Raw genomic sequence first — 56,317 nt, forward strand, 5'->3', positions numbered from 1 at the left:
GCTTCACAGGCCCCTGCGCGGTCCGCACCTCACGGATCCCGAAGTCCATCGCACCCCTTGAGCTGGGGTGTTGCAACGACCACTAGAACCTAAGGGGGGTGCGGGCCCTTCGCCGTAGCCACCGGGCGAGGCAGGCGGCCTCCCGTCGTACGGGTCAGGCGGCCTTCGCCTTCGTCGCGTACATGTCCACGTACTCCTGGCCGGACAGCCGCATCACCTCGGCCATCACCGAGTCGGTCACCGCCCGCAGCACATAGCGGTCGCGGTCCATGCCCTCGTAGCGCGAGAACTCCATCGGCTCACCGAAGCGCACCGTGACCTTGCCCGGCCGGGGCAGACCCGCGCCGCCCGGCTGGAGCTTGTCGGTCCCGATCATCGCGAACGGGATCACCGGAGCGCCCGTCATCAGCGTCAGCCGCGCGATGCCCGTACGGCCCCGGTAGAGCCGGCCGTCGGGGGAGCGGGTGCCCTCCGGGTAGATCGCGAAGGCCTGCCCCTCCTCCAGCACCCGGCGTCCCGTCATCAGCGCCGCGACCCCGCCCCGGCCGCCGTCCCGGTCCACCGGGATCATGCCGCAGCCGGTGAAGAACCAGGCCATCAGCTTGCCCTTCAGGCCCTTGCCCGTGACGTACTCGTCCTTGCCGATGTAGAACACCGGCCGGTCGCAGCAGATCGGCATGATCATCGAGTCGATGAACGTGAGGTGATTGCCCGCGAGGATCACCGGCCCGGTCCCGGGAATGTTCTCGACGCCTTCCACCTGTGGGCGGAACATCAGGCGCAGAATCGGTCCGAGCACTGCCTTGATGACCGTGAGACGGGACAACGGTTCCTCCGGTGTCGTGGCCTGGCCGGCCGCGATGGAATGGGTCGTACGGGCGGTGGCCGGTGCCGACGGGTGATGGTCGGTGCAGGTGAGGACGATACTCGCGGGTATGCGCTGATCGCACATCGGGTTCACGAAGCGGATACGCAGTGTTGACGTGTGTTTCCGCCATGTTGGCCGACGGTCCGCCCTCTCGTACACCTCCCAGCCTACGATCGGGCCTCGCTCGACCGGTCCCGGACATCACCAAGCGAGGAGCATTCATGACGGAGCGTGCGCGGAAGACCCCCGGCCGACGGACCCTTCTGGGCGCCGCGGTCCTCGGTACCGCGGCCCTGGGCCTGCCCGCCACCGCCCAGGCTGCCGAGCGGGGCCGCGGCCACGGCGGCGGCCACGGATCGCTGCGCGATCTGCCCGTGCCGACGGTGATCGGCCACCGCGGGGCCAGCGGCTACCGCCCCGAGCACACCCTCGGCTCCTACCAGCTGGCCCTCGACATGGGTGCGCACATCATCGAGCAGGACCTCGTGCCGACCAAGGACGGCCACCTCGTCTGCCGCCACGAGAACGACATCACCGCCACCACCGACGTCGCCGACCACCCCGAGTTCGCCGGCCGCAGGACCACCAAGAGCATCGACGGCCTCTCCCTGACCGGCTGGTTCACCGAGGACTTCACCCTCGCCGAGCTGAAGACCCTGCGGGCCAAGGAGCGCATCCCGGGCAACCGCCCGGACAACACCCTCTACGACGGCCGCTGGACGGTCCCCACCTTCGAGGAGGTGCTGCGCTGGGCGGAGAAGGAGGGCCGCAAGCGCTCCAAGCCGGTCTGGCTGTACGTGGAGACCAAGCACCCCACCTACTTCCGCAAGCTGGGCCTCGGCCTGGAGGAGCCGCTCGCCCGGCTGCTGCGCCGGTACGGCCGGGACCGCCAGAACTCCGCGCTCATCCTCCAGTCCTTCGAGCCCGGCTCGGTCCAGCGCCTCGCGCGCCTCGTCGACACTCCGCGCATCGTCCTGCTCTCCGGCCCGAAGGAGCGCCCCTGGGACTTCGTCGAGTCGGGCGACCCGCGTACCGTCGCCGACCTGGTGAAGCCCGCCGGGCTGGCGTGGATGGCCTCCTTCGCCCAGGGCATCGGACCCACCCTCGATCTCGTCATCCCCAAGGACGCCTCGGGACGGCTCACCACCCCGACCACGCTGGTGCGGGACGCGCACGCCAAGGGCCTGCGGCTGCACCCGTACACGCTGCGCAACGAGAACAGCTTCCTGCCCGCCGACTTCCGGCGCGGCACCGACCCCAACGCCTACGGTGACGTGTTCGGCGCCTGCGCCGCCTACCTCGCCACCGGCATCGACGGCATCTTCGCCGACCATCCGGACACGGCGCTGCTCGCGGCGGCGGACCACGCCGGGCGCTGACCCGGTACGGAGGCGGGCGCGGCGCACCACTCGTACCCGGGGTGCGCCGTCAGCCGCCCGCCCCGGCATACCCCGGTCGGGTGGTGGAGCGCCGCCCGGGGCAACCGGCGGCCGTCACGGCACGTCCGCCGGGGCATGACGCTTCTCGATCATGACCCCGGCCCGGCCGCTTCCACCGCCCTCGTCGTCCGTGCCTTACAACCCCTGGTGCGCGCGGAGGCGAGGGCCGAGGCCCCGGCCGCCGGGCTCGACCCCGCCGACCTCGAACAGAGCGTCTGGGTGCGGCTGCTGGAGCGCCCGGCCGCCGCCGGACCACCCGCCGACGCGGCCCGCTGGGTGCGCGACACCGTACGGGGCGAGGCCCGCCGCGGACGCCGCGCGGCCCGGCGGGAACGCCCGTACGCCGGAACGGAACCCGCCGCCGGACCGGCCGACTGCCCGGAACGTGCCGCCCTCGGGGCCGCCGAACGCCGGGCGTTGCGCTCCGCGCTGGCCCGGCTGCCCGGCCGCTGCCCCCGGCTGCTGGAGGCGATGCTCGCCCCCAGCGACCCGACCTACCGGGAAATCGCAGGGGAGTTGGGTATGTCACAGGGGAGCTTGGGCCCGATCCGTTCCCGTTGCCTTGGATGTCTGCGCAGAATGCTGGCTGCGGAGGTTGTCGCTCCTTCCGTGCGGGAAAGGAGCGGTAGGCAACCGGCGAACAGGTGAGCGGGAGGCGTGCACACATGGGCATGAGCGTGACCATCTCGGCGGCGACGGCACAGGACGTCGAGCAGATCTTCAGACTTCAGTACCTCTGCTTCCAGCGCGAGGCGGAGCTGTACGACAACTACCGGATCGACCCGCTCGTCCAGACCCTCGAATCCCTGCGCACCGAAGTCGCCGACGACCTGGTGTTCGTGGCCCGGCTCGGGGACGAGGTCGTCGGCTCGGTCCGAGGGGTCACCGACCCGGACGGCACGGGCCTCATCGGCAAGCTCTGCGTCCACCCCCGGCTCCAGGGCCACGGCCTCGGGGCCAGACTGCTGCTCGCCGCCGAGTCGGCCCTCTCCGCCGAGCGGGCCGCGACCCGCTTCCGGCTGCACAGCGGACACCGCAGCGAGGGCAATCTGCGGCTCTACCGGCGGGCCGGATACGCCCAGGTCGGGGACGTCACCGGAGCCGACGGCGTCCGGATGGTCCTGCTGGAGAAGGACGCGGCCGACCGGGACTACGTGGCCAGCGCCTGACCGTGCGCCGCGCGCGGCGGGGCCGGAACGGCGTCGCTACACCGCGACCGTCTTCGCGCGGCGCAGCCAGATCATCCCGGTGACCGGCAGGATCACCGGGATGAAGAGGTAACCCATCCCGAAGTCCGACCACACCGTCGAGTCCGGGAAGGCGGCCGGCTCGACCAGCGTCCACGCGCCGACGACCAGCACACCGAGCAGCTCCGCGGCACAGCACACCAGCGCCGCCCGGCGGGCCTTCTCACCGCCGCGCACCAGCGAGTACGTGATGAAGCCGTACACCAGGGCCGCGACGGCCGAGAGCGCGTACGCCAGCGGCGCCCGGTCGAAGCCCCTGACCATCTCGACGATCGTCCGCGAGGCCGCCGCGACCGTGAACACCCCGTAGAACCAGACCAGGACCCGGCCGGGACCGGTGCCCAGCTCGAAGGACGGCTTCGGGGCCGCGGCCACCTCGGGACGGTCGGTGTCGCTCACGTCAGTTTCCCCAGATGTCATAGAGCCGGACCTCCAGAACCGCCAGCACGACCGCGCCCGCCGCGACCGTGACCGAACCCCAGCGGGTCCGTTCGGTCAACGACAGGAATCCGGCCGCGGGCACGGCGGCGAACGAACCGATCAGATAGGCGATGAACACCGCCATTCCCTGTTCCGGCCGCTCCCCGCGCGCCAGCTGCACGACGCCCACGACCAACTGGGCCAGCGCCAGCACGGAGACGACCGCCATCCCGATGAAATGCCAGTCCTTCGTCGGCTGGTCCCGATAGGCGGCATGTCCGCACCAGGCGGCGAGGGCGAGCGCGGTCACGGCGACCGCGACCGTCAGGGCGTCAAGCATGAGTCGAGGGTATTACGGACGGAACGCCCGCCCGCGTGCGGCCCCGGCCACCACTCGGGCGGCCACCGCACCGGGGCCCACATCGTGGCCTTGGCCACAACCGGCGGCCAAGGTTCCGCTCACCGGCCACCCGCTCAGCCCTGAACCCGCCCGTGCGATCACCCTGTCATCGCAGGTCACAGCCGTGTGCCGCGCACGTCCCGAGGTAACCGGAAGGCCAGGATCCGACCATCCAGCACTGTCCGCTATGCGGACAACCGGGATCGCGGAGACCTCACGTCTGTTTTACTTGGCCCATGACCACGACGAGCAGCCGCACCCTTGCGACCGAGGCGATCAGCACGCCCGGTGCTCGTTGTATGTGTCGAATGCGCGCCTTCTGAGGGCCCCCGCCTGAGCCTCGCGCCCCGAAGCGAGACCGAGCCTGCGCCGTCCGCACCCTGCGGAACGAGCGCGCCCGCGCATGCGCTGCCCACCGGCCGACCGCCGCGTACAGCCATGCCGAGACACCCGGCCGACCAGCCCGAAAAGTCTCTTCAGACGAATGCCCCGTGCCCGGCGGACACCGCGCCGCGCACTCGACAGTGACGGAAACCCCTGTGATCACCACGACGGGCCTCACGAAGGTCTACCAGTCGCGCGACCGTGAGGTCACCGCACTCGACGGCGTCGACCTGCACGTCCGCGAAGGCGAGGTGTACGGCGTCATCGGACAGAGCGGCGCCGGCAAATCCTCCCTGATCCGCTGCGTCAACCTCCTGGAACGCCCCACCTCCGGCACCGTGACGGTGGCCGGCCAGGACCTCACCGCCCTCGCCGGCCGCGGCCGACGGGCGAGCGCCGAGCTGCGCCGGGCCCGCACCCGCATCGGCATGGTCTTCCAGCACTTCAACCTGCTGGACTCCCGCACCGTGCTGGACAACGTGGAGCTGCCGCTGGAGATCCTCAACTTCTCCGGCCAGGAGCGCACCCGCAAGGCCAGGGAACTCCTCGACCTGGTCGGCCTCGCCGACAAGGCGAAGGCCTACCCCGGTCAGCTCTCCGGCGGTCAGAAGCAGCGTGTGGGCATCGCCCGCGCCCTGGCGGGCGACCCTCAGGTGCTGCTCTCGGACGAGGCGACCTCCGCGCTCGACCCCGAGACCACCCGCTCCATCCTCCAGCTGCTGCGCGACCTCAACCAGCAGCTCGGCCTGACCGTCCTGCTCATCACCCACGAGATGGACGTCGTCAAGACCATCTGCGACTCCGCGGCGCTCATGCAGCGCGGCCGGATCGTCGAGTCCGGGACCGTCGCGGAACTCCTCGCCACCCCCGGCTCCGAACTGGCCCACGAGCTGTTCCCGGTCGGCGGGACCGCCTCCGGCCCCGACCGCACGGTCGTCGACGTCACCTTCCAGGGGGAATCGGCCTCCCAGCCGGTCATCTCCCAGCTCTCCCGTACGTACAACATCGACATCTCGATCCTCGGCGCCGCGATGGACACCGTCGGAGGCAAGCAGATCGGCCGGATGCGCATCGAGCTGCCCGGCCGCTTCGAGGAGAACGTCGTTCCCATCGGCTTCCTGCGCGAGCAGGGCCTCCAGGCCGAGGTCGTCGAGGACGAGACCGGCCCGGAGGCCGCCACCGTCGTACCGGAGCAGACGTCCGCCGCGCTCACCAAGGAGGTCGTCAAGTGACCTGGTCCGAAATGCAGCCCCTGCTGACCCAGGGCACCGTCGACACCCTCTACATGGTGCTGTGGTCCGCGCTGATCACCGTCGTGGGCGGACTGCCGCTCGGCGTTCTGCTGGTCCTCACCGACAAGGGCGGACTGCTGCGGAACACCCTGGTGAACAAGGTCATCGGCGTGATCGTGAACATCGGCCGCTCCCTGCCGTTCATCATCCTGCTGATCGCCCTGATCCCCTTCACCACCTGGGTCGTCGGCACCTTCATCGGTCCCACCGCGATGATCGTGCCGCTCGCCGTCGGAGCCATCCCGTTCTTCGCCCGGCTCGTCGAGACGGCGATCCGCGAGGTCGACCACGGACTCGTCGAGGCAGTGCAGTCGATGGGCGGCTCCATCCCCACGATCGTCCGCAAGGTGCTCCTCCCACAGGCCCTGCCCTCGCTCGTCTCGGGTGTCACCACCACCCTCATCGTGCTCATCGGCTACTCCGCGATGGCCGGTGCGGTCGGCGGCGAAGGCCTCGGCTCCCAGGCCATCACCAACGGATTCCAGCGCTTCGACAACCGGTTCATGCTGGTCACCGTCGCGCTGCTGGTCGTCATCGTCACGGTGATCCAGCTGATCGGCGACATCGCCGTCCGGCTGCTGGCCCGCCGCGGCCGCACCGCCTCCTGAGGCCCGCCCCCCAGAACTTTCCGTCCCACCGAGCCCGAACTCCTTGTCCGGGCGCACCACCACAAGAAAGAGGCACTTTTCGTGCGCAAGAACATCAAGATCACCGCAGCCGTCGCTTCCGCCGCCGCCCTCGCCCTGGGCCTGAGCGCCTGCGGTACGGCCTCCGACCCGGCCGCCAAGAGCGAGACCGGCGCGAACGCCGACACCTCCAAGGCCCTGGTCGTCGCCGCGTCCCCGACGCCGCACGCCGACATCCTGAACTTCGTCAAGAAGAACCTGGCGAAGAAGGCGGGCCTCAACCTGGAGGTCAAGGAGTTCACGGACTACGTCCTGCCGAACACCGCCACCCAGAGCGGCCAGGTCGACGCCAACTTCTTCCAGCACAAGCCCTACCTGGACGACTTCAACGCGAAGCAGAAGACCACCATCGTGCCCGTGGTCAACGTCCACCTGGAGCCGCTGGGCCTCTACTCCAAGACGGTCAAGGACCTCAAGGACATCAAGGCCGGCCAGACCATCGCCGTCCCCAACGACACCACCAACGGCGGCCGCGCCCTCCAGCTGCTCGCCGAGAACGGCCTGATCACCCTCAAGGACGGCGTCGGCACCAGCGCCAAGCTGAGCGACATCACCGACAAGAAGGGCCTGGAGTTCAAGGAGCTGGAGGCCGCCACCGTGCCCCGCGCCCTGGGCGACGTGGACGCCGCCGTCATCAACGGCAACTACGCCATCGAGGCCGACCTGAAGCCCGGCAAGGACTCCCTCGCCCTGGAGAAGGCCGAGGGCAACCCGTACGCCAACTTCCTGGCGGTCAAGGACGGCAACGAGAAGGACCCGCGCGTCGAGAAGCTCGCGAAGCTCCTCAACTCCGACGAGGTCAAGAAGTTCATCGAGGACACCTACGAGGGCGCGATCGTCCCGGCCTTCGGCACCCCCGCCAAGTCCTGACGTCCACCCGGCACTTGCCGGCGGAGCCCCGCACCTTCCGCCCGGAAGGTGCGGGGCTCCGCCGTGCGGCCCCGCCCATGCACACCACGCACCCGATGCTGCATGCTGTGCTTTTACCCGGTCTTCGGCATGGAGCTGCGCATGACTACCACCTTTCCGTCCATCTCCATCAGCACGGACAGGTTGGTGATGCGCCCCTTCGAGATGGCCGACATCCCCGCGTACATCGAGATGATGAACGACGAGGCTGTCGTCGCGTGGATGGACGGGCCGAACCCGTACACCCAGGTCGACGCCGAACGGTGGGTCCGCAGAATCGCTCCCGCGGAGCGCACCGCGGGCCACGGCATCGCCCTCGCCGTCACCGAGTTCCTCACCCAGCGGCTCGTCGGCAGCGTCCGCCTCCTCAACACCGACTGGCGTACCCGCTCCACCGAGGTCCGCTACATCACCGCCCCCTGGGCCCGCGGCGAGGGGTACGCCACCGAATCCGTGCTCGCCATAGCCCAGTGGCTCTTCCGCGACCAGGGCTTCGAACGCATCGAGCTGCGCACCCCCGCCGACAACACCGCCTCCCAGCAGGTCGCCCAGAAGCTCGGCTGCATCAGCGAGGGCGTCCTGCGCAACGCCCGCATCGCCCGCACCCGGACCGAGAACGGCACCGACGGCGGCTGGACCGACATCCGCACCGACCTGATCGTCTGGGGGCTTCTCCCGGAAGATCTCGAAGGGGTCGCGGAACAGCTCGCCGACGCCGGCGACTACGGCACGTACAACAACTGGAAGTAGAGCCCGAGGCCCCCCGGAAGAGCGAGGTCCGGACCAGGTACTCTCACCCCTGCCCGGCACCGCACGGGCAACGCCCCGCCCCCTCCGACACCTCAGGAGACAGACGACGATGGCCGACCGGGTCACGGTGATCGGCTGGGACGGCTCGCCACTGACCAGAGCGGCCACGGCCGCGCTCTCGGCCGCCACGCTCGTCGCCGGCGCCGCCCACCACCTCGCCCTGCCGGAAGTGCCCCCGCACGCCGAACGCGTCCGCCTCGGCAGCGTCGACCTCGCCGCCCGCAGGATCGCGGGACACCGCGGCAGCGCCGTGGTCCTCGCCGACGGCGACCCCGGCTTCTTCGGCGTCGTCCGCACCCTGCGCGCCCGCGAACACGGACTGGAGGTCGAGGTCGTCCCGGCCGTCTCCTCCGTGGCCACCGCCTTCGCCCGGGCCGGCATGCCCTGGGACGACGCCCAGGTCGTCGTCGCCCACCCCCGCACCCTGCGCCGCGCGGTCAACGTCTGCCGGGCCCACCACAAGGTCGCCGTCCTCACCTCACCGGGTGCCGGACCCGCCGAACTGGCCCTGCTCCTCGACGGCGTCCACCGCACCTTCGTGATCTGCGAGGAACTCGGCACCGCCCGCGAGCGCGTCACCGTCCTCACCTCCGACAAGGCGGCCGACCACGCCTGGCGCGACCCCAACGTCGTCATCGTCATCGGCGGCGGCCCCGAGACCACCGCCGCCGGCGCCTGGATCGCCGGCCGCCCGCCCGCCTACCCCCAGGGGATACGGGGCTGGGCCCTGCCCGCCGAGGCCTACCGGGCCGCCGGGGCCGAGCGCATGCAGGAGTCCGGCGAGGGCGAGTTCCCCGGTCTGCGCGCCGCCCAACTGGCCCGCCTCGGCCCCCGCACCGGCGACCTGGTCTGGGACATCGGCTCCGGCAGCGGCGCCCTCGCCGTCGAGGCGGCCCGCTTCGGCGCGGCGGTCCTGGCCGTGGACGACGACCCCGCCGCCTGCGCCCGCACCGAGGCCGCCGCCCGCGCCTTCGGCGTCCCCGTCCAAATCGTCCGCGGCCGCGCCCCGCACGTCCTGGAACGGCTGCCCGAACCGGACGTCGTACGGATCGGCGGCGGGGGAGTCCCGGTGGCCACCGCGGTCGCGGACCGCCGCCCCGAACGCATCGTGACCCACGCCTCGACCCGCGACGAGGCCGAGGCCCTCGGCGGGGCGCTCACCGGCAACGGCTACACGGTCGAATGCGCGCTGCTCCAGTCCGTCGACCTGGACACCACCGCCTGGACCGAGCGCGAAAGGTCGGTCGTGTTCCTGCTGTCCGGACGCCGTTCGGACCTCGCCCCCTGACCCGCTCGGCCCGGTGCGGAAGGTAGGCTGGCGGATTGTTGTACCGCACCCGGCCGTTCGTCGCTTCGTTCGTCAATGTCCGGAAAAGTGGACCGTTTTGGTCCGCACTGTGGTACGGCACAACCCGGGGGACGCGCAACGTGGCGCAGTCCACAGTGAGCCGTGGCAGAACAGCCTGTCGCGGCGGCGAACGGCCGCGAGAATAGGAAGCCCCGCGGGCGTTTCGTGCCGCGCGGCGAGCCCGCTCGTTCTTGTTGACGAGCACCGGCGTGCCGTGGTTCGGCGTCCCGGGCGAAGGGCCGAAGGAGCACTGACGATGGGCGAGGGGTACGCATGACTGACACCGGCCAGATCCCGGGCGAGGGACTGCCGGAGAACGCAGGCATGGTGGAGCAGCCGGGCATCCCCGCCCCGGACGCGTACACCTTCCTCGACCCCTCCGAGCACACTCCCGAGGACGACGACCTTCTGCTGATGCCTACCTCCCAGGGCGCCTGGAGCGACCCGCAGGCCGCCCCGGCCCCCGCGCAGGGCCAGCCCGCCGCGCAGACCGCGGTGGCGCAGCCCGCCGCTCCCGAGCACGGTGCGCCCCAGACCCAGACCCAGGCCCAGCAGCAGCTCCCCGCGCAGCAGGGCCAGGCCGTCGCCGCCCCCGCCGAGGCGCACAGCACCCATGAGTCCGGTGGCCGCGACTCCGGCTCCGTGGACCTCAACGGCGTACGCAACCCCGCGCCCGCACCGGTCGGCGCGCACGCGGCCGCCGCCCCCGCCCGCCGCCCGCTGCACCGGGGCCCCACCTCCGCCGAGGCCCCGACGTACGGCGGAACACAGGGCGGCGTCGTGCGCTCGCTGGCCGACCGGGGCCCCGCCGGAGCCACCCGGACCGCCGCCCCCGCCCGCCACGCCGGCCCGCCGACGACCGGCCCCGAGTACTTCGACGTCCCGGCCGAGGACCCCTCGACCCTGCCCGGCCCGCAGCTGGGCGAGATCCCGCCGCAGGCCGGCGCCCCGTGGGGGGCGCAGCCGCAGCCGGAGCCGGAGCAGGTCATTGCGGAGCCGGCGCCGGCCGATACGGCTCAGCAGCCGGAGCAGGTTCAGGTTGTCGAGGCCGAGCAGCCGGTGGTCGAGCAGCCGGTGGTCGAGCCCGTAGTGGTCGAGCAGGCACCGGTGGTTGAACAGGTCGAGGCCGTGGTCGAGGCCGAGGAGCCGGTTCAGGAGGTCCCGCCGGTCGAGGCGGTACAGCCGGCCGAGCCGGTGGCCGTGCCCGTGCCCGTTCCGGCGGCGGTTTCGGTGGCCCCGGTCGAGCAGCCGGAGCAGCCCGCTGCCGCTGCCCAGCCCGAGCAGGCCCCGCAGGCCGTCCCGGCAGAAACGGTCGTTCCCGCACCGGCCGCCGTGGAGATGCCCCCCGCCGGCCCCGTCGTCGTCCCGGAGCCCGAGGCGGCCCCGCCGGAGGCTCCGGCAGAGGCACCCGCTCAGGCTCCGGCCGACGAGGTGGCCGCATCCGGGCCGCCGGAGCCGGTGGCGGCGCAGCACGTTGCCGCCACGGCCCCGGAGCCCGAGGCCCAGGCCGTCCCGGTGGAGGCCGCAGCCCCCGAACCCCAGGCCCCGGCACAGGAAGAGCCTGTCGTCGAGCCGGTTGTACAGCCCGAGGCCGTGGTGCCCGAGCAGGAGCGGCCCGTCGAGCCGGCCCCTGAGCCGGCCCCGGCGGCAGCAGTGGCCGAGAGCCCGGAAGCCGTCGCTGCTCCGGAAGCCGTTGTGGCCCCGGAAGCGGTTACGCCGGAGTCGGCGGCCGAGCCGCTCGCCCCCGAGCCCGTGCAGCCCATCGCTGCGGAGCCGGTGGAGCCCGTGGCACCGCTGGAGCCCGTCGCACCGGTGGAGCCCGTCGCACCGGTGGAGCCCGTGGCACCGGTGGAGTCGGCCGAGCCCGCGACGGAGGAAGCGGAGGGAGTTGAGGGAACGGAGGCGCAGGAGCCGACGGCCCAGCAACTCCCCGTAACGGAGCAGGAAGCCACCCCGGCCCCCGCCCCCGAGCCCGGCGGCGCAACGGCGGCAGCAGCGGCCGAGTTGGCCGTGCCCGAAGCCGAGGACACCGGCCCCGAGGTCATCGAGACACCGGAGCTCCCGGAGCCGCCGGCGCCCGACCACCAGGCACCCGCCGCCGACCAGCAGGCAGAGGCTGAAGCACCGCGGCACACCGGGGCACCGCAGCAGCCGGAGGCGGCACAGCAGCTCGAAGGGCCCGCCGAAGCTGTGGAACTCGCCGGACAGGCCGAGCCGTTCACCCCGCCCGCCCCCGGTTACGACGACGCCGAACGGGAAGCGGTCCTGCGGGTCATGCGTGAGCGCCGGGACATCCGCAACGGCTTCCGCAGCGACCCGATTCCGCACGAGGTCCTGCTCCGGGTGCTGGAGGCGGCGCACACCGCGCCGAGCGTCGGCCACTCGCAGCCGTGGGACTTCGTCGTCATCCGCTCCGCGGAGACCCGCCGCTCCATGCACGAACTGGCCCAGAGCCAGCGCGAGGCCTACGCCGAGTCGCTGCCCAAGGGCCGGGCGAAGCAGTTCAGGGAAATGAAGATCGAGGCGATCCTCGACACCCCGGTCAACATCGTCGTGACCGCCGACCCCACCCGCGGCGGCCGTCACACCCTCGGCCGGCACACCCAGCCCCAGATGGCGCCGTACTCCTCGGCCCTCGCCGTCGAGAACCTGTGGCTCGCCGCGCGTGCCGAGGGCCTCGGTGTCGGCTGGGTCAGCTTCTTCGACGAGCGGGAGATGGTCCGCGCGCTCGGCCTCCCCGAGCACCTGGAGGTCGTGGCCTACCTGTGCGTCGGTTACGTCGACGAATTCCCCGAGGAGCCCGAGCTGATGCAGGCGGGCTGGTCCAAGCGCCGCCCGCTGTCCTGGGTCGTCCACGAGGAGACCTACGGCCGTCGCGCGCTGCCCGGCGCCGAGCCGCACGACCTGCTCCAGGAGACGATCTCCGCGATCCGCCCGCTGGACGCGAAGGCGCTCGGCGAGGCGTGGGAACGCCAGAAGCGGATGACGAAGCCCGCCGGCGCGCTCGGCATGCTGGAGATCATCTCCGCACAGCTGTCCGGGCTCTCCCGGATGTGCCCGCCGCCGATCCCGGAGCCCGCGGCCGTCGCGATCTTCGCCGGCGACCATGGGGTGCACGCCCAGGGCGTCACCGCCTGGCCGCAGGAGGTCACCGCTCAGATGGTGGCGAACTTCCTGGGCGGCGGAGCCGTGTGCAACGCCTTCGCGGCCCAGGTCGGCGCCGAGGTCTGTGTCGTGGACGTGGGCGTGGCCACGGACCTGCCGGCGACCCCGGGGCTGCTGCCCCGCAAGGTACGCGCGGGAACAGCGGACTTCACGACGGGTCCCGCACTCTCCCGGGAAGAGGTCCTCGCGGCGATCGAGGTGGGCATCGAGACCGCCCGGGACCTGGTGGCGGCAGGCAACAAGGCTCTGCTCACCGGCGAGATGGGCATCGCCAACACCACCGCGTCGGCGGCCCTGATCTGCGTGTACACGGGGATCGACGCCTCCGAGGTGACCGGCCGGGGGACCGGCATCAACGACGAGATGCACGCCCGCAAGGTCGACGTCGTCCGCCGCGCCCTCGACCTGCACCAGCCGGACCCGGCCGATCCGATCGGTGTACTCGCGGCGGTCGGCGGCCTGGAGCACGCGGCGATGGCTGGCTTCCTCCTCGGCGGAGCCTCCCTGCGTACGCCGGTGATCCTGGACGGCGTGAGCGCGGGCGCGGCGGCTCTGGTGGCCCGCGCCATCGCCCCCGAGGCACTGGCGGCCTGCATCGCCGGGCACCGCAGCGCGGAGCCCGGCCACGTAGCCGCGCTCAACAAGCTGGGGCTGCGCCCGCTGGTCGACCTCGACCTGCGACTGGGCGAGGGAACCGGCGCGCTGCTGGCGCTCCCGATCGTGCAGAGCGCGGCGCGCGCGATGCACGAAGTGGCGACGTTCGACTCGGCGGGCGTGACGGAGAAGTAACAAGGGGCGGGGGCGGGGGCCACAACTCCCGCCCTCGACTTCTCAGCCCCTCCGGCGTTTGAGGAGCGGGGCCCGGGGCCGGAGCCCCGAATCCAGCCCGTCCGGCGCTTGAGGACAGGAGGGGCCCGGGGCGGAGCCCCGGTTTCGGGAAGGGGCGGGGAGGGGACAGGCCCGCCGCAGGCGCCCCCCACCCCGTATCGTGTTCCCGACCCAGACTCAGCTTTCCGCACGTCACAGCCGCTTCACCGCCGCAGCGGCCCCTACGCAGCACCCGCACGAGGAGCCCGTACCGCCATGGCCGAGCACGCAGACCACGCCGACAGCGCCGACCGCGCAGGCCGCGCCGACCACCCCGCGTACCCCGTCGGACTGCGCCTGCACGGCCGCCGCGTCGTCATCGTCGGCGGCGGCCAGGTCGCACAGCGCAGGCTGCCGCAGCTCATCGCCACCGGGGCCGACATCACCCTGGTCTCCCCGTCCGCGACGCCCTCCGTCGAGGCCATGGCGGACGCCGGGGAGATCCGCTGGGAGCGCCGCCGCTACCAGGACGGCGACCTCGCCGACACCTGGTACGCCCTGATCGCCTCCTCCGACACCACGGCCAACGACGCCGCCTCCGGCGAGGCCGAGCGCACCCGCACCTGGTGCGTCCGGGCCGACGACGCCGAGGCCGCCACCGCCTGGACCCCGGCCACCGGCCGCAGCGAGAACGTGACCGTCGCCGTCCTCACCACCACCTCCCAGGGCCGTGACCCCCGGCACTCCGCCGCCATCCGCGACGCCATCGTCGAGGGCCTGCGCGACGGCACCCTCGCCGCCCCGCACCACCGCACCCGCGCCCCCGGCGTCGCGCTCGTCGGCGGCGGCCCCGGCGACCCGGACCTGATCACGGTGCGCGGCCGCCGCCTCCTCGCCGAGGCCGACGTGGTCATCGCCGACCGCCTCGGCCCCCGCGACCTGCTCGACGAACTCCCGCCGCACGTCGAGGTGATCGACGCCGCGAAGATCCCGTACGGGCGGTTCATGGCCCAGGAGGCGATCAACCAGGCGCTCATCGACCACGCCAAGGCGGGCAAGTCCGTGGTCCGGCTCAAGGGCGGCGACCCGTTCGTCTTCGGCCGCGGCATGGAAGAGGCCCAGGCGCTGGCCGCCGAGGGCATCCCCTGCACGGTCGTGCCCGGGATCTCCAGCACCATCTCCGTCCCCGGGGCGGCCGGCATCCCGGTCACCCACCGGGGCGTCGCCCATGAGTTCACCGTGGTCAGCGGCCATGTCGCCCCCGAGGACCCGCGCTCGCTGGTCGACTGGGAGGCCATCGCCCGGCTGCGCGGCACCCTCGTCCTGCTGATGGCCGTCGACAAGATCGGCGCCATCGCCGCCGCCCTCATCGCCCACGGCAAGGACCCGGCCACCCCGGTCGCCCTCGTCCAGGAGGGCACCACCGCCGCTCAGCGCCGGGTCGACGCGACCCTCGCGGACGTCGGCGAGCGCGCGGTCGCCGAGGATGTGCGCCCGCCCGCCGTGATCGTCATCGGCGAGGTCGTCGCGGTCGGCCCGCACTCCGCACCGGGGACCAGCCAGGACCGGCCGGGCGACCAGACGTGAAGTAACCCGCGGTTACCTATCTCCATCCCAGGCGTTGGCACCACACACCGGACAAGGCAGTATCACCCTGTGGCAGAACTCATCACCGTCGACGACCCCGACGACCCGCGGCTGAGCGACTACATCGGCCTGACCGACGTCGAGCTGCGACGACGACGCGAACCCGCCGAAGGCCTCTTCATCGCCGAGGGTGAGAAGGTGATCCGCCGCGCCCGGCAGACCGGGTACGAGATGCGGTCGATGCTGCTCTCGGCCAAGTGGGTCGACGTCATGCGCGACGTCATCGACGAGGTCCCGGCCCCGGTGTACGCCGTCGCCCCCGAACTGGCCGAACGCGTCACCGGCTACCACGTCCACCGCGGTGCGCTCGCCTCCATGCAGCGTAAACCGCTGCCCGCATCCGACGAACTGCTCGCCACCGCGCGCCGGGTGGTGATCATGGAATCGGTGAACGACCACACCAACATCGGCGCCATCTTCCGCAGTGCGGCTGCCCTGGGCATGGACGCGGTCCTGCTCTCCCCTGACTGCGCCGACCCGCTCTACCGGCGCTCCGTCAAGGTCTCCATGGGCGCGGTCTTCTCCGTCCCCTACGCCCGGCTCGAAGCCTGGCCCAAGGCGCTGGACGGGGTACGGGAGGCCGGCTTCCGGCTCCTCGCCCTCACCCCGGACGCCAAGGCCACCAGCATCGACGAGGCGGCCCCGCACCGACTGGACCGGGTGGCGCTGATGCTCGGCGCGGAGGGCGACGGGCTGTCCACGCAGGCCCTGATGGCCGCCGACGAATGGGTCCGCATCCCGATGGCGCACGGTGTCGACTCACTGAACGTGGGCGCGGCGGCGGCCGTCGCCTTCTACGCGGTGGCCACGGGACGCCCGGAGAGCTGAGCACGGCCGGTCCCGGCCGGTCCCGGCGTCAGGACGACCGCGGCTCCTGCACGGACTGCGCCTGTGGCGGCGTCTGCGGCGCCCGATACTGCTGCTCGGTCACGTTCCCGGTCCCGGTCCCGTCGCCCAGCCCGCGTGCCGGCCCCTGGCAGCCCTGCGCCGCCGCGATGCCCAGCGCCACCAGCAGCGTCACCACGACGAACACCACCAGCCGCTGGCGCAGCAGCCGCGGATTGGCCGGACGCCGCCCCGCCGAGGTCGTGCGCCCCCCGGAGCGAGTCCCGGGCCGGCCGTTCGTCCCGGCCGGGGACCCCTGCCGCTTCCCGGAACGCGTCGTGTCACGCGAAGCCTGCTGCGGGCGCGAGCCACCGGTGCGCGGCGGCCCCGAACGCCCGGGCGCGCCACGCCTGCCCGGCTGGGGGCGGGAGGCGGACGGGCCCTCCGAGCGGCGGGTGTGCTGATCGGCGTACGGGTCGGCCATCCGGCCGGTCGGCCGGTCGGCCTCCTGGGCCGAGCGCTGGACGGGCGGCCGGCTCTCGTGCAGCCCCTGCGCCTCGCGCGCCGCGATCTCCTTGAGCCGCATGGACAGTTGCAGCGTGCTGGGCCGCTCCTCCGGGTCCTTCGCCAGACAGGCGCTGATCAGCGGGGCCAACGCGTCGTGCACCCCGTGGAGCTGCGCCTCCTCGTGCACGACGCGGTACAGCATCACCTCGGAACTGCCGTGCCCGAAGGGGGAGTCGGCCATCGCCGCGTACGCCAGTGTCGCGCCGAGCGAGAAGACGTCCGTCGCGGGCGTCACGGCCGCGCCCCGGACCTGCTCGGGCGCGAGGAACCCGGGCGACCCCACCGCCGTACCGACATGGGTGAGCGTGCTCGCCCCGGTCGCCCAGGCGATGCCGAAGTCGATGATGCGGGGGCCCTTGGGGGAGAGGAGGATGTTCGACGGCTTCAGGTCGCGGTGGACCACCCCCGCCTCGTGCACCGCCACCAGACCCTCGGAGAGCGCGGCCCCGATCGAGGCGACCTCGGCGGCGGCCAGCGGCCCCTCCTCCGCGACCTTGTCGTGCAGCGAGGGTCCGGGCACGTACTGCGTCGCGAACCACGGGCGGTCCGCCTCCAGATCGGCGGCGACCAACCGGGCCGTGCAGCCGCCGCGGATCCGCCGGGCCGCCGACACCTCGCGCGCGAACCGCGAACGGAACTCCTGATCCTCCGCCAGGTCGGGCCGGATCACCTTGAGCGCCACCCGCTGGCCGCGCCGGTCGGAGCCGAGGTAGACGACGCCCATGCCGCCCGCGCCGAGCCGCCGGTGCAGCCGGAACGAGCCGACGAGACGCGGGTCCTCGCGCCGGAGCCGCATCATCGCCATCGTCTGCCCATCCCCGCTGCCTGGTCCGCCTGACGAGGCACAGCTTACGTACCCCGCGCCCGGCGCGCTCAGAGGCCGCGCCCTCGCGGGGGATTCGATTGTCCGTGCCGGGCGGGAGAGGTGAAGAGGGGTCAGGGCGCGGCGGATCGGGGTCCCTCGGCCGACCGCTCCGCCCAAAGGGCCGCCGGGCAAGGGGGATTGGATCACCGCGGGAATCCGGGGGCGCGACCGTCACGGCGGCCGTGACCATCGTCCGGGCCTACGGGGTGGTGGTGTCCCGGAGGGTGCCCGGCGCCGGGGCGGCAGCCCGCCGGGGTGGTGGGCGTGAGTGAAGTCACCCGGCGCGCACGCCCTCGGGGCCGGTCGACGGGTACCGGAAGCGCGCCGGACGGGCCCGGGCGACCCCTCCGGGATGACCCCAACCTCCGGTGGTCCGTCTCCACCCAGGGGAGTACGCCGATCGACGACGGCTCATCCTCCGGGAGGCCCGGGATTAGGTACGCGGGCATGACGCCCTGTGCTCACCGGTTACCTAATGTTGAGGTCAAGCGGCGGGCGCAGCACTCGTCCCCCGAGGTCACACGCCCGCCGCTCCCCATCAGGTCAGGAGAGGAACCATGTCGGACACGGCAACGCGGACCATGGTCCGTACGCAGGGACGCAGGGCGTACGCCGCGTTCGGCACCCGTTCGTCCGGCACCCGCCACCCCTTGGTGGCGACGGCGATGGTCCTTCCCCTGGCGGCCCTGCTCGCGGTCGTCTTCGGCGGCTGGGAAGCGGTGGTCACACAGGCGTCGTCCGTGGCGGTGATGCTGGGGCGCTGAGCGGCGCCCGGGGTCCGGAAGAGCGGTCCGGACCCACACATCCGGCCAACAGCCCCGTGGGGACGGGGGTGCGGCGGACGGCAGCGTTTGTCCGGTCAGCTGGGGAGCTGACCGGGCATCGCGCTGTCCGGGCCCGTGCGTTTCCCCGCCGGGTCGACGCACACCGCGCCGACCGCCCCGCGACCTGCCCTGGGGTTCCAGCCCCGGAGGGATGTGTCTCCCGGAGTTCCGGCCCGGGCAGAGGCTTCCGGACAGATCGGTCCCCGGGCGGGCTCTCGCGTTACGCTCACGGCGGGACCGGTGCCACGGCCGGGCCGACCGCCGCCGGGGGAGCCGTTGACCACCACCCAGACCTCAGTCGTCCAGGACCTGGGCACCCTCGCGCACCGCCTCTCCCACCCCGCCAGGGCGCGTTGCGTGTGCGAGCCGCCGCAGGTGCTCGCGGACCGGCCCGACGGCACGGTGGTCCGCAGCGGCGCGATCGTCGCGAAGGCCCACGCGGCCGACACCGACCGCGAGGCGCTGGCGGCCCGGATCGCCCTGGCCGCCGCCCCGCAGCTCACCGGGATCCTGCTCCCGCCGCTCACCGCCCCGGGGTACCCGGAGCCCTCCGGGCACCCCACTCCCGCCCCGCGTCCGGTCACCCTCTGGCCGCTCGGCGCGCCCGTCGACCCCACCGACCCGGAAGCGGCCCCCTGGGCCGAGGCCGCGGTGCTGCTCGCCCGCCTCCACCGGACGGAGCCACCGTTCCGTCTCCCGCCGATGCGTGGACCGGCCAAGGCCGCGCGGGCCGTCGCCAGGATGTCCGCCGCCCTTCCCGGCGACCCGGCCGTCCTGCCCGTGCTGGCCGGCTGGCGGACCCTGCCGGCCTGGGCCCGGGGTGAGGCCCCGGCACCAGCCCGGAGGGCCGGCTTCCTGTGCCACGGGGACCTGCACCTCGGCCAGCTCGTACGCCATCCCGCTCCGGACGGGCCCTGGCTGCTCATCGACGTGGACGACGCGGGGGCGGGCGATCCGGCCTGGGACCTCGGCCGGCCCGCCGCCTGGTACGCCGCCGGACTCCTGGCCCCCGAGGACTGGTCCGCCTTCCTGGCCGCCTACCGGTCCGCCGGGGGACCCGCGGTGCCCGCCGAGGGGGACCCCTGGCCCGAACTGGACGTCCCGGCCCGCGCGCTGACGGTGCAGACGGCGGCGCTCGCCCTGACCAAGTGCGCCGTGGAGCAACGGGATCCGGACGAGCTCGAACAGCTGATGATCGAATCCTGTGCCCGAATCGCTACGTTGCCGCCCGAGTTGGCCGCCGACCACGCGTCGTAGGGTGAACGGACCGCCGCCGGGCAGACATTCCGGCGACGGCACAACGAGGGCGAGGAGCCGAGCCGATGATGCAGTGTCCGAAGTGTCACGCGCAGATGAACACGTACAACCGCAACGGCGTCCAGATCGAGCAGTGCAGCGGTTGCCGGGGGATATTCCTCGACTACGGCGAGCTGGAGTCGCTCACCCGCCTGGAGTCCCAGTGGTCCCAGCAGGCCCCGCCCGCGCCCCCCGCCCCGCAGGCCTACCCGGCCGCGCCCGCCGCCCACGCCCCCGCCTGGGGTGCGCCGCAGCACGGCGGGCACGGCGGGCACGGTGGCCACTACGGCCAGCGCCGCCAGAAGGGCTTCGGCCGGATGCTGTTCTCGTCCTGATCGTTCCGATCGTCCCTCTGTGCCCCGGCGGCCACCGTGCCACCGGGGCACAGAGGGGACGGAGAGGACGGACCGTACGACGAAAGAACCCCCGGTCGTGGAGACGACCGGGGGTTCTCGGTGGTGCGCGATACTGGGATTGAACCAGTGACCTCTTCCGTGTCAGGGAAGCGCTCTCCCGCTGAGCTAATCGCGCAGGGCGAACCTGCGTGTACTGCGTGCGCGATACTGGGATTGAACCAGTGACCTCTTCCGTGTCAGGGAAGCGCTCTCCCGCTGAGCTAATCGCGCGGGGATCCTTGCGGACCGATGATCCTTGCGGACCAGTGGACGATACTGGGATTGAACCAGTGACCTCTTCCGTGTCAGGGAAGCGCTCTCCCGCTGAGCTAATCGTCCTTGGAGGTGGAGACGGGATTTGAACCCGTGTAGACGGCTTTGCAGGCCGTTGCCTCGCCTCTCGGCCACTCCACCAGGGATGGGGGCTCGGGAAGGATCCCCCACCTTCTGCGAGCGGACGACCAGGTTCGAACTGGCGACCTCAACCTTGGCAAGGTTGCGCTCTACCAACTGAGCTACGTCCGCTTGTCTTTTCCGGCCCGCTTGCGCGTCCCGGCGACGTGTTGAACTCTAGCGGATTCCTGGGCCAGTACAAAAACGCGTTTGTGCAGCGTGCTGCGGTGACCTCGCCCCGACGCAGGTCACCGCACACCGTCCTAGACTCATTCGCGTGCCCGACCTCGCCCCCTTGGCCCGTTTCGACGGCCTCATCGCCTCCGGTCTGCAGGATGTGACCCACGATCCCGCGGCTCTCGACTCATCCGGTTTCTGGGCGGTATGCGCCGATTTCGAAGGGCGCATCGTCTGCGCCCGCTTCTCCGATGTGCGCAAGGAGGCAGTGCCCCCTCCCGTTCCCGGAGCATGGCGCGGGCCCGCCACCGGGGACTGGACCTCCTCGCTGGACCGTGACGCCTACACGGCGGGCGTACGGCGGATCCGTGAACACATCGCGGCGGGCGACGTCTACCAGGCCAACCTCTGCCGGGTGCTGTCCGCACCGTTCCCCGGCGGCGGGGCCGGTGCCGACGTCGATGCCCTGACCTCCCTGCTCGCCCGCGGCAACCCGGCCCCGTACGCGGGAACGATCCGCCTGCCGGGCCACGGCGTGGAGGTCGCCACCGCGTCGCCGGAACTCTTCCTCCGGCGTGACGGGCGGACCGTGGAGTCCGGGCCGATCAAGGGCACCGGCCGGACCGAGGACGATCTGCTGGCCAAGGACCACGCGGAGAACGTGATGATCGTGGACCTGGTCCGCAACGACCTGGGCCGGGTCTGCGCCCCCGGAAGCGTGAGCGTGCCCGATCTCTGCGTCGTCGAGAAGCACCCGGGTCTCGTCCACCTCGTCTCCACCGTCCGCGGCCGGCTGGCCGACGGAGCGGGCTGGCCCGAACTGTTCGCGGCGGCCTTCCCGCCCGGCTCGGTCACCGGGGCGCCGAAGTCCAGCGCGCTGCGGATCATCGCCGAGCTGGAGCGGGCTCCGCGCGGGCCGTACTGCGGTGCGATCGGCTGGGTCGACGCCGACCGGGGTACGGCCTCGCTCGCCGTCGGGATACGGACGTTCTGGATCGACCGGACCGGGCCCGCGCCGCTGCTGCGGTTCGGGACCGGGGCCGGGATCACCTGGGGATCGGACCCGGAGCGCGAATGGGACGAGACCGAACTCAAGGCCTCCCGACTGCTCGCTGTAGCGTCGGGTGCGTATCCGGAGACAGGAAGGACCGCACTATGAGGATCTGGGTCAACGGCGGACTGCGGGACGCCGACGACGCCCGGCTGTCGGTGCTCGACCACGGGCTGACCGTGGGCGACGGCATCTTCGAGACGGTGCGTACGAGCGAGGGGCGCCCCTTCGCGCTGACCCGGCACCTCGACCGCCTCACCCGGTCCGCCCGAGGCCTGGGGCTGCCCGATCCGGACCACGACGAGATCCGCCGGGCCGCCGCCGCGGTCATCGACGCCAACCCCGTCGCCCTGGGACGCCTGCGGATCACCTACACCGGCGGGCTGTCCCCGCTCGGCTCGGACCGGGGCACCGACGGGCCGAGCCTCGTCGTCGCCCTCGACGGAGTGAGCCGCCGCCCGGACAGCACGGCGGTGATCACCGTTCCCTGGACGCGCAACGAACGCGGCGCGCTCGCCGGCCTGAAGACCACCTCGTACGCCGAGAACGTCGTCGCCCTGGCACGGGCGCGGGAACGGGGCGCGTCCGAGGCGCTGTTCCCCAACACCGCGGACCGCCTCTGCGAAGGCACCGGCTCCAACGTGTTCGTCGTCCTGGACGGCCGTATCCACACCCCGCCGGTGGCCTCCGGCTGCCTCGCCGGCATCACCCGCGCGCTGGCCGTGGAGTGGACCGGGGCCGAGGAGACCGACCTTCCGATGGACGTCCTCGCCGAGGCCGACGAGGTGTTCCTGACCTCGACGCTCCGCGACGTCCAGGCCGTGCACCGCCTGGACGATCGCGAGCTGACCCCGGAGATCGGACCGGTGACGGCGAAGGCCATGCGGATCTTCGCCGAGCGGGCCGGCGACGACCTCGACCCGTAACGGGCCCGGTGCCCCCGAAAAGCGCGTGACGGGGCCCCGCACAGGGGATACAAACCCTTGATGACCACGACACTCCGGCCGTCCGGGCCGCTTCAGCAGGGCGCCGACGGTGCGCGGGCCCGCCACTACGACGTGTGCGACAACGGGCGACCCGTCGGCGCCGTCGCGATCAGCACCGACGACGCGTTCGGCGCGACCGCCGGGGTGCTGCGCTCACTCAGCGTCGAGGAGCCCCGGCGCAGACGCGGCCGGGGCACCATCGCCGCGCTCGCCGCCGAAGAGGTGCTGCGGGGGTGGGGCTGCACCCGGGTAAGGGTGGAGGTCCCCGCCGACAACGACCCGGCCCGCCGCCTCGCGGCCGCCCTCGGCTACACCGAACGCAGCCGCAACATGGTCAAGGACCTCGGCCCGGACACGGTCCGGCTTCCCGCGGGCCTCACCTCGCGCGCGATGGGCGATGAGGAGTTCGCCGCCTGGCGGCAGGACGCGGTGCGCACGTACGCACAGGACTGGGTCGACCGCGGCGTGCCGCCCGAGCAGGCCAGGCTCAAGTCCGAGGCCGACCACGCCACCCTCCTGCCGGACGGACCGGCGACCGACGGGGTGCACTTCGAGGTGCTGGTGCACGCGGGCGAGGTCGTCGGCCACGTGTGGGTGGCCCGCCGGGAGCTGCCGCCCGGTGGCGACGCCGGGTTCGTCTTCGACGTCGGGGTGCGCGAGGAACACCGGGGCCGGGGCCACGGCAGGACCCTGATGCTGCTCGCCGAGGACATCACCCGCACCTGGGGCGCGGACCGGCTCGGCCTGCACGTCTTCACCTCCAACACGCCGGCCCTGCGGCTGTACGAGTCCCTCGGCTACGCGACGACGCGCTACAACCTGGCCAAGGTGCTGTAGTCGCTCTCCCCGGCGGTCGCTGACGCCTACCGGTGGCCGTTGCTGACCGCTACCGGTCCTGTGCGGCCAGGATGCCGTCGACGATCTCCTCGATCCGCTCGCGCAGCCCGTCCTGGCTCTTGCCGCCGTCCAGCCGCTCGTCGCCGATCACATAGGTGGGCGTGCCGGTGACACCGATCGCCTTGCCCTCCGCCTGGTCGGCGTCGACGATCAGCAGATGCCGGCCGTCGATCAGCGCGGTGTCGAACTCCTCGGCGTCCAGGCCCAGTTCCCGTGCCACAGCGAGGAGCACCGGCTCGCCCGTGCGGCCGAGATCAGCGGTGCGGGACAGCAGGGCCTCGATGTACGGCCAGCCCTTGCCCTGGTCCGTCGCCTCCTCGGCGGCCTGGGCCGCGGCGTAGGCGTGCTTGTGTTTGTCCAGCGGGAAGTGGCGCAGCCGGATCTCGACGCGGTCCCCGTACCGGGCGCGCAGGGCGTGCACATCGTCGAGGGCTCGGTGGCAGTCGGGGCATTCGAGATCGCACCAGAGGTCGAGGACGACCGGTGCCGCGGGGGAGGAGTCGCTCATGTGCCCAGTCTTCCAGGCCGGGCGAGCGCGACCCAACCGGGACCTGGCCACCCCCTGGGGAGGAGCCCGGCCCTGAAATGTCCCTGAGGTGGACGACCACCGTGGCCCCGACGGCGGTCGCCGGTGCAGGATGGAAGGGACGTATCCCCTGCGCCTGGAGGCCCTGATGCTTGCCGAGACCATCTGTTCCGCGGTGTCGGCGGCCGGCCTCGGCATCGCCGCGGTGACCGCGTACCGCAAGCGGTTCCTCACAGCGACGAGGATCGCCGCCTACTCCCTCGTCCCGGTCGGGCTCGTGCTGACCGGGGTCGTCGAGTGGGTCGCCGGGATCGCCTTCAAGCCGAGCGTCTGGCTCGGCTTCGGGGTGCTCGGCCTGTCCTGGCTGCTGTTCATGACCACCCGCGCCATCGAGCGGCGCAGCGGCACCACCCGCGCGGAACGCAAGGCCGCGCGGGCGGCCGGACGGAACGAGGCGGTGGCCCCGGCAGCCTCCGCTCCCTCGCTCGGCGCGGGCGGTGCGGCGGGACCCGCGGCAGCGGCCGCGAAGCCGAAGCCGCAGCCGAAGAAGAAGCAGGAGGCCGCCGCGCCCGGCGACGACTTCAGCGACATCGAGGCGATCCTCAAGAAGCACGGCATCTGAGACGGCGGCCGGCCCTGCGGGCGCGCGTGCTCGGGCCACCGGCCCGAATGTCTGACGGCTCCCCGTACGCCGGAGCGATTATCGATGGCCACGGGACGGTGAACTCCCGGGGGAATGAAGCCGGTTGATCGCCAACACGGCCGCGGGTGCGTCATGATCACCCCGAGATGGTGGACACTTCCCGGGGCGATGCCCCCGCACCCCCCGCCGAAGAGCCCCGCGGCTGTCTCTTCGCGCTCTCCCAGCCGCCCCTGATGATCTTCCTGACGGTGATCGGGGGCCTGCTGCTGATGGCCGCCCTGCACGATCTCTTCGTGCTGTGACGCCTCGCGCCACCGTGCGGGGGTGCGGCCCGGGCGTCAGCCCGCGGCTTCCTTGCGCCGGGCCCGGTACGCCGCGACGTGGAGCCGGTTCCCGCACGTACGGCTGGAGCAGTAGCGGCGGGAGCGGTTGCGCGACAGGTCGACGAACGCGTGCCCGCAGTCCGGGGCCTCGCAGCGCCGCAGCCGCTCCTGCTCGCCCGCCACGATGATGAAGGCCAGTGCCATGCCGCAGTCGGCCGCGAGATGGTCGGCGACCGAGGCGTCCGGGGCGAAGTAGTGCACGTGCCAGTCGTAGCCGTCGTGGTCGGTGAGCTGCGGGGTGGTCCCGGCCGCCGCGACGAGCCGGTTGACGAGGTCGGCGGCGGCGCGGGGGTCGGGCGCCGCGAAGACCTCGGCGAAACGGGCCCGGACGTCGCGCACGGCGGTCAGGTCCTTCTCGCCGAGCGTGCCGACCCCGCTGATGAGATGCCGCTCCGCGAAGGCGTACAGCGCGGCGATATCAGCGAGACCGTCCTCGGATCCGCCCGCGAGTCCGCCCCTGGGGTCGTCCCGCGGCGGCTCGTTCTCCGGTGCGGTGTTCACCAGATCGACCACCGTGTCGAGGGCGATCCGGGTGTCGTGAGGGATCAGCACGCTTCGCTCCCTGGCCTTCCGGCGGGCGGGCGCCTGCCGATGGCGGCTGACTCTACTGGCTCGACCGGCCTGTGCCGGGCCCGGTGCGGGCCCGGCAGGGAGCGGAACGGACCCCTCCGTCCCCTGGGAGGAGGAGCCGCGGCAGCCGGGCGCACCGGCGCCGTCGTCGCGGTGGTTTCCGCGACGACGGCGCCGGTGTCTGCCCTATGCGGTTGTCAGCACGACGCCGTCGCCCCGAGTCGGACGGCGTAGAGCGGCTCTCTGCCTGGCTCAGCTCTCGGCCAGGATGTGGGAGAGCTCCGTGTCGAGATCGAAGTGACGATGCTCGGTGCCGGGCGGAACCGCGGCGTCGGTCCTCTTCAGGAACGACTCCAGGGCTCGTGCCGGGGCTTCGAGCAGGGCTTCTCCCTCTGGGGAGCTCAGGGCGATGCATACGACGCCTTGACCGTGACTACGAGATGGCCAGACGCGGACGTCTCCGGTGCCGGTGGGCCGGTGCAGCCCTTCGGCAAGGAGGTCGCGGGCGAATACCCATTCGACCGTCTCCTCCGCTCCGGTGTGGAAGGTGGCGTGCACGGCATAGGGATCGGCCGTGTCATACCGCAGGCCCGCGGGTACAGGCAGTGAGGACTCGCTCGACACAACGAGGCGCAGGTGCAGCTCGCAGCTGACCGTGGTGTTCATAAGCGCCAGGGCCTTTCGCTCAGTGTGCGCTCGGGGATTCGCACGTCGGCGAAATCGACATGCCACCTACGGTGGCGTTGTAAACCCCTCTGACCCATTTGTGATGCTTCGGGTCCCTCGCTCAGCGGCGTGTAACTTTGAGTTATGCGCCCATTCCAGTGACGAAGACAGGTCGGGTAAGTTGAGCTTCATGAACGCGGAGAGTGACGAGCGGAGCGAGGTCGCCGACCAGGCGGCCCCGGCATCCGCCACGGGGGAATCGGACCGGGTGGAGCGTGAGCTGGGCTCGCGGGCGCCGGGTTTCATCAAGGCGTCGAAAGCGCTCCATCTGAGCTGGCAGGTCGGCGTCTTCATCGTCGGTCTCGGCGTGGTGATCGCGGGCGTGCTCATGCTGGTGCTGCCGGGCCCCGGCTGGCTGGTGATCTTCGGCGGTATGGCGATCTGGGCGACCGAGTTCGTCTGGGCCCAACTGGTGCTGCGCTGGACCAAGCGCAAGGTCACCGAGGCGGCGCAGCGGGCCCTCGATCCCAAGGTCCGGCGACGCAACATCATCCTCACCACGGTCGGGCTCGTGATCATGGCGGTGCTGGCCGGGATCTACGTCTGGAAGTTCGGGCTCGCCATGCCGTGGAAGATCAGCGAGTAGCCCGGCGGACGGTCCAGGAGCACCGCTGACATGGGGTAATGTTTGCGGTGCGCCCGGGCGATTAGCTCAGTGGGAGAGCGCTTCGTTCACACCGAAGAGGTCACTGGTTCGAACCCAGTATCGCCCACCCGGACAGAGGGCCCGGGAGACGGATTCCGTCTCCCGGGCCCTCTGCGTTGCCCGCCGGGGCCCGGTCCGGGAGCCGCTGTGAGCAGCGTGCCCCCGGACCGGGGGTGGCTCACCGCATCCGCCCCAGTGCGTCCCTGAGCCGACGGGCTTCGCGCAGCCGCTGCTCGTACGTCGCTCCTACCACCAGCAACAACAGCCCGGCCAGGGCCGGCGGCAGCCAGCGGGGGAGCGCACCCGCGACCTGCACCACGTACGGGGCCAGCTCATGCAGCCCGTCCAGTGCCAGCACAGCCCCACCGAGCAGCAGCAGCGCCTGGAGGCGGTAGCGCGCGCCGAGCAGGGTGATCACCAGCGCCGCCACCCCCATCAGCAACGGCCGGAGCCAGTCCGTGTCGGTCCAGGCGACCGCCATGCTCGGCAGCAGCGTCGCCGCGAGCCCCGGCCCGTACGCCGTCCACGACGAGGCCTCCGGGTCCCGGCGCCGCCGCAGCACGCCGATCACCAGCGCGGGCACGGTCACCGGCAGCGTGTACGCCTCCGGGAACGACACCTCCGAGGCCGCCAGCCGCACCCACGTGGCCAGCACGAACAGCGCCGCCGCCAGGTAACCCGCCACCGGCCGCCGCTCCGGCCGCACCGCCGCCCCCGCGGCCAGCACCCCGCACAACGCCAGCACCAGGGCCAGGAACGACGCGTCGGACACCGCGAGCCCCACGGCGACCAGCGCCCCCAGCGCGCCCGTCAGCTCCACCGGCATCGCCACCGGGTTCCGCCGCAGCCGTGCCCCGAGCAGCACCGTCAGCGCGGGCACCACGAGCACCAGCGGCGCGGTCTCCTGCGGGGCGAGGCCCAGCGACTCGCCCGCCAGCCCCGTGAGCACGGCTCCCCAGACCACCGCGGCGACCGCGAACACCGCACGCGGCACCTCGGCTCCCGCCCGGACCGCCGCCCCGGCGAACAGGGCCGCCAGCGCGCCGAACACCGCGTAGGAGGCCCCCTCGGACGCCAGCGACAGCACTCCGACGCTCACCGCCCCGGCCACCGCCGCCACCAGAGCGGTCACGGGCACCGCCGTCGCGCCCCGGTCGCTCCCGGTACCCCTGACCGCCAGAGCGAGCAGGCCGCCCACCAGAGCCGTCTCCCCGGCCACCGCGAGCGCGTAGGGCACGTCCAGCAGCGCCCCGGCCAGCAGGAACGCGCCCCAGCCGAGAGCCACCGCCCCCGCACCGACGACCCCGCGCAGCGTTGCCGCGGAAGGCCGCCTGCCGGCACCGGCCCCAGCACCGGACCAGCCGGACCAGCCGGACCAGCCGGGCCAAGGCGCTGCGGCCCCGACCGCTCCCGGTACTCCCGGTACCCCCGCTCCCGGCGTGCCGGTGTCCGCCGTCCTCGGCGCGGCCAACGGCGCCGTGATCCGCACGACCGACGGCCACCACCGGTACGCCGCCCCCAGCAGCCCGGCCACCAGCGCGAGCACCACCGGCGCCGCGGCCAGCTCCGACCACGGCAGCGTCGACCCCAGCGCGGACCGGAAACCCTCCGGCGACCCCGCCCACACGTCCGACAGCAGCGTCCCCGGGCCCAGCAGCACCGCCGCGAGCGGCGGCAGCGCCCACACCAGGGCACCGGCCACCACCGTCCCCGACGCCGCCAGCACCCCGCGTGCCGCGTCCCTCGGCACCCCTGCCCGTACGACCCCGATCAGGGCGAGGCCGCACAGCAGATAAGCGAGCACCCGCCAGCCGTCCGGCAGCGCGGCGGCCGGCACGCCGCCCACCGCGGCCACCGCCGCGAGGCCCGCCACCACACCGCCCGTCCGGGCGAAACCCCGCGGTGCGCGCCACGCCCCGGCCAGGGCCGCCGCGGCCGCTGCCAGCAGCAGCGCGCCCGGAGCCACCGCCCCGAGCGGCCCGGAGGCCGTCGTGGACAGCGCCAGGCCCACCATCAGGGCCGAGAACCCCATCGCCGATCCACCCACGCACGCCGTGACCCGCACCCCGGTGCCCTTGCCCCACAAGGCGATCGCTCCGTCCAGCACCGCGGTCGCCAGCAGCGCCCACCCGACCACCAGCGCCGGTGCGCCCGCGGCCCAGGCCCAGAACAACAGCGGCCACTGCGCCAGCACCACGGCGGCCGGCAACGGCAGGCGCAGCGTGCCCAGCGCCAGCCCGTACGCCGTCCACAGCGCCGCGAGCACCGCAGACGCGGCGGCCGTGAAGCCGAGCCCGTCGGTGTCCGGCGCGGCCACCGCGTGGACCGCGTAGACGTCCAGCAGCGTCAGCACCAGGGCCAGGGCCGCCAGCGCCTCGGCGGTGGCCGCCAGCCCCCGCCGCAGCAGCACCGCCGGGGCGATCAGCGCCCCCAGGGTCACCGCGGCCAGCACGGCCGACCGGCCGCCGATCCCCATCGAGCCCCAGCTCACCAGGGTGAACGCGACGGCCGCGACGGTCAGCAGCAGACCGCCCAGCGTCAGCAGGACGTTCTGCGCGCCGCGCGGGGCGGACGGCCGCTTCGGCACATAACCCCACGGCTGCGCGGGGGCGCCGGGAGGCGCTCCCCAGCCGGACGGGTTCCAGCCCGGAGCGGCCGTCGGCCCGGGCGGCCGCAGCGCGGCGAGCAGCCAGGTGCGCCGGGTCAGCAGCTGGGCCCGGCGGGCGTCCAGCTCGGCCAGTTCTCGGTCGAGGCGGGCCAGTTCCTCGGCGGGCGGGGGCACGTGTTCCATGTACGGGAGTGTGGCCCCGGCCACCCGGCCCGTACATGCGCTCGGATACTCACTTCCCGGCCGCGGCGCCCTGAGTAGAGCCCGACCGGAAGGAGTTTGAACGAAGCCCTCGAAGCCCTGTATGGTTCAACCCGTTCCCGGGCGATTAGCTCAGTGGGAGAGCGCTTCGTTCACACCGAAGAGGTCACTGGTTCGAACCCAGTATCGCCCACCGGGGAAAGCCGGTCCGCCAGCATCACGCGGACCGGCTTTCGCATGTCCCACGCCTCGAACCCCTCACGCCGCCGCGGGCAGTTCCGGGCGCAGCGGCCACGCCGGATCCACCGTCTCCGGCGTCCCGCTCTTCGCGAACCACGCCTCCAGGCCACGCGCCTGGGCCGCGTGCCAGGTCGCCTGCAAGGCGTGCAGCTCGGACGGCGACAGCCGCTCCAGCCGGGTCGAGAAGCGCCGGCACACCGCCCGTACCAGCTCCAGCGAGGCCGTCGCGTCGGCCGCCGCGTCATGGGCGCCGTCGAGCACCACCTCGTAACTCGCGCACAGATCCGTGAGCGTACGACGGCCCTTGCGGTAGCGGTCCAGGTGTTTGTCCAGCACCCGCGGATCCACGACGCGCATCGGCACACCGTCCAGATAGCCGGCCAGCGACGACGCCCGGTGCCGTTTCAGCTCCCGGTCCAGCAGCGTCAGATCGAAGGGGGCGTTCATCACGACCAGCGGCCGGCCGGTCGCGCAGCTCTCCGCCAGGGCCCGGGCTATCTCGTCCATCACCGGGGCGGGCCAACGCCCGTTGCGCTGAAGGTGATCGTCGGTCAGACCGTGGATCCCGGTCGCCCCCGGCGGGACCGGAACCCCCGGATTGACCAGCCAGCGCGTGACGCGGACGCGACCGCCCGCGGTGTCCTGCGCGACGAGAGCGGCCGAAACGATCCGGTCCTGCTCGACGTCCACGCCTGTCGTCTCCGTGTCAAAAGCGGCCAGTGGCCCCTCGAACCAGTGCATCATCCCCGAACTCCTCGCACCCGCACGGCAGATGGAATGATTCCTCTGCCCGGTATCGGTGATACCCGGGCTGTTTGCCTGATACGCCGTTTGCGGGCGGTCCGATGCGGTGACAACACAGTTGAGACGCCGGGAAGTTGCCTTCGGCGTCCGTCGATCCGTCCAGCCCACGACACCCGCCGGCAGACCACCTGCCATCGATCGGCACGCCCGGAAGGCACACGGAGCCATGGCGCTCGCGCAGCCCGACCCCGGGGGAACCGCCCGCGCCGAGGCCATCGGGCCCCGGCTGCCGCAGCAGCTCGACGCGCCGCTGCGCGGCTCCCTCGCCACCACCGCCTGCATGGAAACCCTTCAGGTGGGCTATCTGCACGCCGTCGCGGCGGCGGCGGGATGCTCCCTGTCCCAGCCCTTCCCCGACAACGGCATCGACTGGCACGTCAGCCACGGCGCCCCGGCCCACACCGTCGACGACGAAGTGACCATCAAGGTGCAGCTCAAATGCACCTACCAGATACCGCCGCACCCGGCGGGCGGGGCGTTCTCCTTCACGCTCGACAACGCCCACCTCGTCAAGCTCGCCCGCAGCCCGGTGTCGGTGCACAAGATCCTGGTCGTGATGATCGTCCCCCGCAGCCAGGACGACTGGCTGCGCGCCGGGCCCGGGGGCCTCGACCTGCGCCACTGCTGCTACTGGACCAACCTGGCCGGCCACGCGGTGACGGGCCGGTACCGGACCACTGTGCGCATCCCGACCTCACGGATCTTCGACGACCGCGCACTCTGCGACATCATGGCCCGGGTCGGGGCCGGAGGGAGACCCTGATGCACCGGTCGATGGACGAGCCCACGGGCGGAGCGGGACTGCCCGCCGCCCGCTCGCATCCCACCGCCCGCCCCGGGCCCCCGCCACTCGCCGGGGCCGGTGAGGAACTCCCCGACCCCGCCGTCCTCGGGGCCCTCCTGCGCCGGCACGGCTGGCAGCGGCGCGGGGGAGCACCGGGACGCTACGGCCGCTGGACCCCACCCGGATCCGCCGCCGGGACGACCAGCCTGCTGGTGCCCGAGAGCGCGGGCTTCCCCGACAGCGGGGAGCTGATCGAGGAGGCCCTGCTCGCCCTCGGCCGCAGCGCCGCCCCCTCCGCCCGCGACATCCTTCTCTCCCTCACCCTGCCCAGCGACGAGATCCGCTGGTGGCGCGAGGTCCCCGAGTCGGCGGCCGGAGCCGCGGGCGCCTCGGGCTGGACCGAGGCGGAGGAACTGCGCTCGGCCGCCCGGCAGGTCCTCATGGCCGGGGCCCTCGCGGCCCGCGGCCGGGCCGGCTACCACGGGGCCCGGCACCGGCGGAAAGCGCGCGCCGCCCTGGACGACGCCCTGATCGGGCCCGGAGCCGACGGCCGGAGCCTCACCGCGTACGTCCCCGTCGCCTCCGGCCGCGCCGTCGCCGTGCGGCTCTGCCATGCCCTGCACGCCACCCGCGACGCGGTGGACTACCAGCGGGCCACCGGCGGCATGGAGGCCTTCGACAGTGCGGTCGCGGCGGGCGTCGGCCGGGAGCTGACCGAGGCGCTGATCGCCCTGGTGCGCGGCTCGGAGGGGGCCCGGATCGACCTGCGGTGGGCGCCCGCAGCAGGCACCCCGGACGGCTGCCCGGCCCGCCCCGCGCCCGTCGAGTTCTCCCCGGGCGACCTGCCCGCCCTGCGCGCCGCCGGAGCCCGCTACCTCCGCGACGAACCCGCCGTGCAGGTGCGGTTGACCGGCGCGGTGGTCCGGCTGCGCCGCTCGGGGCCGCGCGGCGCCGGAATCGTACGGCTGCGGGTACTGGCCGGGGCCGAGGTCGCGCACGTCCGCGTGGAGCTGGACGAGGAGGCGTACCGCATCGCGGGCCACGCCCACCTGGTCGGACTGCCGCTCCGGGTGGAGGGGCGGCTGGAGAACCGGGGCGGCTTCCGGCGGCTCACCGGGGCCTGTCAGGTCGCGCCCGTCCAGGTCGACGAGGCCGAACGGGACCGGCTGATGAAGGCCCTCCAGGAGAACGTGGACTTCTTCGAGGAGGCGTGCGCGGGGGAGGAGGGGTAGCGCTGCCCGGAAGTCGTTCGCGTCGGGGGCGTACGGCTCGGTACGATTCGCATTGCTTAGCCATGTGAAGGCAGGCGCCCCCTCAGTCAGGAGAGACCGGTGTCAGACGTCCGTGTGATCATCCAACGCGATTCCGAGCGGGAAGAGCACGTGGTGACGACGGGCACGACGGCCGGCGAGCTCTTCCCCGGTCAGCGCACCGTCGTCGCCGCGCGTATCGGCGGCGAGCTGAAGGACCTCTCCTACGAGCTCCAGGACGGCGAGGCCGTCGAGCCGGTGGAGATCTCCTCCGAGGACGGCCTGAACATCCTGCGCCACTCCACCGCGCACGTCATGGCCCAGGCCGTGCAGGAGCTCTTCCCCGACGCCAAGCTCGGCATCGGCCCGCCGGTCAAGGACGGCTTCTACTACGACTTCGACGTCGAGAAGCCGTTCACGCCCGAGGACCTCAAGGCCATCGAGAAGAAGATGCAGGAGATCCAGAAGCGGGGCCAGAAGTTCTCCCGCCGCGTGGTCTCCGACGAGGCCGCCCGCGAGGAGCTGGCCGACGAGCCGTACAAGCTGGAGCTCATCGGCATCAAGGGTGCCGCCTCCTCCGAAGACGGCGCGGACGTCGAGGTGGGCGGCGGCGAGCTGACCATCTACGACAACCTCGACCCGAAGACCGGTGACCTGTGCTGGAAGGACCTCTGCCGGGGTCCGCACCTGCCCACCACCCGGTTCATCCCGGCGTTCAAGCTGATGCGCAACGCCGCGGCGTACTGGCGCGGCAGCGAGAAGAACCCGATGCTCCAGCGCATCTACGGCACCGCCTGGCCGACCAAGGACGAGCTGAAGGCGCATCTGGAGTTCCTGGAGGAGGCCGCCAAGCGCGACCACCGCAAGCTCGGCAACGAGCTGGACCTCTTCTCCTTCCCCGACGAGATCGGCCCCGGCCTCGCGGTCTTCCACCCCAAGGGCGGCGTCATCCGCCGGGCCATGGAGGACTACTCGCGCCGCCGTCACGAGGAGGAGGGCTACGAGTTCGTCTACAGCCCGCACGCCACCAAGGGCAAGCTCTTCGAGAAGTCCGGCCACCTGGACTGGTACGCCGACGGCATGTACCCGCCCATGCAGCTCGACGACGGGGTGGACTACTACCTCAAGCCGATGAACTGCCCGATGCACAACCTGATCTTCGACGCGCGGGGCCGCTCGTACCGCGAACTGCCGCTGCGTCTGTTCGAGTTCGGCACCGTGTACCGGTACGAGAAGTCGGGCGTCGTGCACGGCCTGACCCGCTCGCGCGGCTTCACGCAGGACGACGCGCACATCTACTGCACCAAGGAGCAGATGGCGGAGGAGCTCGACCGCACGCTCACCTTCGTGCTGAACCTGCTCCGTGACTACGGGCTGACCGACTTCTACCTGGAGCTCTCCACCAAGGACCCGGAGAAGTACGTCGGCTCCGACGAGACCTGGGAAGAGGCCACCGAGACGCTGCGTCAGGTTGCCGAGAAGCAGGGTCTGCCCCTGGTCCCGGACCCGGGCGGCGCCGCGTTCTACGGCCCGAAGATCTCCGTGCAGTGCAAGGACGCCATCGGCCGCACCTGGCAGATGTCGACCGTGCAGCTCGACTTCAACCTGCCGGAGCTCTTCGACCTGGAGTACACCGGCCCGGATGGTTCCAAGCAGCGCCCGGTCATGATCCACCGTGCTCTGTTCGGTTCCATCGAGCGTTTCTTCGCCGTGCTCCTGGAGCACTACGCGGGCGCGTTCCCGGTCTGGCTCGCGCCGGTCCAGGCCGTCGGCATCCCGATCGGCGACGCCCACATCCCCTACCTCCAGGAGTTCGCCGCCAAGGCGCGCAAGCAGGGGCTGCGGGTGGACGTGGACGCGTCCTCGGACCGGATGCAGAAGAAGATCCGCAACCAGCAGAAGGCCAAGGTGCCCTTCATGATCATCGCTGGTGATGAGGACATGGCCAACGGCGCCGTCTCCTTCCGTTACCGCGACGGTTCGCAGGAGAACGGCATCCCGGTCGACGAGGCCCTCGCCAAGATCGCGAAGGCCGTCGAGGACCGCGTACAGGTCTGATCCGTACGGCAGGAACGGCCCCCGGAGCGTCAACCGCGCTCCGGGGGCCCTTCCTCGTCCTCCCGGGTGAACACCTGGATCAGCCAGGACGAGAACGACCCCGTGACCGCGCCGAGCAGTGCCAGGCCGCCGGCCATCAGCCCCGCCGCGACCGTCCGGCCCCAGAACGTGACCGGTGCGACGTCCCCGTAACCGACCGTCGTGAGCGTCGCGCACGCCCACCACACCGCGTCGCCGAACGTGCGGATCGAGGCGCCGGGGGCCGTGTGTTCCAGGTGGTAGACCGCGAGCGAGGCGGCGAAGCCGAGCAGGGCGGCGGTCAGGCCCGCGTACGAGATCACTCGCGCGTACAGGCTGAGCCGCGGGCGGTCGCGGCGTCGCTGCACCGCCGTGTACACCTTGACCATCCGCAGCGGGCGCAGCAGGGGCAGCAGCAGGACCAGGGTGTCGAGCCAGTGCACGCGCGGGAAGCGCGCGCCCAGTCCGCTGAGCCGCAGCCGCGTCCCGTAGTCCACGAGGAACAGCAGCCAGGTCGACCAGACGAGGATCAGGGCGAGGTCGTTCCAGGGCTCGTCGTCGTGCGGGGTCAGCACCCGGACCGCGTACCCCGCCAGGAAGAGCAGCCCGGCGGCGAAGAGCGGAACCTCCGTGCGCTGCTCCCAGCGGGTCAGCCGGGCGGGTGGCTCGGGGGCGGGTCGGTCGCTCATCGCCTCAGCATCGTGGGCGGCCGGGCGGTGCGGCCCCGGCGACACGCTCCGCCCGGGTGACGCAATATGCTGATGGGCATGACGAGTGAGCCGGAGCAGCAGATCGGCGTGGGGACGCCCGACGCATTCCAGCGCCTGTGGACTCCCCACCGGATGGCGTACATCCAGGGCGAGAACAAGCCGAGCGGCCCGGGCGCCGAGGACGGTTGTCCGTTCTGTTCGATCCCTGCGAAATCCGACGAGGACGGGCTCCTCGTGGCGCGCGGCGAGCACGTCTACGCGGTGCTGAACCTGTACCCGTACAACGGTGGTCACCTCATGGTCGTCCCCTACCGTCATGTGGCCGACTACACCGAACTGGACGGCCCGGAGACGGCGGAGCTGGCGGACTTCACCAAGCGGGCGATGGTCGCGCTGCGGGCGGCCTCCGGGGCGCACGGCTTCAACATCGGCATGAACCAGGGCTCCGTGGCCGGCGCCGGGATCGCCGCTCATCTGCACCAGCATCTGGTGCCGCGCTGGGGCGGGGACGCCAACTTCATGCCGGTCATCGGCCACACCAGGGTGCTGCCCCAGTTGCTCGGCGACACCCGGGCGATGCTGGCCGACGCCTGGCCGAAGGGCTAGGGAGTGTCCGCAAAGTATCGTCGTCCGCCCTCTGGGCGGGGCCCGCGGCGTCTGGTGCGTGCTCTCGCAAGGCGCCGGAGTGTCCTAGTAGCGGAGCTACTCGGGCATTTCGGCAACGCCGCGAGAGTGCGTGCCAGGCGTCGTGGGCCAGACGAGACTTTGCGGACACGACCTAGGGTCTTTCGTTCGGATCAGGTCGGGTCAGGTGCGCGTGCCGGACCCCCGCGAGCCCGGCATGATCCAAACGAGAGGCCCTGGCTGCCGGCCCGCTGAGCGCGGGACGCGAGAGGGGGAGGCCCGGCCGGGCCTCCCCCTCTCGCGTACGTGTTCCTACGCGTCGTAGACGTCGGCCTTGCGCGGGGCCGGGTCCTGGACGAGGCCGCTCAGTATCATCGAGCGGTTGTCGAAGCGCTCCGTGTCGACGCCGTTCTCCGCGAGGACGCGCATCGCCGCCGTGTGCACGGCCCGCAGCACCGGGGTGGCGGCGCGCATCGCGTCGTCCGCCATGAAGCGGTGGTTCCACGGCTTGGCCGCCCACGCGTGCCGCAGCCCGAACGGCTCGGGCAGTACTATTTTCCCGCCCAGGTAGTCCAGCAGCGGCGGATACCACGTGAGGGGGGCCCGCAGGGCGAGCCGGACGACCTCCTTGGCGTCCACCAGCGCCAGCTGCACGTCCCGGGTCTCCCAGAAGCGGACGGTCTTGTTGACGGTCTTCGTCTTAGCCGCCGGCTTGGAGAGGAACAGGCCGTGCACCGGCCCCAGCGCGTGGCCCGTGACCTCGATGCGCAGGGTCTCGTGGAGCACGGTGACGGTGATCATCATGGTGATCACCAGCTGGCCGTCCCACAGGGTGAACTGGACGCCCAGGTAATGCCGGTCGCCGCTGCCGAACTGCTGGTGATTGCAGATCCGCTGTATCTCGTGGGGCTTCACCTGGAAGGTGGCGACGTCCTCGCCCTCGGGGCGCGTGACGGAGTCGGCGTTCTCCCCGATGGGCGAGACGACCCAGTGCTTCACGGCCGGTTTCGGGAAGCCGCCGGTGTTCAGCGGTCCGCGCTCCAGCATCTTCAGCTGGTCGTGGATGATCCGGATCAGGTCCCAGCTGCGGAACTGGTGGATCTCCTTCGTCGGGTCCTTGGGGAGCAGCTCCTCGGCCAGCTGCCAGCTGCCCCAGCGGGTGCCCATCCCGAGGACGCCCTTGGGACCGGCGTAGAAGACGGCGTTGGACTGCTGCTCGGCCGACAGCTTCTCCAGGCCCTGGCGGAGGGCCTCGCGGGCGGTCTCGTTGGGGTTCTTCGGCACCGCCTCGGGGATCTTCGCGATCACCCCGGTGCCGGAGAGCAGGCCTTCCCAGCGGGCCCGCATGTCCTTGGCCGAGGTCTCCGCGATCCGCTTGGCGATCAGCCAGCCGATCACCGGGGCGATGAGCGCGCCCCGGACGTAGAGCGCGAGCAGCCCGTCCAGGGGGAGCTTGACCATCAGGACCAGCGCGCCGATCCCGAAGGCGGCCAGGAGGACCGTGCCGACCGCGCGGAACGCCGTGTCCTTGGACTTGTTGAGCGCGTCCCGGACCCGGAAGGCGATCACCCAGGCCAGCATGCCGGGCAGGAACAGGACGCCGAACACCACGGTCACCAGGGTGAGCCGGGTGTCACGGGCCTTGCGCAGGTTGTTCGCCGACAGGCAGTGCTCCACCACGGTCTGCGGGTCCGTGCCGAAGGACTGGATGAGCGCCTTGCGGGCGCCGCCGAGCATCCGCTCCTGGACGGCACGGGCGAACGCCTCGCCGAGATTCGGCTTGAAGTAGTCGGACTTGAAGAGTTTCGAGGAGCCCGGCTTCACCACCGATTTGTGCCACTCGCTGTTGGCGTCGAGGATCGTCTCCACCGGACTGTCCCGATACGCCGCCGAGGCCAGGGCATTGGTCGCCACGGTCTGGCCGCCCGAGCCCTGGATCGGGATCTGGGCCCCGGGTGAGAAGTCGAATCCGTCGTTGGCCACCTGTCGCCCCCACTCGCCGCACGTCTGCTCCTGCGGTGTGCCCAACTACCGTACGCGGCATACCTTCTGAGCTGCGACCACAGCGTATCGTCCGGATCACACCACCACCGGTCACCGGCGCGCATCGGACGGTGTGTGCGACAGTGCGCCGGTCACGCGCCGGGTGACCCGTCCGCCCGCTCCGCGCGGACCCGGTCGGCCACCTGCGGCGGCATCGCCTCGTGCCGGGCGTACGCGCGGTCGAAGCGGCCGGTGCCGTGCGACAGGGAGCGCAGGTCCACCGCGTACCGGCCGACCTCGATCTCCGGCACCTCGGCCCGTACGACGGTGCGCCCGCCCGGACTCTGCTCGGTGCCCACGACACGGCCCCGCCGCCCCGAGAGGTCGCTCATCACCGGGCCCACGTAGTCGTCGGGGACCAGGACGCTCACCTCGCACACCGGTTCCAGGAGCTGGATGCGGGCGTCGGACGCGGCCTCGCGCAGCGCGAGCGCCCCGGCGGTCTGGAAGGCGGCGTCCGAGGAGTCCACCGAGTGCGCTTTGCCGTCCAGCAGCGTGACGCGCACGTCGACCAGGGGGTGCCCGGCGGCCAGCCCCCGGGCGGCCTGGGCCCGCACGCCCTTCTCCACCGAGGGAATGAACTGGCGCGGCACCGAACCGCCGACGACCTTGTCGACGAACTCGACGCCCGAGCCCGGCGGCAGCGGCTCCACCTCGATCTCACAGATCGCGAACTGGCCGTGCCCGCCCGACTGTTTGACGTGCCGTCCGCGCCCGGCGGCCCGCCCGGCGAACGTCTCGCGCAGCGGCACCCGGTGCGGTTCCGCGTCGACCTGGACGCCGTAGCGGCTGCGCAGCCGCTCCAGGGCCACCTCCTGGTGGGCCTCGCCCAGGCACCACAGGACGACCTGACCGGTGTCCGGGTTCTGTTCGAGGCGCAGCGTGGGGTCCTCGGCGACCAGCCGGGCCAGGCCCTGCGACAGCTTGTCCTCGTCCGCCTTGCCGTGTGCCCGTACGGCCAGCGGGAGCAGCGGGTCGGGCGTCGACCAGGGTTCGATCAGGACGGGGTCGTCGGCCGGGGAGAGCGTGTCGCCGGTCTCCGCCTCGCCGAGCCGGGCCACGCACGCCAGATCGCCCGCGACGCACCGGTCCAGGGCGTGCTGCCGGCGGCCGAACGGTGAGGTGAGCGCCCCGACGCGGATCTCCGCCTCGTGACAGGGGCGGGGCGCGTGTCCCGTGGCGTCAAGGCCGTGGCCGCAGAGGTGGACGGAGTCGTCGGGGCGCAGGGTCCCGGAGAAGACGCGGACCAGCGAGACCCGGCCCACGTACGGGTCGGATGCCGTCTTGACGACCTCGGCGACCAGCGGGCCTCCGGGATCGCAGACCGGCGCGGGCCGCGGTGTGCCCGACGGGGTGGTGACGGCGGGCGGGGTGCGCTCCAGCGGGGTCGGGAAGCCGCGGGTGATCAGGTCCAGCAGTTCCACCGTGCCGATGCCCTGCCGGGCGCCCTCGGCGGCGGGCGCCGCGGTGAGGACGGGGTGGAAGGAGCCCCGGGCGACGGCCCGTTCGAGGTCGGCGATCAGTGTCGCGACGTCGAGGTCCTCGCCGGCGAGATAGCGGTCCATCAGGGACTCGTCCTCGCTCTCGGCGATGATCCCCTCGATCAGCCGGTCCCGGGCCGCCCGCAGCGGTTCCTCCTGGTCGGGCGCCGGGGGCCGCTCGGCGCGTTCCCCCGAGGAGTAGTCGAGGATCCGCCGGCTGAGCAGCCCGGTGAGCCCGGTCAGCGGGGCGTGCCCGTCGGCGCCCTCGGGCCCCAGCACGGGCAGGTACAGGGGGAGTACGGCGTCGGGGTCCTCGCCCCCGAAGGCCTCGGCGCAGATCCGGTTCATCTCCCGGTAGGAGGTGCGGGCGGTGTCCAGGTGCGTCACGACGATCGCGCGTGGCATGCCGACGAGCGCGCACTCCTCCCAGGCTGCTCGGGTGGTCGCGGCCACGGTCGCCGCGTCCTGGGCCGCGGAGACGACGAAGAGGGCCGCGTCCGCCGCGCGCAGACCGGCCCGCAGCTCCCCGACGAAGTCGGCGTAGCCGGGGGCGTCCAGCAGATTGATCTTGCAGCCGTCCCAGGCCACCGGGACCAGCGAGAGCTGTACGGAACGCCGTCGGCGCCGCTCGATCTCGTCGTAGTCGGAGACGGTCGCCCCGTCCTCGACCCGCCCGGCCCGGTTCACGGCTCCCGCCGTCAGGGCCAGGGCCTCGACCAGCGTGGTCTTGCCCGCTCCGCTGGGGCCGACCAGCACCACGTTCCGTATGGCGGAGGGGTGGCCGGCCGTCGGTACTCCTCCGGCGGCCCCGGGGTGTGCGTGTGCCTTGTCGCCCATGGTGCGTGCCTCCCGGTCGATGGCGCGGTGCGGGGGAGGGCGACCGCGCGCGGAGCAGCGGTGGTCACGGGCACGGGGAGGCCGCCGCGGCGGCTTCGGCGACGCCCGCGGTCCTTCGAGCTTGGCACCGCGACGGGGCCCCGTCCATACGTCGCGCACGGGGCGGTTCGTACGTCGGGCACGGGGCGGTTCGTACGTCGGGCACGGGGCGGTTCGTACGTCGGGCACGGGGCGGTTCGTACGGCGCGCACCGGCACGGTCCGGAAGTCGCGCACCGGCACGGGCCACAGCGATGCGCGCACGCCCGGCCCGTGGCGGGGGGCCCGTGTGACACCCGGCGGCGGGTGCCCGTCCGGTGGAAGGCACCGGCGGTGACTACGATGGGCCAGCCGGTGGCCGAAGGGGCCGCTCGGCGAACCGAACCCTCGGGAAGGCCATGCTGAACAAGTACGCGCGTGCATTCTTCACGCGTGTCCTCACACCGTTCGCCGCTCTGCTGCTCCGCCTCGGGGTCAGCCCCGACGCGGTCACTCTCGTCGGCACGGCCGGAGTGATGGCAGGTGCGCTGGTCTTTTTCCCCATGGGGGAGTTCTTCTGGGGCACGATCGTCATCACGATCTTCGTCTTCTCCGACCTCGTCGACGGCAACATGGCGCGGCAGGCCGGGATCTCCAGCCGGTGGGGTGCGTTCCTCGACTCGACGCTGGACCGGGTCGCCGACGGGGCGATCTTCGCCGGATTCGCCCTCTGGTACGCGGGCAGCGGCGACGACAACATCCTGTGCGCCGTCGCGATCTTCTGCCTGGCCAGCGGCCAGGTGGTCTCGTACACCAAGGCGCGCGGCGAGTCGATCGGCCTGCCGGTCGCGGTCAACGGCCTCGTGGAGCGCGCCGAGCGCCTGGTGATCTCGCTGGTCGCCGCCGGCCTCGCCGGACTGCACACGTTCGGCGTCCCCGGTATCGACATCCTGCTGCCGATCGCGCTCTGGATCGTCGCCGTGGGCAGCCTCGTGACACTGATCCAGCGCGTGGTGACCGTACGCCGCGAATCCGCCGAGGCGGACGCCGCGGAACCGGCCGCCGTGGACCCGTCCGCCGCCGGTTCCGCCGGTCAGGTCGGTCAGGTCGGCCAGGGGAGCGAGGGCGACCGGTGAGCGCCGGCGCGTCCGACCTGAAGGGGCGGCTCACCGACGGGCTCTACGGACTGGGCTGGGGCGCCGTCAAGAAGCTGCCCGAGCCCGCCGCCGCCCGGCTCTTCCGCACCATCGCCGACCAGGTGTGGAAGCGGCGCGGCAAGAGCGTGCTGCGCCTGGAGTCGAACCTGGCCCGGGTCGTCCCAGACGCGGGTCCGGAACGGCTGGCGGAGCTGTCGCGGGCCGGGATGCGCTCCTACATGCGCTACTGGATGGAGTCGTTCCGACTGCCGGCCTGGAGCCCGGAGCGCATCAAGGACCGCATCGACATCGCCGACGTCCACCACCTGACCGCGGGCCTGGACGCCGGGAAGGGCGTGATCGTCGCCCTCCCGCACCTGGGAAACTGGGACCTCGCGGGAGCCTGGGTCACCACCGACCTGAAGGTCCCCTTCACCACCGTCGCCGAACGGCTGGAGCCCGCGACGCTCTACGACCGGTTCGTGGCCTACCGCGAGGGCCTGGGCATGGAGGTCCTCCCGCACAGCGGCGGCTCCGCCTTCGGCACCCTGGCCCGGCGGCTGCGCGCGGGCGGCCTGATCTGCCTGGTCGCTGACCGGGACCTGTCCGCGTCCGGCGTCGAGGTGTCGTTCTTCGGCGCAACCGCCCGGATGCCCGCCGGCCCGGCGCTGCTCGCCCAGCAGACGGGCGCGAAGCTGCTGCCGGTGACCCTCTGGTACGACGGGCCGGTGATGCGTGGGCGCATCCATCCGGCGGTCGACGTGCCGCGGGAGGGTACCCGCGTCGAGAAGACCACCGCCATGACCCAGGCGCTGGCCGACGCCTTCGCCGGCGGCATCGCCGAGCACCCGGAGGACTGGCACATGCTCCAGCGGCTCTGGCTGGACGACCTGGACCCCCGGGGGGAACCCACGTGAAGATCGGCATCGTCTGCCCGTACTCCTGGGACGTACCGGGCGGCGTGCAGTTCCACATCCGGGACCTGGCCGAACACCTGATCCGGCTCGGCCACGAGGTCTCCGTCCTGGCCCCCGCCGACGACGAGACGCCACTGCCTCCTTACGTCGTCTCGGCGGGCCGGGCCGTCCCCGTCCCGTACAACGGCTCCGTCGCCCGGCTGAACTTCGGCTTCCTGTCGGCGGCCCGGGTGCGGCGCTGGCTCCACGACGGCACGTTCGACGTCATCCACATCCACGAGCCGACCTCCCCGTCACTGGGCCTGCTGGCCTGCTGGGCGGCGCAGGGGCCGATCGTGGCCACCTTCCACACGTCCAACCCGCGCTCCCGGGCGATGATCGCCGCGTACCCGATCCTCCAGCCCGCGCTGGAGAAGATCAGTGCCCGGATCGCCGTCAGCGAGTACGCCCGGCGCACCCTGGTCGAGCACCTCGGCGGGGACGCGGTCGTCATCCCCAACGGCGTCGACGTCGGCTTCTTCGCCAAGGCCGAGCCGAAGGCCGAATGGCAGGGCCGGACCCTCGGCTTCATCGGCCGCATCGACGAACCCCGCAAGGGCCTGCCCGTCCTGATGAAGGCGTTGCCCGCGATCCTCGCCGCCCACCCCGAAGCCCGGCTGCTGGTCGCCGGGCGCGGCGACGAGGAGGAGGCGGTGGAGACCCTGCCGAAGGAACTGCGCGAGCGCGTCGAGTTCCTCGGCATGGTCAGCGACGAGGACAAGGCCCGGCTGCTGCGCAGCGTCGACGTGTACGTGGCCCCCAACACCGGCGGCGAGAGCTTCGGCATCATCCTGGTCGAGGCGCTGTCGGCCGGTGCGCCGGTGCTGGCGAGCGACCTGGACGCCTTCGCACAGGTGCTGGACCAGGGCGCGGCGGGCGACCTGTTCGCCAACGAGGACGCCGACGCGCTGGCCACCGCCGCGATCCGGCTGCTGGGCGACCCCGAGCGCCGGGCCGGACTGCGCGGGCGCGGCGAGGCCCACGTGCGGCGCTTCGACTGGGCGACGGTGGGGGCCGACATCCTCGCGGTGTACGAGACGGTGACCGACGGGGCCGCCTCGGTCGCGGCGGACGAACGCTCCGGGCTGCGGGCCCGGTTCGGGCTGGCCCGGGACTGAGCCCCCGGGGGCTCCTGTTGAAGCGGGGGCCCCCGGCGACGGTAGCGTGTGGGCCCGTGACCGTAACCCTCATCGTCTGGATCGTCGTCGCCCTCATCGCGGTCGGCGTGTACCTCAGCTGGACCGCCGGCCGGCTCGACCGCCTGCACTCCCGGATCGACGCCGCCCGCGCCGCCCTCGACGCCCAACTGCTGCGCCGCGCCTCGGTCACCCAGGAGCTGGCCACCTCCGGCGTCCTGGACCCGGCCGCCTCGATCGTCCTGTACGAGGCCGCGCACGCCGCCCGGCAGGCCGAGGAGGACCACCGCGAGGTCGCCGAGAGCGAACTGAGCACCGCCCTGCGCGCCGTATTCGGCGAACCGGCGCAGGTCGACGCGGTGAAGGAGATCCCCGGCGGCGAGGAGGCGGCCACCGAACTGGCCGCCGCCGTACGCCGCGTCCCCATGGCCCGGCGCTTCCACAACGACTCGGTACGCGCCGCCCGCGCGCTGCGCCGCCACCGTACCGTCCGGCTCTTCCGGCTGGCCGGGCACGCGCCGTTCCCGCTCGCCTTCGAGATGGACGACGCCCCGCCGGTGGCCCTCGCGGACCGGCCCGGCACCTGAGAGGCTGTCGGGGACCGGCTCAGCGATCGATCCGGGGATCGATCCGGGGATCGATCAGGGCCAAAACGATCCACGGCCTGTCCATTGGCCCTTGCTGTGGACTGGTCCCGGGGCGTTTGCTCGGCGTTGCAGTATCCAGCGTCTTTTCACCGAGTGAGGTCCCGTGTCCACGCTTCCCAGCACCCCGCAGTCCGCCGAGTACCCCGCCACCGGCACCGCCCGCGTCAAGCGCGGCATGGCCGAGCAGCTCAAGGGCGGCGTGATCATGGACGTCGTCGACGCCGAACAGGCGAAGATCGCCGAGGACGCGGGCGCCGTCGCCGTCATGGCCCTGGAGCGGGTCCCGGCCGACATCCGCAAGGACGGCGGCGTGGCCCGGATGTCCGACCCCAACATGATCGAGGAGATCATCGGGGCCGTCTCCATCCCCGTCATGGCCAAGTCCCGCATCGGCCACTTCGTCGAGGCCCAGGTGCTCCAGTCCCTCGGCGTCGACTACATCGACGAGTCCGAGGTCCTCACCCCGGCCGACGAGGTCAACCACAGCGACAAGTTCGCCTTCACCACCCCCTTCGTCTGCGGCGCCACCAACCTGGGCGAGGCCCTGCGCCGCATCGCCGAGGGCGCGGCCATGATCCGCTCGAAGGGCGAGGCCGGCACCGGCAACGTCGTCGAGGCCGTCCGCCACCTGCGCCAGATCAAGAACGAGATCGCCCGGCTGCGCGGCTTCGACAACAACGAGCTGTACGCCGCCGCCAAGGACCTCCGCGCCCCCTACGAGCTGGTCAAGGAGGTCGCGGAGCTCGGCAAGCTGCCCGTCGTGCTGTTCTCCGCCGGTGGCGTCGCCACCCCGGCCGACGCCGCGCTGATGCGCCAGCTCGGCGCCGAGGGCGTCTTCGTCGGCTCCGGCATCTTCAAGTCCGGCGACCCGGCCAAGCGCGCCGCCGCCATCGTGAAGGCCACCACCTTCTACGACGACCCGAAGGTCATCGCGGACGCCTCCCGCAACCTGGGCGAGGCCATGGTCGGCATCAACTGCGACACCCTGCCCGAGTCCGAGCGCTACGCCAACCGCGGCTGGTAACCACTGATGAGCGACACCCCCCTGATCGGCGTCCTGGCTCTCCAGGGCGACGTACGGGAGCATCTGATCGCCCTGGCCTCGGCGGACGCCCTGGCCAGGCCGGTCCGGCGCCCCGAGGAGCTCGCCGAGGTCGACGGCCTGGTCATACCGGGCGGCGAGTCCACCACCATGTCCAAACTGGCCGTGCTCTTCGGCATGATGGAGCCGCTCCGCGAGCGGGTCCGGGCCGGTATGCCGGTCTACGGCACCTGCGCCGGAATGATCCTGCTGGCCGAGAAGATCCTCGACCCCCGGTCGGGTCAGGAGACCGTCGGCGGCATCGACATGATCGTGCGGCGCAACGCCTTCGGCCGCCAGAACGAGTCGTTCGAGGCCGCGGTGGAGGTCGGCGGCGTCGAAGGCGGCCCGGTGGACGGTGTGTTCATCCGCGCTCCGTGGGTCGAGTCCGTCGGGGCCGAGACCGAGGTCATCGCCGAACACGGCGGGCATATCGTGGCCGTCCGGCAGAAAAACGCCCTCGCCACCTCGTTCCATCCCGAACTGACCGGCGACCACCGCGTACACGCTCTGTTCGTGGACATGGTGCGCGCAGTGAACTGAGCGGACCCCGGTAGGATCTCTCGGGTTCGACTCGATTTTGGTGACGCGAAGGAGAAGGCAGATGTCCGGCCACTCTAAATGGGCTACGACGAAGCACAAGAAGGCCGTGATTGACGCCAAGCGCGGCAAGCTCTTCGCGAAGCTGATCAAGAACATCGAGGTCGCGGCGCGCTCCGGCGGCGTGGACCCCGACGGCAACCCCACGCTCGTCGACGCCATCCAGAAGGCGAAGAAGAGCTCCGTCCCGAACAAGAACATCGACTCCGCGGTCAAGCGCGGTGGCGGTCTCGAAGCGGGCGGCGCCGACTACGAGACGATCATGTACGAAGGCTACGGCCCCAACGGTGTCGCGGTGCTCATCGAGTGCCTCACCGACAACCGCAACCGTGCCGCGTCCGACGTACGTGTCGCGATGACCCGGAACGGCGGCTCCATGGCCGACCCGGGCTCCGTCTCGTACCTGTTCAACCGCAAGGGCGTCGTGATCGTGCCCAAGGGCGAGCTGACCGAGGACGACGTCCTCGGTGCGGTCCTCGACGCGGGCGCCGAGGAGGTCAACGACCTCGGCGAGACGTTCGAGGTGGTCAGCGAGGCCACCGACATGGTCGCGGTGCGCACCGCGCTCCAGGAGGCGGGCATCGACTACGACTCCGCCGAGGCCAACTTCCTCCCGACCATGCAGGTCGAGCTGGAGGAAGAGGGCGCCCGCAAGATCTTCAAGCTCATCGACGCCCTGGAGGACAGCGACGACGTGCAGAACGTCTTCGCCAACTTCGACGTGTCCGACGAGGTCATGGAGAAGGTCGACGCCTGACGGCACGGCCGACAGGTCTCACACGACGGGCCGACGGGGCACTCCCCGTCGGCCCGTCGTCCTGTGGTTGCGACGGATTGTCAGTGCGAGCCGATAGCCTGCGGGAACAGATGATCGAGCGGGCGCGGCGCGCGCCGGCGACGGGCTGAGGACAGGGGGCTCCATGCGCGTTCTGGGCATTGACCCGGGGCTGACCCGGTGCGGCGTCGGCGTGGTCGAAGGAGTCGCGGGAAGACCCCTGACCATGATCGGCGTCGGCGTCGTGCGCACCTCCTCCGACGCCGAGCTCGGCGACCGGCTCGTCGCCGTCGAGCGCGGCATCGAGCAGTGGCTCGACGAACACTCCCCGGGCTTCGTCGCGGTCGAGCGCGTCTTCGCCCAGCACAACGTCCGCACCGTGATGGGCACCGCCCAGGCCAGCGCGGTCGCCATGCTCTGCGCCGCCCGCCGCGGCATCCCCGTCGCCCTGCACACCCCCAGCGAGGTCAAGGCGGCGGTCACCGGATCCGGCCGCGCCGACAAGGACCAGGTCGGCGCGATGGTGACCCGGCTGCTGAGGCTGGACGCACCGCCCAAGCCCGCCGACGCCGCCGACGCCCTGGCCCTGGCCATCTGCCACATCTGGCGCGCCCCCGCGCAGAACCGGCTCCAGCAGGCCGTCGCCGCCCACCGCACGTCCGGCGCGTCCCGCACACCCGGGGCGGCCGGCGCCCTCGGCGCCTCCCGTACGCCCGGGGTTTCTCGCCCGCCCGGCCCGCCCGGGGCCCCCGGCACGTCCCGCACGCTGAAAGGCCGCACCGCATGATCGCTTTCGTCTCCGGCCCGGTGGCCGCCCTCGCCCCGACCACCGCCGTCATCGAGGTCGGCGGCATCGGCATGGCGGTCCAGTGCACCCCGCACACCCTCGCCGACCTGCGCGTCGGCAAGGAGGCCCGGCTCGCCACCTCGCTGGTCGTCCGCGAGGACTCCCTCACCCTGTACGGCTTCCGGGACGACGACGAGCGGCAGGTGTTCGAGCTCCTCCAGACCGCCAGCGGCGTCGGCCCCCGCCTCGCCCAGGCCATGCTCGCCACCCACAGCCCCGACGCCCTGCGCCTCGCGGTCTCCACCGGCGACGAGAAGGCGCTGACCGCTGTCTCCGGCATCGGAAAGAAGGGCGCGCAGAAGCTGCTCCTGGAGCTCAAGGACCGGCTCGGCGAACCGGTCGGCGCGCACATCGGCCAGCAGGGCATCGGCACCCCCCACGCCTCCGGCTGGCGCGACCAGCTCCAGGCCGCCCTCATCGGCCTCGGCTACGCCGGCCGCGAGGCCGACGAGGCCGTCAACGCCGTCGCCCCGCAGGCGGAGGCCGCCGTCGCCGAGGGCACGGCACCCCCCGTGCCGCAGCTGCTGCGGGCCGCCCTGCAGACTCTCAACCGCGCACGCTGACCGGCACCGAACCACCGAAGAGGCCCTTGATGAACTGGGACGAGACCGGACCCGAGACCGACGAGCCGACCGGCCCGGTCTTCGACGACCGGCTGGTCGACGCCGGCCATCTCGACGGCGAGGACACCGCGGTCGAGGCGGCGCTGCGCCCCAAAGACCTGGAGGAGTTCGTCGGCCAGGAAAGGGTCCGCGAACAGCTCGACCTGGTTCTCAAGGCCGCCCGCGCCCGCGGCGCCACCGCCGACCACGTACTGCTCTCCGGCGCTCCCGGCCTCGGCAAGACCACTCTTTCGATGATCATCGCGGCGGAGATGAACGCCCCGATCAGGATCACCTCGGGCCCCGCCATCCAGCACGCCGGCGACCTCGCGGCGATCCTTTCGTCCCTCCAGGAGGGCGAGGTCCTCTTCCTCGACGAGATCCACCGCATGTCCCGGCCCGCCGAGGAGATGCTCTACATGGCGATGGAGGACTTCCGGGTCGACGTCATCGTCGGCAAGGGCCCCGGCGCCACCGCCATCCCGCTCGAACTGCCCCCTTTCACCCTGGTCGGGGCCACCACCCGGGCCGGGCTGCTCCCGCCCCCGCTGCGCGACCGCTTCGGCTTCACCGGGCACATGGAGTTCTACGCCCCCGCCGAGCTGGAGCGCGTCATCCACCGCTCCGCCCGCCTCCTCGACGTCGGCATCGACGTGGAGGGCGCCGCCGAGATCGCCGGACGCTCCCGCGGCACCCCCCGTATCGCCAACCGCCTGCTGCGCCGCGTCCGCGACTACGCCCAGGTCAAGGCGGAGGGCACGATCGACCGGGAGATCGCGAAGGCCGCCCTCAAGGTGTACGAGGTTGACGCCCGCGGACTCGATCGGCTGGACCGCGCCGTCCTCGGCGCCCTGCTGAAGCTCTTCGGCGGCGGCCCGGTGGGGCTGTCCACGCTGGCGGTCGCGGTGGGGGAGGAGCGGGAGACCGTCGAGGAGGTCGCCGAGCCCTTCCTCGTAAGGGAAGGACTGCTGGCCAGGACCCCGCGCGGCCGCGTCGCCACCCCGGCGGCCTGGGGGCATCTGGGACTGGTGCCGCCGCAGCACGGAGCAAAGGGACAACAGGGCCTGTTCGGGGCGTGATGCGTCACAGGTTCGCGTGCACAGGAACCCCGGTGCCATGCTGGGCGTTGTTCCATCGATGCGGACTCGCTTAGACTCCGCCGATGCCGCCCTTACCGGTCGGTGTACCCACCCCCGTATATACAGGCCGCATTCCAGCGCGGTCGTGCGAAGGAATTCCCGTCCCGTGGATATCTTGACTCTCCTCCCCTTCATCGTGCTCATCGGGGCCATGTTCCTGATGACCCGCTCCGCCAAGAAGAAGCAGGCGGCGGCCGCGCAGATGCGCAACGACATGCAGCCCGGCACCGGCGTCCGGACGATCGGGGGCATGTACGCCACCGTCAAGGAAGTCCACGACGACACCGTTCTCCTTGAGGTCGCTCCCGGCGTGCACGCCATCTACGCGAAGAACTCCATCGGCGCCGTCCTGGACGACGCGGAGTACAACCGCATCGTGCACGGTGACGACCAGGAGCTGGACGCGGACGGCACCGTCGTTCCCGACGACGCCTCCTCGCTGACCGGAGAGTCCGACTCCGCCGAGGTCGCCAAGATCGACCTGGCCAAGGACGACGCGGCCGACGACGCCGAGCCCGAGGACGCGGCGGTCAAGGAAGTCAAGGACGTCAAGGACGCCAAGGACGAGAGCAAGACCGACGGCGACGCCGACTCCAAGTAGTTCTCACGAGCCCGGGGACGTCGCGCGCCCACCGGCGCGCGGCGTCCCCGGGACCGTGCGGTCGTCTGCGGGGGCAGGGTCCCCACTACACTTCGTGGCCGCTCGGGCGCGTACCCGGCGCGGGGCGGTTGGACAGGGAGAAACGAGAAGGTGGCAGCACCCAAGAAGGGCCGAGGGCCGTCCGGCGGTCAGGGCAGGCCGGGGCGTGCCCTGGCTCTGATCCTCATCGCCATGGTCGCGCTCACCGGCGGGATGTTCCTGTCCGGGCACACGACGCCGCGGCTGGGCATCGACCTGGCCGGCGGGACGTCGATCACGCTGGAGGCACAGAACCAGCCCGGCAAGCCGAACGCGATCAACCAGACCAACATGAACACCGCGGTCGGGATCATCGAGCGGCGTGTCAACGGTCTGGGCGTCTCCGAGGCCGAGGTCCAGACCCAGGGCTCGAAGAACATCATCGTCAACATCCCCAAGGGGACGAACTCCAAGCAGGCCCAGGAGCAGGTCGGCACCACCGCCCAGCTCTACTTCCGGCCTGTTCTGACGGTTCAGGCGAGCGGCCCCGAGCAGCCCACACCCTCCGGCTCCGGGACTCCCTCGGGCAGCGCAACCCCGAAGCCCGGCGAGTCCGCCGAAGGTGAGGACAAGCCCAAGGACGAGGGCGAGGAGGCCACTGATTCGGAGGCCACCCCCTCGGCGAGCGCCACCACCCAGGGCCGCGCGGTCACCGGGGCCCTGACGAAGGACGACCCGACCCCCGGCGCCTCCGACAAGCCGAAGCCGTCCGATTCCCCCGAGGCGACGCCCCCTGCGGACCCGGCGACGGCCAAGCTCCAGGAGGAGTTCGCCAAGCTCGACTGCACGGACCCCAAGCAGCGCACCGAGGCCGGCAAGGACGCCAAGCCCACCGACTCGATCGTCGCCTGCGGTTCGAACGTCCCGGGCAGCTACGAGAAGTACGTCCTCGGCCCGGCCGAGGTCTCCGGCAGCGACGTCGACGACGCCAAGGGCGCCATCGAGCAGCAGACCGGCGAGTGGATCGTGTCGATGGAGTTCACCTCCGCCGGCGCCAAGAAGTTCCAGACGATCACCGGTCGGCTCTCGCAGCAGCAGCCGCCGATGAACCAGTTCGCGATCGTCCTCGACGGCGAGGTCGTCTCCGCGCCCTCGGTGCGCACGGCGCTCAGCAAGAACGCCCAGATCTCCGGCAGCTTCGACCAGCAGTCCGCCGAGGACCTCGGCAACATCCTGTCGTACGGTGCGCTTCCGCTGACCTTCGAGGAGGTGAGCGTCACCACGGTGACCGCCGCCCTCGGCGACGAGCAGCTCAAGGCGGGTCTGATCGCCGGTGCGATCGGTCTGGCGCTGGTCGTGATCTATCTGGTCGCCTACTACCGGGGGTTGGCGTTCATCGCGCTGCTGAGCCTCTTGGTCTCGGGCATCCTGACGTACACGATCATGTCCCTACTGGGCCCAGCCATCGGCTTCGCGCTGAACCTCCCGGCGGTCTGCGGTGCCATCGTCGCGATCGGTATCACAGCGGACTCGTTCATCGTGTACTTCGAACGCGTGAGAGACGAGATCCGCGAGGGACGCACGCTGCGCCCGGCCATCGAGCGCGCCTGGCCACGTGCCCGGCGCACCATCCTGGTCTCCGACTTCGTGTCGTTCCTGTCCGCGATCGTCCTCTTCATCGTCACCGTCGGCAAGGTGCAGGGCTTCGCCTTCACGCTCGGCCTCACCACCCTGCTCGACGTCGTCGTAGTGTTCCTCTTCACCAAGCCCCTGATGACGCTCATGGGCCGGACGAAGTTCTTCTCCAAGGGCGGATCGTGGTCCGGGCTGGACCCGAAGCGGCTCGGCGCCCAGCCGCCGTTGCGCCGCTCGCGCCGTGTCAACGCCCCCACCGAACCGAAGGAGGCGTGAGATGTCGCGACTCGGCAATCTCGGCGCCCGGCTCTACCGCGGCGAGGTCGGCTACGACTTCATCCGCAACCGCAAGATCTGGTACGGCATCTCGATCCTGATCACCATCACGGCCATCATCGGCGTGGCGGTCGGCGGCCTCCGCATGGGCATCGAGTTCAAGGGCGGCGCGGTCTTCACGACCGACACCAAGGCCCAGATCTCCACCGCCCAGGCCACGGACGTGGCGACCGAGGCCTCCGGCCACCTGGCGATCGTGCAGGAGCTCGGCAACGGCGGTCTGCGCATCCAGATCACCGAGGTCGACACCGCCAAGGCCAACGAGATCAAGGAGACGCTCTCCGACGAGCTCGGCATCCCCGCCAACGACATCAACGCGGACCTGGTCGGCCCCAGCTGGGGCGAGCAGATCGCGAACAAGGCGTGGACCGGTCTCGGGGTCTTCATGATCCTGGTGGTGATCTATCTGGCCATCGCCTTCGAGTGGCGGATGGCCGTCGCCGCCCTCATCGCGCTGATCCACGACATCACCATCACGGTCGGCGTCTACGCCCTGGTCGGCTTCGAGGTCACACCGGGCACGGTGATCGGTCTGCTGACCATTCTCGGTTACTCCCTGTACGACACGGTGGTGGTCTTCGACAGCCTCAAGGAGGGCCAGAAGGACATCACCAAGCAGACCCGCTTCACGTACAGCGAGATCGCCAACCGGTCGATCAACAGCACTCTGGTCCGCTCGATCAACACCACCGTGGTGGCGCTCCTGCCGGTCGCCGGTCTGCTGTTCATCGGCGGCGGCGTCCTCGGCGCGGGCATGCTGAACGACATCTCGCTGTCGCTGTTCGTCGGTCTGGCCGCCGGTGCCTACTCCTCGATCTTCATCGCCACGCCGCTCGTCGCCGACCTCAAGGAGCGCGAGCCGCAGATGAAGGCGCTGAAGAAGCGGATCCTCGCCAAGCGGGCCGCCGCGGCCGCCAAGGGCGAGTCCCCCGACGACGACGGCCCCGAGGACCAGTACGACGACGCCGAGACCGCGGGCACGGCGATCGGCCGTCCCCGGTCGCACGGCCGCACCCCCGGGAAGCGCTGAGCGATGACGAGCACCACCGAATCCACCAGGGAGCTGCTGCTCAGCCGGATCCGCGATGTCGCGGACTACCCGAAGCCGGGCGTGATGTTCAAGGACATCACCCCGCTGCTCGCGGACCCGGTGGCGTTCACGGCGCTCACCGACGCCCTCGCGGAGCTGTGCGTACGGCACGGCGCCACGAAGATCGTCGGCCTGGAGGCGCGCGGCTTCATCCTGGCCGCGCCCGTCGCGGTCCGGGCGGGCATCGGGTTCATCCCGGTCCGCAAGGCCGGGAAGCTCCCCGGCGCCACGCTGAGCCAGTCCTACGAGCTGGAGTACGGCAGCGCGGAGATCGAGATCCACGCCGAGGACCTCGACGCGGAGGACCGGGTCATGATCATCGACGACGTCCTCGCCACCGGCGGCACCGCCGAGGCCTCGCTGGAGCTCATCCGGCGGGCCGGCGCCAAGGTCGCGGGCGTCGCGGTCCTCATGGAGCTCGGCTTCCTCGCGGGCCGGGCCCGCCTGGAGCCGGGCCTCGCAGGCGCACCGCTGGAGGCCCTGATCACGGTCTGATCCGCCGGTCACCGTCCTGCGACGGACACCGAGCACGAGGGATGGGCACCCGGGAACACCGGGTGCCCATCCCTCGTTGTGCAGGCTCCCACCGTCCCCGGGCGAGGTCCCGCCGGGGGATCGATACCATGGGCTCTCCGGGTACCCCGGATCCGCACGAGGAGCGCTCTTGCCAGACGAGGCCCAGTCAGCCGCCGCCCCGCAGCCCGACAAGCCCGTGGCGGCCCCCGCCACGCCGGAAAAGGCCGCGCCCTCGAACGCGCCGGAGCCCGCGCCCGCCGAGCCCGCCGCCGACGCCGCGCGCCCCCCGGCCGCCGCGAAGCCCGCCGGGCCGGCCGCCCCTCCCGCGAAGCCCGCGGGCCCCGAGACGCCGCCGAATCCGGCCGGGCCCACGGGCCCGGCGCAGCCCCCGGCCAGGAAGCCGGCCGCCGCCGCGCCCAAGCCCCCGGCCCCCGGGCCTCCCGCGAGGACCGGGGCCACCGCCGGGTCCGCCTCCCGCACCGGCGGCTCCTCCAACCGCGTGCGGGCCCGCCTCGCCCGACTGGGCGTACAGCGCTCCAGCCCGTACAACCCGGTCCTGGAACCCCTCCTGCGTACGGTCCGGGGCAACGACCCCAAGATCGAGACGGCCACGCTCCGCCAGATCGAGAAGGCCTACCAGGTCGCCGAGCGCTGGCACCGCGGTCAGAAGCGCAAGAGCGGCGACCCCTACATCACCCACCCGCTGGCCGTCACCACGATCCTCGCCGAGCTGGGCATGGACCCGGCGACGCTGATGGCGGGCCTGCTGCACGACACCGTCGAGGACACCGAGTACGGCCTGGACACCCTGCGGCGCGACTTCGGCGACCAGGTCGCCCTGCTCGTCGACGGCGTCACCAAGCTCGACAAGGTCAAGTTCGGCGAGGCCGCACAGGCCGAGACCGTACGCAAGATGGTCGTCGCCATGGCCAAGGACCCCCGGGTCCTGGTCATCAAGCTCGCCGACCGCCTGCACAACATGCGCACCATGCGCTACCTCAAGCGGGAGAAGCAGGAGAAGAAGGCCCGCGAGACGCTGGAGATCTACGCCCCGCTGGCGCACCGGCTGGGCATGAACACCATCAAGTGGGAGCTGGAGGACCTCGCCTTCGCGATCCTCTACCCCAAGATGTACGACGAGATCGTCCGGCTCGTCGCCGAGCGCGCCCCCAAGCGCGACGAATACCTCGCCATAGTGACCGACGAGGTCCAGGCCGACCTGCGCGCCGCCCGCATCAAGGCCACCGTCACCGGCCGCCCCAAGCACTACTACAGCGTCTACCAGAAGATGATCGTGCGAGGCCGCGACTTCGCCGAGATCTACGACCTGGTGGGCATCCGCGTCCTCGTCGACACGGTCCGCGACTGCTACGCGGCGCTCGGCACCGTCCACGCCCGGTGGAACCCGGTGCCCGGGCGGTTCAAGGACTACATCGCGATGCCCAAGTTCAACATGTACCAGTCACTGCACACCACGGTGATCGGTCCCAGCGGCAAGCCCGTCGAGCTCCAGATCCGGACGTTCGACATGCACCGCCGCGCCGAGTACGGCATCGCCGCCCACTGGAAGTACAAGCAGGAGCCCTCCGCCGGCGCCTCCAAGGTGCGTACCGACGTACCCAAGAGCACCGGGCGCGGGCAGGACACCGTCAACGACATGGCGTGGCTGCGTCAGCTCCTGGACTGGCAGAAGGAGACCGAGGACCCCAGCGAGTTCCTGGAGTCCCTGCGCTTCGACCTCTCGCGCAACGAGGTCTTCGTCTTCACGCCGAAGGGCGACGTGATAGCGCTGCCGGCCGGCGCGACCCCCGTCGACTTCGCGTACGCCGTCCACACCGAGGTCGGCCACCGGACCATAGGAGCACGCGTCAACGGGCGGCTCGTCCCGCTCGAATCGACGCTCGACAACGGCGACCTGGTCGAGGTCTTCACCTCCAAGGCGGCCGGCGCCGGGCCCTCCCGGGACTGGCTCGGCTTCGTCAAGTCGCCGCGCGCCCGCAACAAGATCCGCGCCTGGTTCTCCAAGGAGCGCCGCGACGAGGCCATCGAGCAGGGCAAGGACTCCATCGCGCGCGCCATGCGCAAGCAGAACCTGCCGATCCAGCGCATCCTGACCGGCGACTCCCTGGTCACCCTCGCCCACGAGATGCGCTACCCGGACATCTCCTCGCTGTACGCGGCGATCGGCGAGGGCCATGTCGCGGCGGCGGGCGTCGTGCAGAAGCTGGTGCAGGCACTCGGCGGCCACGACGAGGCCAACGAGGACCTCGCCGAGTCCACCCCGCCCTCGCACGGCGGTCGCAGCAAGCGCCGCGCCAACGCGGATCCCGGCGTC

General features: G+C 72.1%; 51 protein-coding genes and 7 tRNA genes (1 of these 58 cut by a window edge). 41 read left to right on the plus strand and 17 right to left on the minus strand.

The window, feature by feature from the left end; all coding sequences use genetic code 11:
- Positions 1–154: 154 nt before the first annotated feature.
- Positions 155–826 (minus strand): 1-acyl-sn-glycerol-3-phosphate acyltransferase, encoded by a 672-nt coding sequence (locus ACIQRW_RS35530; RefSeq protein WP_050359578.1) that lies wholly within the window; start codon positions 824–826, stop codon positions 155–157.
- Between the two features lie 263 nt (positions 827–1,089).
- On the opposite strand from ACIQRW_RS35530, the gene ACIQRW_RS35535 reads away from it, so the two are divergent.
- The 3 genes from ACIQRW_RS35535 (at position 1,090) to ACIQRW_RS35545 (ending at position 3,476) form a co-directional block, all read left to right on the plus strand.
- A complete protein-coding gene (locus ACIQRW_RS35535) occupies positions 1,090–2,247 on the plus strand; it encodes a glycerophosphodiester phosphodiesterase (protein WP_403768727.1) in 1,158 nt (385 codons plus the stop codon).
- Positions 2,248–2,382: 135 nt separating this feature from the next.
- Positions 2,383–2,955, plus strand: coding sequence for a sigma-70 family RNA polymerase sigma factor (locus ACIQRW_RS35540; RefSeq protein ID WP_403768730.1), 573 nt, complete (start codon positions 2,383–2,385; stop codon positions 2,953–2,955).
- A gap of 17 nt (positions 2,956–2,972) precedes the next feature.
- Positions 2,973–3,476 carry a GNAT family N-acetyltransferase gene (locus tag ACIQRW_RS35545; protein WP_403768733.1) on the plus strand — a complete coding sequence of 168 codons (504 nt, stop codon included), beginning with the start codon at positions 2,973–2,975 and terminating at the stop codon, positions 3,474–3,476.
- A gap of 36 nt (positions 3,477–3,512) precedes the next feature.
- Here ACIQRW_RS35545 and ACIQRW_RS35550 read toward each other — a convergent pair whose 3' ends face one another.
- Positions 3,513–3,953: a hypothetical protein gene (locus ACIQRW_RS35550; protein WP_403768736.1), complete on the minus strand. Its 441-nt coding sequence runs from the start codon at positions 3,951–3,953 to the stop codon at positions 3,513–3,515.
- Between the two features lies 1 nt (position 3,954).
- Positions 3,955–4,314 carry a hypothetical protein gene (locus ACIQRW_RS35555; protein ID WP_003970287.1) on the minus strand — a complete coding sequence of 120 codons (360 nt, stop codon included), beginning with the start codon at positions 4,312–4,314 and terminating at the stop codon, positions 3,955–3,957.
- A gap of 599 nt (positions 4,315–4,913) precedes the next feature.
- Here ACIQRW_RS35555 and ACIQRW_RS35560 point away from each other — a divergent pair.
- From ACIQRW_RS35560 to ACIQRW_RS35595, 8 genes are all read left to right on the plus strand, one after another.
- Entirely contained in the window at positions 4,914–5,990 is a 1,077-nt protein-coding gene (locus ACIQRW_RS35560; protein ID WP_403768738.1) for a methionine ABC transporter ATP-binding protein, read from the plus strand.
- Positions 5,987–6,658 carry a methionine ABC transporter permease gene (locus ACIQRW_RS35565; protein ID WP_403768740.1) on the plus strand — a complete coding sequence of 224 codons (672 nt, stop codon included), beginning with the start codon at positions 5,987–5,989 and terminating at the stop codon, positions 6,656–6,658. Before ACIQRW_RS35560 ends, ACIQRW_RS35565 begins: the two co-directional genes overlap by 4 nt.
- A gap of 81 nt (positions 6,659–6,739) precedes the next feature.
- Positions 6,740–7,606: a MetQ/NlpA family ABC transporter substrate-binding protein gene (locus ACIQRW_RS35570; RefSeq protein ID WP_403768743.1), complete on the plus strand. Its 867-nt coding sequence runs from the start codon at positions 6,740–6,742 to the stop codon at positions 7,604–7,606.
- Positions 7,607–7,708: 102 nt separating this feature from the next.
- On the plus strand, positions 7,709–8,395 hold the full coding sequence (locus ACIQRW_RS35575) for a GNAT family N-acetyltransferase (protein ID WP_403768746.1): 687 nt from the start codon (positions 7,709–7,711) through the stop codon (positions 8,393–8,395).
- Between the two features lie 109 nt (positions 8,396–8,504).
- Positions 8,505–9,743, plus strand: a complete 1,239-nt coding sequence (cbiE, locus tag ACIQRW_RS35580) for a precorrin-6y C5,15-methyltransferase (decarboxylating) subunit CbiE (protein ID WP_403768749.1) — start codon at positions 8,505–8,507, stop codon at positions 9,741–9,743.
- A gap of 333 nt (positions 9,744–10,076) precedes the next feature.
- On the plus strand, positions 10,077–13,757 hold the full coding sequence (cobT, locus tag ACIQRW_RS35585; RefSeq protein ID WP_403768752.1) for a nicotinate-nucleotide--dimethylbenzimidazole phosphoribosyltransferase: 3,681 nt from the start codon (positions 10,077–10,079) through the stop codon (positions 13,755–13,757).
- A gap of 294 nt (positions 13,758–14,051) precedes the next feature.
- Entirely contained in the window at positions 14,052–15,362 is a 1,311-nt protein-coding gene (gene cobA / locus ACIQRW_RS35590) for a uroporphyrinogen-III C-methyltransferase (protein WP_403768754.1), read from the plus strand.
- A gap of 69 nt (positions 15,363–15,431) precedes the next feature.
- Positions 15,432–16,250 (plus strand): TrmH family RNA methyltransferase, encoded by an 819-nt coding sequence (locus ACIQRW_RS35595; RefSeq protein ID WP_403768757.1) that lies wholly within the window; start codon positions 15,432–15,434, stop codon positions 16,248–16,250.
- 28 nt (positions 16,251–16,278) lie between these two features.
- On the opposite strand, the gene ACIQRW_RS35600 is transcribed toward ACIQRW_RS35595, so the two are convergent.
- The gene (locus ACIQRW_RS35600) at positions 16,279–17,619 is read right to left on the minus strand and encodes a protein kinase (RefSeq protein ID WP_403768760.1); all 1,341 of its coding nucleotides are present in this window, start codon (positions 17,617–17,619) and stop codon (positions 16,279–16,281) included.
- 617 nt (positions 17,620–18,236) lie between these two features.
- Between ACIQRW_RS35600 and ACIQRW_RS35605 the strand changes: the two genes are divergently transcribed.
- The 3 genes from ACIQRW_RS35605 to ACIQRW_RS35615 all read left to right on the plus strand — a co-directional run bounded on the left by ACIQRW_RS35605 (position 18,237) and on the right by ACIQRW_RS35615 (position 20,134).
- A complete protein-coding gene (locus ACIQRW_RS35605; protein WP_018959421.1) occupies positions 18,237–18,443 on the plus strand; it encodes a hypothetical protein in 207 nt (68 codons plus the stop codon).
- Between the two features lie 336 nt (positions 18,444–18,779).
- Positions 18,780–19,760: a phosphotransferase family protein gene (locus ACIQRW_RS35610; protein WP_403768763.1), complete on the plus strand. Its 981-nt coding sequence runs from the start codon at positions 18,780–18,782 to the stop codon at positions 19,758–19,760.
- A gap of 65 nt (positions 19,761–19,825) precedes the next feature.
- Positions 19,826–20,134 carry a zf-TFIIB domain-containing protein gene (locus ACIQRW_RS35615; protein WP_403768766.1) on the plus strand — a complete coding sequence of 103 codons (309 nt, stop codon included), beginning with the start codon at positions 19,826–19,828 and terminating at the stop codon, positions 20,132–20,134.
- Positions 20,135–20,255: 121 nt separating this feature from the next.
- Here the strand turns inward: ACIQRW_RS35615 and ACIQRW_RS35620 are convergent.
- The 5 genes from ACIQRW_RS35620 to ACIQRW_RS35640 form a co-directional block, all read right to left on the minus strand.
- Positions 20,256–20,330: transfer RNA gene (locus tag ACIQRW_RS35620), tRNA-Val, on the minus strand.
- A gap of 23 nt (positions 20,331–20,353) precedes the next feature.
- Positions 20,354–20,425: transfer RNA gene (locus tag ACIQRW_RS35625), tRNA-Val, on the minus strand.
- Positions 20,426–20,461: 36 nt separating this feature from the next.
- Positions 20,462–20,533: transfer RNA gene (locus ACIQRW_RS35630), tRNA-Val, on the minus strand.
- Position 20,534: 1 nt separating this feature from the next.
- Positions 20,535–20,608, minus strand: a tRNA-Cys gene (locus tag ACIQRW_RS35635).
- Positions 20,609–20,646: 38 nt separating this feature from the next.
- Positions 20,647–20,719: transfer RNA gene (locus ACIQRW_RS35640), tRNA-Gly, on the minus strand.
- Positions 20,720–20,864: 145 nt separating this feature from the next.
- Here ACIQRW_RS35640 and ACIQRW_RS35645 point away from each other — a divergent pair.
- Genes ACIQRW_RS35645 through ACIQRW_RS35655 form a run of 3 tightly spaced genes read left to right on the plus strand, consistent with a single transcriptional unit; the run spans position 20,865 to position 23,638 of the window.
- Positions 20,865–21,923 carry a chorismate-binding protein gene (locus tag ACIQRW_RS35645; RefSeq protein WP_403768769.1) on the plus strand — a complete coding sequence of 353 codons (1,059 nt, stop codon included), beginning with the start codon at positions 20,865–20,867 and terminating at the stop codon, positions 21,921–21,923.
- A complete protein-coding gene (locus ACIQRW_RS35650; protein WP_403768772.1) occupies positions 21,920–22,741 on the plus strand; it encodes an aminotransferase class IV in 822 nt (273 codons plus the stop codon). Before ACIQRW_RS35645 ends, ACIQRW_RS35650 begins: the two co-directional genes overlap by 4 nt.
- Before the next feature lie 60 nt (positions 22,742–22,801).
- The gene (locus tag ACIQRW_RS35655; RefSeq protein WP_403768774.1) at positions 22,802–23,638 is read left to right on the plus strand and encodes a GNAT family N-acetyltransferase; all 837 of its coding nucleotides are present in this window, start codon (positions 22,802–22,804) and stop codon (positions 23,636–23,638) included.
- Positions 23,639–23,687: 49 nt separating this feature from the next.
- Here the strand turns inward: ACIQRW_RS35655 and ACIQRW_RS35660 are convergent, their stop codons facing one another.
- Complete coding sequence (locus ACIQRW_RS35660) at positions 23,688–24,206, minus strand: DsbA family protein (protein ID WP_403768777.1); 519 nt, start codon at positions 24,204–24,206, stop codon at positions 23,688–23,690.
- 166 nt (positions 24,207–24,372) lie between these two features.
- Here ACIQRW_RS35660 and ACIQRW_RS35665 point away from each other — a divergent pair, with 166 nt between their 5' ends.
- Together ACIQRW_RS35665 and ACIQRW_RS35670 are read left to right on the plus strand one after the other, a co-directional pair.
- Positions 24,373–24,846 (plus strand): hypothetical protein, encoded by a 474-nt coding sequence (locus ACIQRW_RS35665; protein WP_403768780.1) that lies wholly within the window; start codon positions 24,373–24,375, stop codon positions 24,844–24,846.
- 167 nt (positions 24,847–25,013) lie between these two features.
- On the plus strand, positions 25,014–25,169 hold the full coding sequence (locus ACIQRW_RS35670) for a hypothetical protein (protein ID WP_164494018.1): 156 nt from the start codon (positions 25,014–25,016) through the stop codon (positions 25,167–25,169).
- A 36-nt stretch (positions 25,170–25,205) separates the two neighbouring features.
- Here the strand turns inward: ACIQRW_RS35670 and ACIQRW_RS35675 are convergent, their stop codons facing one another.
- Positions 25,206–25,802 (minus strand): CGNR zinc finger domain-containing protein, encoded by a 597-nt coding sequence (locus tag ACIQRW_RS35675; RefSeq protein ID WP_403768784.1) that lies wholly within the window; start codon positions 25,800–25,802, stop codon positions 25,206–25,208.
- Positions 25,803–26,072: 270 nt separating this feature from the next.
- Complete coding sequence (locus ACIQRW_RS35680; protein WP_003959770.1) at positions 26,073–26,486, minus strand: SsgA family sporulation/cell division regulator; 414 nt, start codon at positions 26,484–26,486, stop codon at positions 26,073–26,075.
- A gap of 190 nt (positions 26,487–26,676) precedes the next feature.
- On the opposite strand from ACIQRW_RS35680, the gene ACIQRW_RS35685 reads away from it, so the two are divergent.
- Both ACIQRW_RS35685 and ACIQRW_RS35690 read left to right on the plus strand, forming a co-directional pair.
- On the plus strand, positions 26,677–27,132 hold the full coding sequence (locus ACIQRW_RS35685; RefSeq protein WP_403768787.1) for a TIGR02611 family protein: 456 nt from the start codon (positions 26,677–26,679) through the stop codon (positions 27,130–27,132).
- 55 nt (positions 27,133–27,187) lie between these two features.
- Positions 27,188–27,259, plus strand: a tRNA-Val gene (locus tag ACIQRW_RS35690).
- Positions 27,260–27,370: 111 nt separating this feature from the next.
- On the opposite strand, the gene ACIQRW_RS35695 is transcribed toward ACIQRW_RS35690, so the two are convergent.
- A complete protein-coding gene (locus ACIQRW_RS35695; protein ID WP_403768790.1) occupies positions 27,371–29,983 on the minus strand; it encodes an SCO7613 C-terminal domain-containing membrane protein in 2,613 nt (870 codons plus the stop codon).
- Between the two features lie 139 nt (positions 29,984–30,122).
- Here ACIQRW_RS35695 and ACIQRW_RS35700 point away from each other — a divergent pair.
- Positions 30,123–30,194, plus strand: a tRNA-Val gene (locus tag ACIQRW_RS35700).
- Positions 30,195–30,259: 65 nt separating this feature from the next.
- On the opposite strand, the gene ACIQRW_RS35705 is transcribed toward ACIQRW_RS35700, so the two are convergent.
- On the minus strand, positions 30,260–30,985 hold the full coding sequence (locus tag ACIQRW_RS35705) for a 3'-5' exonuclease (protein ID WP_403768793.1): 726 nt from the start codon (positions 30,983–30,985) through the stop codon (positions 30,260–30,262).
- Positions 30,986–31,211: 226 nt separating this feature from the next.
- Between ACIQRW_RS35705 and ACIQRW_RS35710 the strand changes: the two genes are divergently transcribed.
- The 3 genes from ACIQRW_RS35710 to thrS all read left to right on the plus strand — a co-directional run bounded on the left by ACIQRW_RS35710 (position 31,212) and on the right by thrS (position 35,137).
- Positions 31,212–31,808 carry a DUF4365 domain-containing protein gene (locus ACIQRW_RS35710; RefSeq protein WP_403768796.1) on the plus strand — a complete coding sequence of 199 codons (597 nt, stop codon included), beginning with the start codon at positions 31,212–31,214 and terminating at the stop codon, positions 31,806–31,808.
- Complete coding sequence (locus ACIQRW_RS35715) at positions 31,808–33,061, plus strand: hypothetical protein (protein ID WP_403768799.1); 1,254 nt, start codon at positions 31,808–31,810, stop codon at positions 33,059–33,061. The genes ACIQRW_RS35710 and ACIQRW_RS35715 overlap by 1 nt, the downstream gene beginning before the upstream one ends.
- 99 nt (positions 33,062–33,160) lie before the next feature.
- On the plus strand, positions 33,161–35,137 hold the full coding sequence (thrS, locus tag ACIQRW_RS35720) for a threonine--tRNA ligase (protein ID WP_403768802.1): 1,977 nt from the start codon (positions 33,161–33,163) through the stop codon (positions 35,135–35,137).
- 29 nt (positions 35,138–35,166) lie between these two features.
- Here thrS and ACIQRW_RS35725 read toward each other — a convergent pair whose 3' ends face one another.
- The gene (locus ACIQRW_RS35725) at positions 35,167–35,844 is read right to left on the minus strand and encodes a potassium channel family protein (RefSeq protein WP_403768805.1); all 678 of its coding nucleotides are present in this window, start codon (positions 35,842–35,844) and stop codon (positions 35,167–35,169) included.
- Between the two features lie 66 nt (positions 35,845–35,910).
- On the opposite strand from ACIQRW_RS35725, the gene ACIQRW_RS35730 reads away from it, so the two are divergent.
- Positions 35,911–36,471, plus strand: coding sequence for an HIT family protein (locus ACIQRW_RS35730; protein WP_403768807.1), 561 nt, complete (start codon positions 35,911–35,913; stop codon positions 36,469–36,471).
- Between the two features lie 330 nt (positions 36,472–36,801).
- Here ACIQRW_RS35730 and ACIQRW_RS35735 read toward each other — a convergent pair whose 3' ends face one another.
- Together ACIQRW_RS35735 and ACIQRW_RS35740 are read right to left on the minus strand one after the other, a co-directional pair.
- Positions 36,802–38,472 carry a hypothetical protein gene (locus ACIQRW_RS35735; RefSeq protein WP_403768810.1) on the minus strand — a complete coding sequence of 557 codons (1,671 nt, stop codon included), beginning with the start codon at positions 38,470–38,472 and terminating at the stop codon, positions 36,802–36,804.
- A 152-nt stretch (positions 38,473–38,624) separates the two neighbouring features.
- Positions 38,625–40,850, minus strand: a complete 2,226-nt coding sequence (locus ACIQRW_RS35740) for an elongation factor G-like protein EF-G2 (protein ID WP_403768813.1) — start codon at positions 40,848–40,850, stop codon at positions 38,625–38,627.
- A 436-nt stretch (positions 40,851–41,286) separates the two neighbouring features.
- On the opposite strand from ACIQRW_RS35740, the gene pgsA reads away from it, so the two are divergent.
- The 15 genes from pgsA to ACIQRW_RS35815 all read left to right on the plus strand — a co-directional run.
- Positions 41,287–42,003: a phosphatidylinositol phosphate synthase gene (pgsA, locus tag ACIQRW_RS35745; protein ID WP_403768816.1), complete on the plus strand. Its 717-nt coding sequence runs from the start codon at positions 41,287–41,289 to the stop codon at positions 42,001–42,003.
- Complete coding sequence (locus ACIQRW_RS35750; RefSeq protein ID WP_403768819.1) at positions 42,000–42,920, plus strand: phosphatidylinositol mannoside acyltransferase; 921 nt, start codon at positions 42,000–42,002, stop codon at positions 42,918–42,920. The genes pgsA and ACIQRW_RS35750 overlap by 4 nt, the downstream gene beginning before the upstream one ends.
- Positions 42,917–44,077: a glycosyltransferase family 4 protein gene (locus ACIQRW_RS35755; protein ID WP_403768822.1), complete on the plus strand. Its 1,161-nt coding sequence runs from the start codon at positions 42,917–42,919 to the stop codon at positions 44,075–44,077. Before ACIQRW_RS35750 ends, ACIQRW_RS35755 begins: the two co-directional genes overlap by 4 nt.
- A 56-nt stretch (positions 44,078–44,133) precedes the next feature.
- A complete protein-coding gene (locus ACIQRW_RS35760) occupies positions 44,134–44,682 on the plus strand; it encodes a hypothetical protein (RefSeq protein WP_007457915.1) in 549 nt (182 codons plus the stop codon).
- A 163-nt stretch (positions 44,683–44,845) separates the two neighbouring features.
- Positions 44,846–45,766 carry a pyridoxal 5'-phosphate synthase lyase subunit PdxS gene (gene pdxS, locus ACIQRW_RS35765; RefSeq protein ID WP_018960500.1) on the plus strand — a complete coding sequence of 307 codons (921 nt, stop codon included), beginning with the start codon at positions 44,846–44,848 and terminating at the stop codon, positions 45,764–45,766.
- A gap of 6 nt (positions 45,767–45,772) precedes the next feature.
- Entirely contained in the window at positions 45,773–46,366 is a 594-nt protein-coding gene (pdxT, locus tag ACIQRW_RS35770) for a pyridoxal 5'-phosphate synthase glutaminase subunit PdxT (protein WP_381880414.1), read from the plus strand.
- A gap of 61 nt (positions 46,367–46,427) precedes the next feature.
- Positions 46,428–47,180: a YebC/PmpR family DNA-binding transcriptional regulator gene (locus ACIQRW_RS35775; protein WP_032794021.1), complete on the plus strand. Its 753-nt coding sequence runs from the start codon at positions 46,428–46,430 to the stop codon at positions 47,178–47,180.
- A gap of 163 nt (positions 47,181–47,343) precedes the next feature.
- Entirely contained in the window at positions 47,344–47,985 is a 642-nt protein-coding gene (gene ruvC / locus ACIQRW_RS35780) for a crossover junction endodeoxyribonuclease RuvC (RefSeq protein WP_403768825.1), read from the plus strand.
- Complete coding sequence (ruvA, locus tag ACIQRW_RS35785) at positions 47,982–48,608, plus strand: Holliday junction branch migration protein RuvA (protein WP_403768828.1); 627 nt, start codon at positions 47,982–47,984, stop codon at positions 48,606–48,608. Before ruvC ends, ruvA begins: the two co-directional genes overlap by 4 nt.
- A gap of 29 nt (positions 48,609–48,637) precedes the next feature.
- Complete coding sequence (gene ruvB, locus ACIQRW_RS35790; protein ID WP_403768831.1) at positions 48,638–49,726, plus strand: Holliday junction branch migration DNA helicase RuvB; 1,089 nt, start codon at positions 48,638–48,640, stop codon at positions 49,724–49,726.
- Positions 49,727–49,892: 166 nt separating this feature from the next.
- Positions 49,893–50,387, plus strand: coding sequence for a preprotein translocase subunit YajC (gene yajC, locus ACIQRW_RS35795; RefSeq protein ID WP_403768834.1), 495 nt, complete (start codon positions 49,893–49,895; stop codon positions 50,385–50,387).
- 150 nt (positions 50,388–50,537) lie between these two features.
- The gene (gene secD / locus ACIQRW_RS35800; RefSeq protein WP_403768837.1) at positions 50,538–52,316 is read left to right on the plus strand and encodes a protein translocase subunit SecD; all 1,779 of its coding nucleotides are present in this window, start codon (positions 50,538–50,540) and stop codon (positions 52,314–52,316) included.
- A gap of 1 nt (position 52,317) precedes the next feature.
- Complete coding sequence (gene secF, locus ACIQRW_RS35805) at positions 52,318–53,406, plus strand: protein translocase subunit SecF (RefSeq protein ID WP_265602734.1); 1,089 nt, start codon at positions 52,318–52,320, stop codon at positions 53,404–53,406.
- 3 nt (positions 53,407–53,409) lie between these two features.
- Positions 53,410–53,961 (plus strand): adenine phosphoribosyltransferase, encoded by a 552-nt coding sequence (locus ACIQRW_RS35810; protein ID WP_403768839.1) that lies wholly within the window; start codon positions 53,410–53,412, stop codon positions 53,959–53,961.
- A 169-nt stretch (positions 53,962–54,130) separates the two neighbouring features.
- Positions 54,131–56,317, plus strand: the 5' portion of a protein-coding gene (locus tag ACIQRW_RS35815) for a RelA/SpoT family protein (protein ID WP_403768842.1). It continues 447 nt past the right edge of the window; only the first 2,187 of its 2,634 coding nucleotides appear in the window; it begins with the start codon at positions 54,131–54,133; its stop codon lies beyond the right edge, outside the window.

The organism is Streptomyces sp. NPDC091287, assembly GCF_044768525.1.
Lineage (GTDB): Bacteria > Actinomycetota > Actinomycetes > Streptomycetales > Streptomycetaceae > Streptomyces.

What these genes read in the sequence shown, in the direction of transcription:
- ACIQRW_RS35535 (WP_403768727.1), top strand. Translation starts at nt 1,090, where the DNA reads ATGACGGAGCGTGCGCGGAAGACCCCCGGCCGACGGACCCTTCTGGGC.
- ACIQRW_RS35540 (WP_403768730.1), top strand. Translation starts at nt 2,383, where the DNA reads ATGACGCTTCTCGATCATGACCCCGGCCCGGCCGCTTCCACCGCCCTC.
- ACIQRW_RS35545 (WP_403768733.1), top strand. Translation starts at nt 2,973, where the DNA reads ATGGGCATGAGCGTGACCATCTCGGCGGCGACGGCACAGGACGTCGAG.
- ACIQRW_RS35555 (WP_003970287.1), bottom strand. Translation starts at nt 4,314, where the DNA reads ATGCTTGACGCCCTGACGGTCGCGGTCGCCGTGACCGCGCTCGCCCTC.
- ACIQRW_RS35575 (WP_403768746.1), top strand. Translation starts at nt 7,709, where the DNA reads ATGCTGTGCTTTTACCCGGTCTTCGGCATGGAGCTGCGCATGACTACC.
- cbiE (WP_403768749.1), top strand. Translation starts at nt 8,505, where the DNA reads ATGGCCGACCGGGTCACGGTGATCGGCTGGGACGGCTCGCCACTGACC.
- cobT (WP_403768752.1), top strand. Translation starts at nt 10,077, where the DNA reads ATGACTGACACCGGCCAGATCCCGGGCGAGGGACTGCCGGAGAACGCA.
- cobA (WP_403768754.1), top strand. Translation starts at nt 14,052, where the DNA reads ATGGCCGAGCACGCAGACCACGCCGACAGCGCCGACCGCGCAGGCCGC.
- ACIQRW_RS35600 (WP_403768760.1), bottom strand. Translation starts at nt 17,619, where the DNA reads ATGGCGATGATGCGGCTCCGGCGCGAGGACCCGCGTCTCGTCGGCTCG.
- ACIQRW_RS35605 (WP_018959421.1), top strand. Translation starts at nt 18,237, where the DNA reads ATGTCGGACACGGCAACGCGGACCATGGTCCGTACGCAGGGACGCAGG.
- ACIQRW_RS35615 (WP_403768766.1), top strand. Translation starts at nt 19,826, where the DNA reads ATGATGCAGTGTCCGAAGTGTCACGCGCAGATGAACACGTACAACCGC.
- ACIQRW_RS35650 (WP_403768772.1), top strand. Translation starts at nt 21,920, where the DNA reads ATGAGGATCTGGGTCAACGGCGGACTGCGGGACGCCGACGACGCCCGG.
- ACIQRW_RS35655 (WP_403768774.1), top strand. Translation starts at nt 22,802, where the DNA reads ATGACCACGACACTCCGGCCGTCCGGGCCGCTTCAGCAGGGCGCCGAC.
- ACIQRW_RS35660 (WP_403768777.1), bottom strand. Translation starts at nt 24,206, where the DNA reads ATGAGCGACTCCTCCCCCGCGGCACCGGTCGTCCTCGACCTCTGGTGC.
- ACIQRW_RS35665 (WP_403768780.1), top strand. Translation starts at nt 24,373, where the DNA reads ATGCTTGCCGAGACCATCTGTTCCGCGGTGTCGGCGGCCGGCCTCGGC.
- ACIQRW_RS35670 (WP_164494018.1), top strand. Translation starts at nt 25,014, where the DNA reads ATGGTGGACACTTCCCGGGGCGATGCCCCCGCACCCCCCGCCGAAGAG.
- ACIQRW_RS35680 (WP_003959770.1), bottom strand. Translation starts at nt 26,486, where the DNA reads ATGAACACCACGGTCAGCTGCGAGCTGCACCTGCGCCTCGTTGTGTCG.
- ACIQRW_RS35685 (WP_403768787.1), top strand. Translation starts at nt 26,677, where the DNA reads ATGAACGCGGAGAGTGACGAGCGGAGCGAGGTCGCCGACCAGGCGGCC.
- ACIQRW_RS35695 (WP_403768790.1), bottom strand. Translation starts at nt 29,983, where the DNA reads ATGGAACACGTGCCCCCGCCCGCCGAGGAACTGGCCCGCCTCGACCGA.
- ACIQRW_RS35705 (WP_403768793.1), bottom strand. Translation starts at nt 30,985, where the DNA reads ATGATGCACTGGTTCGAGGGGCCACTGGCCGCTTTTGACACGGAGACG.
- ACIQRW_RS35710 (WP_403768796.1), top strand. Translation starts at nt 31,212, where the DNA reads ATGGCGCTCGCGCAGCCCGACCCCGGGGGAACCGCCCGCGCCGAGGCC.
- ACIQRW_RS35715 (WP_403768799.1), top strand. Translation starts at nt 31,808, where the DNA reads ATGCACCGGTCGATGGACGAGCCCACGGGCGGAGCGGGACTGCCCGCC.
- ACIQRW_RS35725 (WP_403768805.1), bottom strand. Translation starts at nt 35,844, where the DNA reads ATGAGCGACCGACCCGCCCCCGAGCCACCCGCCCGGCTGACCCGCTGG.
- ACIQRW_RS35730 (WP_403768807.1), top strand. Translation starts at nt 35,911, where the DNA reads ATGCTGATGGGCATGACGAGTGAGCCGGAGCAGCAGATCGGCGTGGGG.
- ACIQRW_RS35740 (WP_403768813.1), bottom strand. Translation starts at nt 40,850, where the DNA reads ATGGGCGACAAGGCACACGCACACCCCGGGGCCGCCGGAGGAGTACCG.
- pgsA (WP_403768816.1), top strand. Translation starts at nt 41,287, where the DNA reads ATGCTGAACAAGTACGCGCGTGCATTCTTCACGCGTGTCCTCACACCG.
- pdxT (WP_381880414.1), top strand. Translation starts at nt 45,773, where the DNA reads ATGAGCGACACCCCCCTGATCGGCGTCCTGGCTCTCCAGGGCGACGTA.
- ACIQRW_RS35775 (WP_032794021.1), top strand. Translation starts at nt 46,428, where the DNA reads ATGTCCGGCCACTCTAAATGGGCTACGACGAAGCACAAGAAGGCCGTG.
- ruvC (WP_403768825.1), top strand. Translation starts at nt 47,344, where the DNA reads ATGCGCGTTCTGGGCATTGACCCGGGGCTGACCCGGTGCGGCGTCGGC.
- ruvA (WP_403768828.1), top strand. Translation starts at nt 47,982, where the DNA reads ATGATCGCTTTCGTCTCCGGCCCGGTGGCCGCCCTCGCCCCGACCACC.
- ruvB (WP_403768831.1), top strand. Translation starts at nt 48,638, where the DNA reads ATGAACTGGGACGAGACCGGACCCGAGACCGACGAGCCGACCGGCCCG.
- secF (WP_265602734.1), top strand. Translation starts at nt 52,318, where the DNA reads ATGTCGCGACTCGGCAATCTCGGCGCCCGGCTCTACCGCGGCGAGGTC.
- ACIQRW_RS35810 (WP_403768839.1), top strand. Translation starts at nt 53,410, where the DNA reads ATGACGAGCACCACCGAATCCACCAGGGAGCTGCTGCTCAGCCGGATC.